This window comes from Aquimarina macrocephali (genome assembly GCF_051627225.1).
Lineage (GTDB): Bacteria > Bacteroidota > Bacteroidia > Flavobacteriales > Flavobacteriaceae > Aquimarina > Aquimarina macrocephali.
In genome coordinates this window covers 5306214-5363884 of sequence record NZ_CP151795.1, presented here as the reverse complement: position 1 = coordinate 5363884, position 57671 = coordinate 5306214, and the positions used below count along the sequence as shown (strand labels likewise).

At 32.0% G+C, this 57671-nt stretch carries 62 protein-coding genes (2 of these 62 cut by a window edge); 13 read left to right on the top strand and 49 right to left on the bottom strand.

The genetic code is table 11. From position 1 onward, the window contains the following. The 27 genes from AAFU52_RS23845 to AAFU52_RS23715 all read right to left on the bottom strand — a co-directional run. On the bottom strand, positions 1-394 hold the 5' portion of the coding sequence (locus AAFU52_RS23845; protein WP_438423897.1) for an alpha/beta hydrolase family protein. The gene continues 644 nt to the left of window position 1, outside the view; only the first 394 of its 1038 coding nucleotides appear in the window; the start codon lies at positions 392-394; the stop codon falls past the left edge of the window. Positions 395-516: 122 nt separating this feature from the next. Then, positions 517-1014 (bottom strand): DinB family protein, encoded by a 498-nt coding sequence (locus AAFU52_RS23840; protein ID WP_438423895.1) that lies wholly within the window; start codon positions 1012-1014, stop codon positions 517-519. 186 nt (positions 1015-1200) lie between these two features. Further along, on the bottom strand, positions 1201-1845 hold the full coding sequence (locus AAFU52_RS23835; protein WP_438423893.1) for a hypothetical protein: 645 nt from the start codon (positions 1843-1845) through the stop codon (positions 1201-1203). A gap of 156 nt (positions 1846-2001) precedes the next feature. Next, positions 2002-2673 carry a DUF6796 family protein gene (locus tag AAFU52_RS23830; protein ID WP_438423892.1) on the bottom strand — a complete coding sequence of 224 codons (672 nt, stop codon included), beginning with the start codon at positions 2671-2673 and terminating at the stop codon, positions 2002-2004. A 118-nt stretch (positions 2674-2791) separates the two neighbouring features. Next, entirely contained in the window at positions 2792-3157 is a 366-nt protein-coding gene (locus AAFU52_RS23825; protein ID WP_438423890.1) for a glyoxalase, read from the bottom strand. Positions 3158-3420: 263 nt separating this feature from the next. After that, entirely contained in the window at positions 3421-3822 is a 402-nt protein-coding gene (locus AAFU52_RS23820) for an ankyrin repeat domain-containing protein (RefSeq protein ID WP_024772647.1), read from the bottom strand. Positions 3823-4033: 211 nt separating this feature from the next. Further along, positions 4034-4534, bottom strand: coding sequence for a hypothetical protein (locus tag AAFU52_RS23815; protein ID WP_438423888.1), 501 nt, complete (start codon positions 4532-4534; stop codon positions 4034-4036). Between the two features lie 194 nt (positions 4535-4728). Then, positions 4729-5136: a hypothetical protein gene (locus AAFU52_RS23810; protein ID WP_438423886.1), complete on the bottom strand. Its 408-nt coding sequence runs from the start codon at positions 5134-5136 to the stop codon at positions 4729-4731. 79 nt (positions 5137-5215) lie between these two features. Further along, complete coding sequence (locus tag AAFU52_RS23805) at positions 5216-5671, bottom strand: hypothetical protein (RefSeq protein WP_024772825.1); 456 nt, start codon at positions 5669-5671, stop codon at positions 5216-5218. A 45-nt stretch (positions 5672-5716) separates the two neighbouring features. Then, positions 5717-6334, bottom strand: a complete 618-nt coding sequence (locus AAFU52_RS23800) for a hypothetical protein (RefSeq protein WP_438423883.1) — start codon at positions 6332-6334, stop codon at positions 5717-5719. 154 nt (positions 6335-6488) lie between these two features. Continuing rightward, positions 6489-6866 (bottom strand): DUF4844 domain-containing protein, encoded by a 378-nt coding sequence (locus tag AAFU52_RS23795; protein ID WP_438423880.1) that lies wholly within the window; start codon positions 6864-6866, stop codon positions 6489-6491. A 119-nt stretch (positions 6867-6985) separates the two neighbouring features. Then, positions 6986-7615 carry a transglycosylase domain-containing protein gene (locus AAFU52_RS23790; RefSeq protein ID WP_438423878.1) on the bottom strand — a complete coding sequence of 210 codons (630 nt, stop codon included), beginning with the start codon at positions 7613-7615 and terminating at the stop codon, positions 6986-6988. A gap of 212 nt (positions 7616-7827) precedes the next feature. Continuing rightward, positions 7828-8424 carry a hypothetical protein gene (locus AAFU52_RS23785; RefSeq protein WP_438423876.1) on the bottom strand — a complete coding sequence of 199 codons (597 nt, stop codon included), beginning with the start codon at positions 8422-8424 and terminating at the stop codon, positions 7828-7830. 159 nt (positions 8425-8583) lie between these two features. After that, a complete protein-coding gene (locus AAFU52_RS23780; protein ID WP_438423875.1) occupies positions 8584-9099 on the bottom strand; it encodes a hypothetical protein in 516 nt (171 codons plus the stop codon). A gap of 214 nt (positions 9100-9313) precedes the next feature. Continuing rightward, complete coding sequence (locus AAFU52_RS23775; protein ID WP_024773107.1) at positions 9314-9862, bottom strand: hypothetical protein; 549 nt, start codon at positions 9860-9862, stop codon at positions 9314-9316. A 143-nt stretch (positions 9863-10005) separates the two neighbouring features. Next, complete coding sequence (locus tag AAFU52_RS23770; protein WP_438423873.1) at positions 10006-10584, bottom strand: hypothetical protein; 579 nt, start codon at positions 10582-10584, stop codon at positions 10006-10008. A 146-nt stretch (positions 10585-10730) separates the two neighbouring features. Then, entirely contained in the window at positions 10731-11789 is a 1059-nt protein-coding gene (locus tag AAFU52_RS23765; RefSeq protein ID WP_438423871.1) for a bifunctional transcriptional activator/DNA repair enzyme AdaA, read from the bottom strand. A gap of 1 nt (position 11790) precedes the next feature. Continuing rightward, positions 11791-12546 (bottom strand): isocitrate lyase/PEP mutase family protein, encoded by a 756-nt coding sequence (locus AAFU52_RS23760; RefSeq protein ID WP_438423868.1) that lies wholly within the window; start codon positions 12544-12546, stop codon positions 11791-11793. Positions 12547-12802: 256 nt separating this feature from the next. Next, positions 12803-13642 (bottom strand): hypothetical protein, encoded by an 840-nt coding sequence (locus AAFU52_RS23755; protein ID WP_024771918.1) that lies wholly within the window; start codon positions 13640-13642, stop codon positions 12803-12805. A gap of 308 nt (positions 13643-13950) precedes the next feature. Continuing rightward, the gene (locus AAFU52_RS23750; RefSeq protein ID WP_438423865.1) at positions 13951-14718 is read right to left on the bottom strand and encodes a YwqG family protein; all 768 of its coding nucleotides are present in this window, start codon (positions 14716-14718) and stop codon (positions 13951-13953) included. A 157-nt stretch (positions 14719-14875) separates the two neighbouring features. After that, positions 14876-15487: a GrpB family protein gene (locus AAFU52_RS23745; RefSeq protein WP_438423864.1), complete on the bottom strand. Its 612-nt coding sequence runs from the start codon at positions 15485-15487 to the stop codon at positions 14876-14878. A 228-nt stretch (positions 15488-15715) separates the two neighbouring features. After that, a complete protein-coding gene (locus tag AAFU52_RS23740; protein ID WP_438423863.1) occupies positions 15716-16270 on the bottom strand; it encodes a hypothetical protein in 555 nt (184 codons plus the stop codon). 145 nt (positions 16271-16415) lie between these two features. After that, complete coding sequence (locus AAFU52_RS23735; RefSeq protein WP_438423861.1) at positions 16416-16784, bottom strand: hypothetical protein; 369 nt, start codon at positions 16782-16784, stop codon at positions 16416-16418. 536 nt (positions 16785-17320) lie between these two features. Continuing rightward, positions 17321-17974, bottom strand: a complete 654-nt coding sequence (locus AAFU52_RS23730) for a hypothetical protein (protein ID WP_438423860.1) — start codon at positions 17972-17974, stop codon at positions 17321-17323. A gap of 185 nt (positions 17975-18159) precedes the next feature. Continuing rightward, positions 18160-18489, bottom strand: a complete 330-nt coding sequence (locus tag AAFU52_RS23725) for a hypothetical protein (RefSeq protein ID WP_438423858.1) — start codon at positions 18487-18489, stop codon at positions 18160-18162. After that, complete coding sequence (locus tag AAFU52_RS23720) at positions 18490-18921, bottom strand: T6SS immunity protein Tdi1 domain-containing protein (RefSeq protein ID WP_438423855.1); 432 nt, start codon at positions 18919-18921, stop codon at positions 18490-18492. Positions 18922-18984: 63 nt separating this feature from the next. Beyond that, the gene (locus tag AAFU52_RS23715; RefSeq protein ID WP_438423854.1) at positions 18985-20058 is read right to left on the bottom strand and encodes a tyrosine-type recombinase/integrase; all 1074 of its coding nucleotides are present in this window, start codon (positions 20056-20058) and stop codon (positions 18985-18987) included. A gap of 139 nt (positions 20059-20197) precedes the next feature. On the opposite strand from AAFU52_RS23715, the gene AAFU52_RS23710 reads away from it, so the two are divergent. Next, positions 20198-20557 (top strand): hypothetical protein, encoded by a 360-nt coding sequence (locus AAFU52_RS23710; protein WP_024769613.1) that lies wholly within the window; start codon positions 20198-20200, stop codon positions 20555-20557. A gap of 98 nt (positions 20558-20655) precedes the next feature. On the opposite strand, the gene AAFU52_RS23705 is transcribed toward AAFU52_RS23710, so the two are convergent. The 5 genes from AAFU52_RS23705 to AAFU52_RS23685 form a co-directional block, all read right to left on the bottom strand. After that, positions 20656-20838: a hypothetical protein gene (locus AAFU52_RS23705; RefSeq protein ID WP_159025768.1), complete on the bottom strand. Its 183-nt coding sequence runs from the start codon at positions 20836-20838 to the stop codon at positions 20656-20658. A gap of 187 nt (positions 20839-21025) precedes the next feature. Next, complete coding sequence (locus AAFU52_RS23700; protein ID WP_024769612.1) at positions 21026-21214, bottom strand: hypothetical protein; 189 nt, start codon at positions 21212-21214, stop codon at positions 21026-21028. A 132-nt stretch (positions 21215-21346) separates the two neighbouring features. After that, entirely contained in the window at positions 21347-21532 is a 186-nt protein-coding gene (locus tag AAFU52_RS23695) for a hypothetical protein (RefSeq protein ID WP_024769611.1), read from the bottom strand. Positions 21533-21715: 183 nt separating this feature from the next. Then, complete coding sequence (locus tag AAFU52_RS23690; RefSeq protein WP_159025767.1) at positions 21716-21892, bottom strand: hypothetical protein; 177 nt, start codon at positions 21890-21892, stop codon at positions 21716-21718. Positions 21893-22191: 299 nt separating this feature from the next. Further along, on the bottom strand, positions 22192-22377 hold the full coding sequence (locus AAFU52_RS23685) for a hypothetical protein (RefSeq protein WP_024769610.1): 186 nt from the start codon (positions 22375-22377) through the stop codon (positions 22192-22194). 441 nt (positions 22378-22818) lie between these two features. On the opposite strand from AAFU52_RS23685, the gene AAFU52_RS23680 reads away from it, so the two are divergent. Beyond that, positions 22819-25428, top strand: coding sequence for an endonuclease (locus tag AAFU52_RS23680; RefSeq protein ID WP_438423852.1), 2610 nt, complete (start codon positions 22819-22821; stop codon positions 25426-25428). Positions 25429-25464: 36 nt separating this feature from the next. On the opposite strand, the gene AAFU52_RS23675 is transcribed toward AAFU52_RS23680, so the two are convergent. The 6 genes from AAFU52_RS23675 to recG all read right to left on the bottom strand — a co-directional run bounded on the left by AAFU52_RS23675 (position 25465) and on the right by recG (position 31070). Further along, a complete protein-coding gene (locus tag AAFU52_RS23675) occupies positions 25465-26019 on the bottom strand; it encodes an alpha/beta hydrolase (protein ID WP_438423850.1) in 555 nt (184 codons plus the stop codon). 11 nt (positions 26020-26030) lie between these two features. After that, entirely contained in the window at positions 26031-26810 is a 780-nt protein-coding gene (locus AAFU52_RS23670; protein WP_024769607.1) for a glycerophosphodiester phosphodiesterase family protein, read from the bottom strand. 126 nt (positions 26811-26936) lie between these two features. Next, positions 26937-27596, bottom strand: coding sequence for a LysE family translocator (locus AAFU52_RS23665; protein WP_035091108.1), 660 nt, complete (start codon positions 27594-27596; stop codon positions 26937-26939). A gap of 33 nt (positions 27597-27629) precedes the next feature. Then, positions 27630-28160 carry a GNAT family N-acetyltransferase gene (locus tag AAFU52_RS23660; RefSeq protein ID WP_024769605.1) on the bottom strand — a complete coding sequence of 177 codons (531 nt, stop codon included), beginning with the start codon at positions 28158-28160 and terminating at the stop codon, positions 27630-27632. Between the two features lie 146 nt (positions 28161-28306). Beyond that, positions 28307-28834, bottom strand: coding sequence for a hypothetical protein (locus tag AAFU52_RS23655; RefSeq protein WP_438423844.1), 528 nt, complete (start codon positions 28832-28834; stop codon positions 28307-28309). A 130-nt stretch (positions 28835-28964) separates the two neighbouring features. Then, entirely contained in the window at positions 28965-31070 is a 2106-nt protein-coding gene (gene recG / locus AAFU52_RS23650) for an ATP-dependent DNA helicase RecG (RefSeq protein WP_438423842.1), read from the bottom strand. 102 nt (positions 31071-31172) lie between these two features. Here recG and AAFU52_RS23645 point away from each other — a divergent pair, with 102 nt between their 5' ends. The 3 genes from AAFU52_RS23645 to AAFU52_RS23635 are packed head-to-tail and all read left to right on the top strand — an operon-like array spanning position 31173 to position 35120. Next, positions 31173-33293 carry a M1 family metallopeptidase gene (locus AAFU52_RS23645; RefSeq protein ID WP_024769602.1) on the top strand — a complete coding sequence of 707 codons (2121 nt, stop codon included), beginning with the start codon at positions 31173-31175 and terminating at the stop codon, positions 33291-33293. A gap of 8 nt (positions 33294-33301) precedes the next feature. After that, positions 33302-34195 carry a patatin-like phospholipase family protein gene (locus AAFU52_RS23640; protein WP_024769601.1) on the top strand — a complete coding sequence of 298 codons (894 nt, stop codon included), beginning with the start codon at positions 33302-33304 and terminating at the stop codon, positions 34193-34195. 1 nt (position 34196) lies between these two features. After that, positions 34197-35120: a patatin-like phospholipase family protein gene (locus AAFU52_RS23635; RefSeq protein WP_024769600.1), complete on the top strand. Its 924-nt coding sequence runs from the start codon at positions 34197-34199 to the stop codon at positions 35118-35120. A gap of 35 nt (positions 35121-35155) precedes the next feature. Here the strand turns inward: AAFU52_RS23635 and AAFU52_RS23630 are convergent, their stop codons facing one another. Then, positions 35156-35674, bottom strand: a complete 519-nt coding sequence (locus AAFU52_RS23630) for a hypothetical protein (RefSeq protein ID WP_024769599.1) — start codon at positions 35672-35674, stop codon at positions 35156-35158. Between the two features lie 377 nt (positions 35675-36051). Between AAFU52_RS23630 and AAFU52_RS23625 the strand changes: the two genes are divergently transcribed. After that, positions 36052-37209, top strand: a complete 1158-nt coding sequence (locus AAFU52_RS23625; RefSeq protein WP_438423839.1) for a hypothetical protein — start codon at positions 36052-36054, stop codon at positions 37207-37209. 20 nt (positions 37210-37229) lie between these two features. After that, entirely contained in the window at positions 37230-38321 is a 1092-nt protein-coding gene (locus tag AAFU52_RS23620; protein ID WP_024769597.1) for a trypsin-like peptidase domain-containing protein, read from the top strand. Positions 38322-38364: 43 nt separating this feature from the next. On the opposite strand, the gene AAFU52_RS23615 is transcribed toward AAFU52_RS23620, so the two are convergent. The 5 genes from AAFU52_RS23615 to AAFU52_RS23595 form a co-directional block, all read right to left on the bottom strand. Beyond that, positions 38365-39927 carry an FMN-binding glutamate synthase family protein gene (locus tag AAFU52_RS23615; protein WP_438423837.1) on the bottom strand — a complete coding sequence of 521 codons (1563 nt, stop codon included), beginning with the start codon at positions 39925-39927 and terminating at the stop codon, positions 38365-38367. A 10-nt stretch (positions 39928-39937) separates the two neighbouring features. Beyond that, entirely contained in the window at positions 39938-41191 is a 1254-nt protein-coding gene (locus AAFU52_RS23610; RefSeq protein ID WP_438426656.1) for an amidohydrolase, read from the bottom strand. A 152-nt stretch (positions 41192-41343) separates the two neighbouring features. Next, a complete protein-coding gene (locus tag AAFU52_RS23605) occupies positions 41344-41883 on the bottom strand; it encodes a DsrE family protein (protein ID WP_438423835.1) in 540 nt (179 codons plus the stop codon). A gap of 137 nt (positions 41884-42020) precedes the next feature. Continuing rightward, on the bottom strand, positions 42021-44396 hold the full coding sequence (locus tag AAFU52_RS23600) for a PKD domain-containing protein (RefSeq protein ID WP_438423833.1): 2376 nt from the start codon (positions 44394-44396) through the stop codon (positions 42021-42023). A 271-nt stretch (positions 44397-44667) separates the two neighbouring features. Beyond that, positions 44668-44955 (bottom strand): hypothetical protein, encoded by a 288-nt coding sequence (locus AAFU52_RS23595; protein ID WP_051473707.1) that lies wholly within the window; start codon positions 44953-44955, stop codon positions 44668-44670. Positions 44956-45383: 428 nt separating this feature from the next. Here AAFU52_RS23595 and AAFU52_RS23590 point away from each other — a divergent pair, with 428 nt between their 5' ends. Together AAFU52_RS23590 and AAFU52_RS23585 are read left to right on the top strand one after the other, a co-directional pair. After that, on the top strand, positions 45384-47714 hold the full coding sequence (locus AAFU52_RS23590; RefSeq protein WP_024769591.1) for an ATP-dependent helicase: 2331 nt from the start codon (positions 45384-45386) through the stop codon (positions 47712-47714). Between the two features lie 74 nt (positions 47715-47788). Continuing rightward, positions 47789-48409, top strand: coding sequence for an L-threonylcarbamoyladenylate synthase (locus AAFU52_RS23585; RefSeq protein WP_438423831.1), 621 nt, complete (start codon positions 47789-47791; stop codon positions 48407-48409). Positions 48410-48437: 28 nt separating this feature from the next. Here the strand turns inward: AAFU52_RS23585 and AAFU52_RS23580 are convergent, their stop codons facing one another. After that, the gene (locus AAFU52_RS23580; RefSeq protein ID WP_438423830.1) at positions 48438-49160 is read right to left on the bottom strand and encodes a phytanoyl-CoA dioxygenase family protein; all 723 of its coding nucleotides are present in this window, start codon (positions 49158-49160) and stop codon (positions 48438-48440) included. Between the two features lie 84 nt (positions 49161-49244). Between AAFU52_RS23580 and AAFU52_RS23575 the strand changes: the two genes are divergently transcribed. The 3 genes from AAFU52_RS23575 (at position 49245) to AAFU52_RS23565 (ending at position 53505) form a co-directional block, all read left to right on the top strand. After that, positions 49245-50108, top strand: coding sequence for an AraC family transcriptional regulator (locus AAFU52_RS23575; RefSeq protein ID WP_024769589.1), 864 nt, complete (start codon positions 49245-49247; stop codon positions 50106-50108). Positions 50109-50251: 143 nt separating this feature from the next. Further along, positions 50252-52354 (top strand): LodA/GoxA family CTQ-dependent oxidase, encoded by a 2103-nt coding sequence (locus tag AAFU52_RS23570; RefSeq protein ID WP_438423827.1) that lies wholly within the window; start codon positions 50252-50254, stop codon positions 52352-52354. Next, positions 52354-53505, top strand: coding sequence for an NAD(P)/FAD-dependent oxidoreductase (locus tag AAFU52_RS23565; protein ID WP_438423825.1), 1152 nt, complete (start codon positions 52354-52356; stop codon positions 53503-53505). Before AAFU52_RS23570 ends, AAFU52_RS23565 begins: the two co-directional genes overlap by 1 nt. 81 nt (positions 53506-53586) lie before the next feature. On the opposite strand, the gene AAFU52_RS23560 is transcribed toward AAFU52_RS23565, so the two are convergent. The 3 genes from AAFU52_RS23560 to AAFU52_RS23550 form a co-directional block, all read right to left on the bottom strand. Continuing rightward, positions 53587-54447 carry an OmpA/MotB family protein gene (locus tag AAFU52_RS23560; RefSeq protein ID WP_438423823.1) on the bottom strand — a complete coding sequence of 287 codons (861 nt, stop codon included), beginning with the start codon at positions 54445-54447 and terminating at the stop codon, positions 53587-53589. A 98-nt stretch (positions 54448-54545) separates the two neighbouring features. Next, positions 54546-55538, bottom strand: coding sequence for a glycosyltransferase family 2 protein (locus AAFU52_RS23555; protein WP_438423820.1), 993 nt, complete (start codon positions 55536-55538; stop codon positions 54546-54548). Positions 55539-55686: 148 nt separating this feature from the next. After that, complete coding sequence (locus AAFU52_RS23550; RefSeq protein ID WP_438423818.1) at positions 55687-56130, bottom strand: type I restriction enzyme HsdR N-terminal domain-containing protein; 444 nt, start codon at positions 56128-56130, stop codon at positions 55687-55689. Positions 56131-56156: 26 nt separating this feature from the next. On the opposite strand from AAFU52_RS23550, the gene holA reads away from it, so the two are divergent. Continuing rightward, positions 56157-57161: a DNA polymerase III subunit delta gene (gene holA / locus AAFU52_RS23545; protein WP_024769583.1), complete on the top strand. Its 1005-nt coding sequence runs from the start codon at positions 56157-56159 to the stop codon at positions 57159-57161. A gap of 1 nt (position 57162) precedes the next feature. Here holA and AAFU52_RS23540 read toward each other — a convergent pair whose 3' ends face one another. Then, on the bottom strand, positions 57163-57671 hold the 3' portion of the coding sequence (locus AAFU52_RS23540; RefSeq protein ID WP_438423816.1) for an SDR family oxidoreductase. It continues 220 nt past the right edge of the window; only the last 509 of its 729 coding nucleotides appear in the window; the start codon falls outside the window, past its right edge; the stop codon is at positions 57163-57165.

Here is a 57671-nt window from a genome sequence, read left to right as displayed (position 1 = left end):
ATTCCCTCGGTATTTTATTAAAAGTGGAATTTCCATAGTGATCTAATGAAACAACAACATACCCTTCTTTTACCATTTTTTCAATAAACCAAGTCAATGAAAACCTATTGCCTCCTGTTCCGTGCGAGATTAATATTAGCGGGAATTTTTCATCCGGAATAGTTGCATTCGGAATAGTTTCGATGGTCTTGAAAAGTTCCTTTTGGTTTTCTTTCGACTCTTTTTTTGTCAAATTGTCTAGAGTAGGGTACCATATTTCAGTAAGTAATGGTCGATCTCTTGATTCATCTACAAACGTTACTGATTTTTGACCTATTCTAAACGTTTTTTCTTTTTGTTGGGTACAAGAAAGAAATAGGGTGATTGCTGTTAAAATTATTAACGTGTTTTTCATTTATTAGTTTGTCAGTTAAAATTTATAGACAAACGAAAAAAAAAAATGTTACAGTGTTTCTTTAAATTACTACCGATGGTTTATATATGAATGGTAGGACAAACAATTACTTATAGCTATTATTAGTATTTGTTATTTTCTTTCAAATATTTAATGATTATTCCAAGTTGCCCTAAATGGTAAATATCGTGATGTAGCATTCCGTTAATTACAAAACTATATTTATAATTACCTTTAAAATCTGTATCATAATATTCTTCATTCAGAAATTCATCATCTTTTGATTTTAATAAGTTAATTAATTCGGTCAGAGTTTTATCATATTCCGATTTGATATATTGCCAACCTATTAATTTCAGTTTGTCATTAGTCAACCAGTTTTCCTCGCAATCATCTGTTTTACTTCCTTTACCTGTCTGGATTTTTAAAATTGTCTCTTTTCTCCACAATGTCAAATGGGAAATTATTTCAGCGATACTGTGTAAGTTTTCAATTGGTCTAAAGAAAACTACATTTTCGTTTACCTGACTCAATTTGCTAGTAAAAGTACTACCTATCCATAATTTTCCATTTTGGACTTCTACTAATTGTTGAATAATATTTTCGATAAGATATTTCATTAAAATAAATGCTAACGTTAAATATATGTATTGTAGCAGGGCAAAACGTTACCTTGTTATCGACAAATCTGCACTGATTTTATAATTTCCCCCCTACATAAAACCCTTATGTCATAGCAAATATACAAGAACCATTAGGTTATCACGTAACTGTTATGATTATGTACTTGGTGTTGTAGCATATTTTTATTTCTGTTGGTTAAACAATCCTTTCTTGTTCAAACTATCAATAATCCCTTCGCAAATGGTATTGAGTTTCGCAATCGCCAGATTGTTATTTGATTCATAATTATGGTTTTCATTGCCTTTTTCTGTTTCTAAATTGTATTTATCAAATTTCTTTTTAAATTCAGTCGAGTTTTGATAAAACCAAAAATATCTTTGAGGTGAATGACTTCGAGTAGAAACGTAAGAATATTCTTTATCTTTCGTAATATTGTCTGGTCTTACGGTATAAATTTCGACTTCTTCTTTTTTTATTTTATCACCGTTATCTTTATAAAAACCAATTGGATTTGAACCGACTAATTTTATTGAGTTAAAAGCCCCGCAATTATCAAATTTCTTAATCCATGTTTCATCATTGTTTTTCCAAAACGCATACATAGTGAAGTAATATCCTTTTGTTTTGCAAGAAGTTGTATCTCCCTTTTTATAAATTAAAAAATGATAACCATAAGTTATATGCTTGACAATAAAGAAGTCCGAAACACTTTCCTTTTTCATTTCAGCTTTAAATTCCGAAATTAATGATTCCGTTGGGTCGTCTTTTTCTTGCCCGAAAGTTAAATTGAAAATTATAAGTAGAATAATTGATACTGATTTTTGCATTTAGTTCAAATGATTTATAGCGTATTCGTGTATGGTTAGTTACGTTGGCTAGGAACTAAGTTAGCAAAAGAAAAACGAACCAGAGGAAAATCCATAGGGTTTACAGAATACATACAGAAAGAACAATTAAATATATATGTTGTTGTATGCAGTGCTTCATTCACTATTTGATTCACTTCGTTTGATATTCCACAAAGCAATCGTAGATGCGATAAAAAAGATGATTAAAATTAGATTTAAATACCCTCCACATACTATAATCCAAGTACTACCCGACAAATTTTCACAAATAAAGCCTTGAATCAAAAAAGGTATAAGTGGAAAAAAAAGAATAATCCATCTCGGATATAAAGTTTTTCTTTTCCAAACTTGAACGATAAATAAAATTGATAAAAGTCCAAAAATTGGATAAACAAATAACCTCAAAACATTATTAGTTTCTACAGCAAGTGAGACAGCCTCATTCATCTCAAGATTATTTTGAGTAGCCAATTTTGCTGATGTTGCAATAGAAACATACACACCATGGATAACTCCATAAGCTATTACGATAGCACTAAAGCAAAATAATAAAGTATTCCTTAAAACAGGTTTACTTGGTTTGAACGCATGATATACTTGAATCACTCCAAGCATATAAAACCAAGCAGCTAACAGAGCAGTAACGCCACTTGTCATAATCCTAAAGTTAGATGCATTCCCCATATTCTCTCTTAAATTGGTATTACTTGGATCATAGTAAAAAAGCATATCTCCGGCAAATAGAGTTAGTCCACCAATTATTCCGAATATTCCAAAAACTCTAATCCAAAACTGATTAATTTTCATTGATTGCTGTTATTTTGTATGCCGTTTTTTATTTGTAATAATAATACTAATTACTTTCATGATTCGTGTCAAAATTCTCTTTACTGTCTAGGTAAGTAGTTTTTCAATCTTATTATTATTAGGAATTAAATTCACCGAAATGCCATAATATTCCACAAGGGTCGTGAAGGAAAAACTCGTTTCCCCATTCTTTATATACAATTTCAGATAATCGTACATTCTTATACTTTTTAGTCAATTTTAAACTTTGTATAGTTTTTAAAGTATTTTCCAAATTATCTACTTCGAAGAAAACCATTGAGTTATCAACCCAATCTTTTACAAAAGCGTCTTGTAGATAAAATCCGAATTTTCCAATATAGAAATAAGACATTTTTTTAGAGGTAATTATTTCCTCAAATCCCAAATCAATATAAAAATTTCGAGAAATAGTATAGTTTTTAGAACCAATAAAAGGCCTAATGGATTTTCCTTCTATTTTCATTTTGAGCATTTTACTAAATTACATACAACGGTTTTATATGTGATTTCGTTGTGTGTTTCAGCAACTAATTTAGCAAATACAAACCGAATAGAAAATCCGTAAGGATTTTCGGTTTAACCACAAGTCAAATCTTTTGTGTTTTGTTTTAATTTTTCTCTTTTAATAAATACCAAATCAAAAGATTTGGCGACTTTGCAAATAGACAATGACCTTTTGATTAAACACTAATCGCCCTATTTGCTATATATGGTGTTACAGGTTTTTTATAAATATGAATTTAGTTTTTCGAGTATTTTCGTAGCTCCATAGTTTTTAGCCGTTTGGATTCCTGTTTTTGGATTCGCACCAGCCTCCAAAAGAGCGTTTATAATATCCAAATTTTCTTCTCCTTCTTTTCTTCCCGTGTTAATATTCGCTTGGACAGCTATATCAACAGCATGGTCTAAAGGAAAACCTTCTCCATCAGTTCCAATAAACTCAACATCTGCACCTTCATCAAGTAATAATTTTAGACAATCTAGATTTTCGTTTTCAATTGCAGAATGAAGTGGTGTCCAAAATTCACCTTTTTGGTTAAGTTCAATTTTATTTTTTAACAGTAACTTTAGCTTATCTAAATTTCCTTCAAAAGCTGCTTTACAAATTTTTTCAAAGTCATTTTTCATGATGAGAATTACCTATAACGGCTTCGGCTATGGTTAGTACGGGAGTTAAAAGTAGTGAACTTTCGATTAAGCACTTAACCAAAACTTTTTATTTTGTTTTTTCTTTTTCTGTTCTAAAGCCAAATCAAAAGATTTGGCGGACTTTATAAATACATTAAAATTTGGATTAAAAACCAAAACCCGTATTACTTATAGCCATTGTTGTACATAGTTATTTTTTTTTCAAATAGTTTAAACCCCAACTTCTACTCACACTATCAATTTCTCTTTCGTTAAGATTTATTTCGTTTCTAAATTCAGAGTCAAAGTAGAATAATTTTCCGCTTCTCATTGAAACAGAATCACCAATTATTTCACTAATAATATTAAACTGCGCTATTTTTCCATCAGAATTTAGTTTTCTATAAGCATCGAATTCGTGCTCTAAAATCATTTTTTTTGATTCAGACGGCGTCACATTTTTCCAGACGTGAAGTATTTCATTTTGTTTTGGTTTTTCTCTCCAAGATTCCCATCTATAGCCATTATCCGAACTCATTGATTCGTCTATTATTGGGATATTCAATGATTTTCTTAATTCATTGGCATTTATTCCAAAATCCAAATTTTCAATGGCCTTTTGAGTACTGAAATAATCATAAACCCAATAAATTCCATAAATCAAAACTATTATTAAGAACAAATTCTTTTTTATCAGATTTAGTATTTTCATAATTATGTACAACGTTAAATATATGTGTCGTAGCAAGGTAAAATATTACCATGCTTTTCGGTTTTTCTGCGCAGTGGTTGCTAACTTTTACCTTCTGCAAGCATTGAGCCTTACCAAAAATACAACAACCATTTGATTCATCACTTAGTTGCTATGATCACATACTTGGTGTTGTACAACGTTTTTTTATTCCGTTACCATCCTCTTTTTACCTTCCTACATTTATCACAGTAAACTATAGCAACACTTTTTGGATAACGAAATCGTTCTAAATTTCTTGGGGCATTGAAATTCGCCATAGGGAAAAGATTCTTTTCTTTTTGGTAAAATTCTTCTGGTAGGATTTCACCATCAACTATTGAGACATCATCATTTTTTAATTCATAGTTATGAACTGGACAATGATTAAATATGTTATAAACATTTTCAAATTCAATTTGGTCAATTTGAAATTCATTCGAAAATTTTTTGAGCAATTCTTCTTGCCAAAAAAACAATCTGCCCCTCAATGGAAATGCCTCATAAAGAGTCAGAACAAAATGATTATATTTTTCATCCCCAATAAATTTCTTAAATCCATTTCTAATTTGTTCCGTAGTCAATTTATTCTATTTTGATGTTGTACAACGGTTAATGTAAAATGCGTTTTAATGCATTTTTACATATTGTTGTAGTGTCGTTTTAGTATTTTAAGTTATCAAGCTCATCTTTAAAAAAAGTTTCAAATTCCCCTTTAATAGTTACTCTGTTTTGCTTGATTAAATCACAAATTAAGTCTTTAATTGTTAATACTCTAGTATCTATTTTTGGTTTTTCGTTTAAATGAAACAAAGAATACAAACTCAATTTCTTACTCTCACTAACTGGCTGAGGAAGCTGGTTTTTTATTGCTTTATAAATTTTAAGTCTGTCTGTTTGGTTAAATTTTTTGTCCAAAAATGACTCATTAGATAATTCGTTTTCGAATAGATTTTGCATTTTCAGTGAATTTAAGATTCTTGATTTGAAAAATACGAATGCAATATCATTACGTAAAATTACATTATTATGAATAAGCTCTAACTTTTTGTTATCTAAAGGAAAACTAAAACTGTGTTTTTTTTCTAGTTCTTCAGTGTTTTCTGGATAAGTCCTCATCTATTATAATCTTCTTAGCATCTTATTTTAAATGTTGTAGTGCGTTTACTTTTTCATTCTAGTTTTCAATCTATCCCAAAAGGTTTGTTTTTTATTTGAGTCTTCTTTCGTCAAGTCAAAAGTTATTGAACTTACGTGTCCGTCATCATAATATTCAACATTATCAGCATCTTCCGCTGCAATATTTAAGAAGGCTTGAGTCAGATTTTCAGATTGTTGGCGTAATCCTTTCCAAACAGGAGAATCAAACACTTTATCTTTTGCCTTTGAGTATTCAAAGTCAAAATCTTTTATAAGAGTCATAATTGATTGCATCGGCGAAATTCCCATAGTTTTCAAATTAGATATAAGTTCATCAAAATTTGTTTCTAGTTGAGATTTTTTGAGTTCTAAAACTAATTCGTTTTTTAAGTATTCTTTTGCTATTTTCTCTGCTTTATTTCTTGCAATTTCACCACCAATAAACCTTTCACCATATTCATTTGAACTGTCAATTTGAATATCATTATTCAGGTTGTCATAAACGCACCACCACCAATAATCTTCGTCCATCCACTCAGCTCGCAACATTAATCCAGACCATTTTGCTTTGCAGTCATCTTTTAAATCTCCTTCCCAGATTATTTGTTGATTATATTTTCTATTTTTTATCACTTCATTCATTTTCACAATGCACTACAACGGTTTTGTATATGGAAAGTTGCGGTTTTGTGTGCGAGGATTTTCCGAAGGAAAATCAGACGTAACAAAACAAGCAACGACCTTTATTTAAGCCAAACACCAGCAATTTTTTATATACGGTGTTGGCAACAGTTTTTTAATTCTTTTTATTCACAGTATTTGGGTCAAATCCATAATAAAAGTTATTCAACTGTCCATTCGAACTTTCAAGTCCGACAATGTCCATTATTTCCTGAAAATAAAGTAAAATCCTTTCTTTATCTTCAGAATCGTAACCTAATTCTATTTCTGGAAATTTTATAAGTCCGATTCTAATCGCTTCTTGGTATTTTTTGTCAGTCGGATTTTTAGATTCCGCAATTTGCTTAAAATCAGTTGCGACTTCGTTGATTTTTTCAGTCAATATTGGTCTCAATTTTTCATCCGATATATTTGGTGAATGATTTTCCGCATAGAATTTTTTCTTTGCAATAAATTCCGCAAACTTTTCATTCGCATTTTCAGGTGTTTTCATTTCGGTTGCATTTTGTCCGCAAGCAGATAAAGTTAAAAACAGAACTAATATTTTGATGTATTTCGTCATTTCTCAAATTGTTGCCAACGTTTCATGTATGAATCGTTGTGGCGCAGCCACTATGATTTATACATCTTGTTAGCCATAGTTTTTTTATTCATTAAACTTTCCGCTTTTCGATTCACAAGTTCTGGTCTCCTCAGTGGATTATATAAAGATGGATTTTTTGATATAATTACTAAAGTAGCCAATTCTTTGTCATTCAATTTAAATAATTCTTTACCGAAATAGAAAATAGAAGCTGATTTAATTCCATTTTGTAAATTAAGAAAATCCATTTCGTTCATAATCCAATTCAGATTCTCTTTTTTTGTAGTTTTCTTTTCAGTCTTTAGAGCAAGTGAATGAGCTGTAAAGAACATGTTTTTATAGTACTTTTTATTATTCATATGTAAATAGAATCTCGAAGTCCAAAGGTTGATTGAGGATTTGTTAGTTCCAGACATCAGAGATCTAAATTCTTGCTTAACTATTGCATTTTCAAGGGATCCGTCAAATTCCATATTGTAAAGTTCGTAAAACTTTTCAGGCAATTTTTCAGCTCGCTTTATGTCTTCTGTAAATTCTGAAAGTTCAGATTCTGTCAGATGAAATTTCCAAGAATTGATAATAAAAAAATACAAAGCTATGCTTGCAATCAGCCCTAAGAGGAATAATATTTTAGAAAGTTTTAGAATTCTTTTCTTCATTTCGATTATTATGGCTAACGGTTTGTGTATGAAACGTAGCGTGTAAAAGGACACTAACTTTTCGGATAAACACAGAGCCGAATTTTTATATTTTGTTTTAATTTTTCATTTTAAAGCCAAATTAAAAATTTGGCGGTCTCCGAAAATAAACACAGACTTTTGGATTCAGAGCTTATTAGCTATGTTTTATACACCGTGTTATGCACTGCCATTTATCCACTTATTATTTTCACAATTCCTTTATTCCGTTCCGAAATCAGATGCGAATTTTCCTCGTTCACAAAGAAGTTCGAATTTGTCCAATTATTAAAATCCTTATTTAAGTCCGCTAAATAATACTGACCTGAAATTTCAAAATCTATCATTGCTAATTGAAATTTGTAAATATTATTTAAATCGGTGATTGTTCTATTAAAAAAGTCAGTCAGTTCGGGTGGACATTTAGGGCTTTCATTCCACGTTTTGTATTCCTCCCCAAATAGTTGTTCGATTGTTTCTGTGTAAAAGCATATATCAAACCAATTAAATCCAGTTTCAATAGGTTCGTTTTCGTGAATATTAAATGTCTTAAACGGAATAGATATATTCTCTAAATTTAAAATCCATTCGTGTTCAAAAGTTTCAATTTCGATATTCGTTAACTCAAAATTTCTATCAAATGGTCCATCTACATTTTCAAGAGATTTAATATATTCTGTGTATTTTTTTATTGGCTCCATATTCGAGCTTGGACAAACTTGAATAGTCAATTCATGAAATCCGCCTACACGTAATTCTTTATTTAAATATATATCTTTTATTTCAGTCACGATGTTTTTCTTGGTTGTGCATAACGTATTGGTGTATGATCTCGTTGCGATGTTTAAGCACTAAATTTAGCAAATAAAACACAGATAGAAAGTCCGCTAGGACTTTCGCAAGTAGACACTAACTAGCAATGAATTATACACGGTGTTGGCAACTGGCTTTTATTTTATTCGTTTTCTTAAATCAATTATTTCCTTCTCCAAATTAGATTTAGCTCTAATTTTCCATTCAACTCTTTGCTTTGCAAATTTAGCTTTTGATCCTGTTTCATTCGGTGCTAATGGTTCAGGTGGTATTGTTGCCGAAATGTTATTTTCAGGATTTTTTAAACTACGTGTTAGTCCGCAAGTATTTATTTTAATCAAATTTTCAGAGTTTAGATTTCCGTAAATCAGCCATTTCCCTTTTTCGTCAATTATTGGTCCGCAATACTTGTCATAAATTCCGCTATATGTTTTTCCGATTTCATCTCCGTTGAATGACTCAATAACCTTTATCTCAAAAGAATTATTTTCAGAGTCAATTTTTATGATTTCTCCAATAAAAATACATTCTGAGTTTTCAAATTCATGGTCTTGAATTGCCTTTAGACTTTTAGGAATTGCACAGTTGCAGGCGATTGCTTTGGTCGAAACCAAAGTTAAAATCAGAATTAGATTGTTTAATATGTATTTCATTTCTCAGCTTGTTGCCAACGGCTCAGTGTATGGAACGTAGCGAGTAAAAAGATACTACATTTTGGATTTATCACAGAGCCAATTTTTTATATTTTGTTTTAATTTTTAAGTTTTAAAGCCAAATTAAAAACTTGGCGATCTTTGCAAATAAAGACAAACCTTTCGGTTTAGTACTTATTAGCTATGTTTTATACACCGTGTTGCCAGTAGTTTTTCATTCCTTTTTGTTCAGTTTAATAGGGTTTGGGTTTTCAGGTAATCCGATTAACTTATCATCATAAAAATACATTTCTTGGATTTCCCCATTCCACCATTTCAACACAATACTATCTCCTCTTTTTTCATTCATTCCCATTTCAATTACTGTCAGAGAATCCACTGGGTTTGGGTTCAATTCATAAATTCCGTAAGTATTCGGGTTTTCGGAAATTCTTAATTGAATATTTCTCTCCTCAATTTTAAAATCATATATAGTTTGCGAGTAAGGATTATTCTCCAAGTATGAATTCCAGAAAAATGAGAATATCCAATAACAAACTATTGTATTGAGGAAAAATAAAATCGAAAGTCTTTTTCTTATAAAGAAAGTAATAATTCCAATCAGAATGTTTACTCCGAATATTTCAAGTCTGTGAGATTCAACTCCAACAGACATAAATGGGTAAGGTTTAATATTACTAATCCAATATTTCATAAGTAAAATATCGATTAGCAAAATCAGAATTCCAATTCCAATTAATAATCTTGTTTCTGATTTCGTCATTCTCTAATTGCTGGCAACGTTTATGTATAAGAATAGTTGCGGGTTTGTATGCGAGGATTTTCCGAAGGAAAATCAGATGTTACAAACACGCAACGACCTTGGATTTAGCACCAAACCGCAATTATTTTTATACGGTGTTAGCATTAGTTTTTTTTATTCAGCCATAATTGATTAAAAAATTTCAATTTGTCCGGTTCTAATATATTTATTGTTTCTTCTAATGTTTTAATTGCTTTTTGTGCGTGCTCTTCCAAAATAAAATCTTTTTGGGAAATAGGTTTGGTCATATCGATATCGGCTACATCTTTTTCCTTAATCTTATAATGTGTTAAGTCATTTCTCAAATTAATTAACCACTTTAAATTTTGAAACTCTTGTTTGTCTGTTTTTAATTCAGGTTTATTATTCAGTTTTGGAATTAAAGTGAATTTTGAAATCAGATTTAGTTTTTCTAAATGGTTTTGAAAAAAACTTCGAGATGAATTCGTGATTCCATATTCATTAATATATGACTCCAAAGTCATTGTACAGAATACAATAGTAATAATCGCTTCATTATGTACTGAATTTGCATATTTAATCAATTGACTATGGTTAATAGGTTGTTTTTTTAATTCATCATTTCTATTCTTAGCGAGCAGTTCAACATTTTCATAAGAGTTCTTTGCAATCTCATAATAGCGGATAGTATTAGAGAATTTTATTTTTTGCAAATCACTCATAATGTCATTTTGGTTTAATTAATGCTAACGGTTGGTATAAGAATAGTAGCGGACTAAAACGCACTAATTTTCAGTTAAACATAGACCTTTTTTATATTTACTTACTTTGGATTTAGCACCAAAACCGCTATTATTTTTATACATTGTTATGTGCAGGCGTTATTCCGTTCGTGTTCAATTAGCCATTTCTTTCGTTCAATTCCTCCGCCATAACCAGTCATTTTTCCGTCCTTTCCTATTACTCGATGACAAGGTACAATAATTGAAATTCTATTAAAGCCATTTGCTGAAGCAACTGCTCTAATTGCTTTTGGATTATTGATTTTTTCTGCTTGACTTTGATAGGTTGTGGTTTTGCCATAATCAATCTTTTGCAAGCATTTCCAAACTTCATTTTGAAAATCAGTTCCAGGTGTTTCAAGTTTTACGTCAAAAACCTTTCTTTTACCGTCGAAATATTCTTTAATCTCTTTTTTGGCTTGTTTGATATGTTGATTTTCTCCAATAATTATATTTGCATCTAATAATCTTTGTAAATCTTTAAATTCGGTTTCGAGCATTCGTCTATCAACAAACTCCAATAGACAAATTCCCTTGTCTGTTGCACAAATGAACATCGGACCTAAAGGTGTAGTAAGTCTGTTTATCAGAATAATATTTTTGTCTCTACTTTGAGTTGGTGATTTTCCTACCAGTTTTTTAAAAGTATAACCAAAACCGCTTAATGATTCGTAGCCTGTGTCAAAAGCTGTATTTGTTGCATTTTTTCCTTTCTTTAATTCTAAAAAAGCATTATTTATACGATACATTCTTTGATATGCTTGAAAAGTCATACCATAATTTTTTTTAAACCATCTGCGAACGATTTCTGGACTAATTTCCATTTGTCGCAACTGATAATCTGTTATTTTTTCTTTGGGATTTTCTTTGACGAATTTAATTGCTTTCTCAACTTGTTCAGGTGCTTGATTAGCATTTTCTGTTGGTTTACATATTTTGCAAGGTCTGTAACCATTGTCTAAAGCCTCTTTGAATGTGGTATAAAATTCTACATTTTCTAATTTAGGTTTTCTTGCTCTACAAGTTGCAATGCAAAAAACCGAAGTAGTCTTAACTCCAACAAAGAAAATACCAACAAAGCTCTGTTTTCTATCTAACAGAGCTTTGTAAAATGTTTCTATTTTTTTGTTTTCGGTAATTAGCATCTTAAAATATTGAATTAAACGACCGTTGTTTTATCACATTTTGAGTGGTTTTCTCAAATTGGTTATACATCTTTTCGAATATAAAGTTACCCATACTTATCCGTTTAACACCTAAATCTTTTAACGTCCCAAAATCGGGTAGATTGGGCATACACATAACGTTTATTGGTAAAGCAGTATGATTTACAATTTTTTGAATGTCAGATTTGTTTTCTATACAAGGCACAAAAATTCCGTTTGCACCAGCTTTTTCGTAAAGTTCTATCCGTTTTTTTGTCTCTTCTATTCTGTTTTCTTGAAGAAGGATGAAAGTATCGGTTCGCACATTTAGAAAAATATTAGTATTCTTATTTTCCAAAAGTTCCTTGATTTTTGAAAGTGTTTTTGCAAAACTATCAGCATTTAGTAGTTCCCGTTTATCATTAACAATACTATCTTCGATATTTATACCAACAACACCTAATTTCGCTAATCTTTTAATATTATTGGCAATCTCATTTGGTTCACGGCTATATCCCGATTCCAAATCGACCGATAAAGGTAATTTTGAGTTTAATGCAATTCGCTTAACGAAATATTCTAATTCGGAAAACTCCATTTCTTCGCCATCATTATATCCCAAAATTGAAGCGATTGCGGAACTCGATGTTCCTATTGCTTGAAAATTTAGTTTCTCGGCAGTTTTCGCACTTGGTACGTCCCAGACATTTCCGATTAATAAGGGTTTTTCCTGATTGTGTAAGTCTTTAAATTCCATCTGTTTTAATTTTGATGCAAAGTAACGATGATGAAATTTAGTCAGCAACCGAAAATTGGACGAGTATTTTTTTCTGCTTGCACATAACGTTATAAGTATGTATCGTAGCAGAGCAAAATGTTACCTTGCTATCGACTTATTTGCGCTGATTTTATAACTTTTTCTCAATAAAATCTTTGCGCCACCGCAAATATACAAGAACCTTTGGGTTATCACTTAACTGCTGTGACATCATACTTGATGTTGTGTAGTGTTTTCATTTTGTCCAGTTTTCTAATGTTTTAGTTTTTTGATCATAAAATAACTCAATTCTATATTGATCTTTATAGGGTTTTCCATTCCACTTTACAATATCAAATTGTAATTCAGTTAATTTTTTTCTGATTAGACGAGTACATTTTCTGTGACTAAAGGAATACCAAAAGTTTTGCCATTTTGTGTCCAGATACGGAACAAATTTTACTTTGTCTACAATTCCATTCTTTCCAATAGTGACGTAATATTCGTCATCACATTCACAGTCCGAAAGTACAGTCCAATCCAGTTTGTTTATAGATTCGAATATTTTTTTAGTTACAATGTCTTTTTTTAATCTTGAAATTCCGTTTTCTAAATCAACATAATTTTGAATTAGCTCCCAATTTATCAATTTACCTTTTTTAAAAGTGAGTTTTTCTTCTTTTCTGTACGTTCTGCTAAAAATTCCATCCCATTTAAGCATTTCGTCTTTTGGAATTGTCAAATAAGAGGAAAACCAATTAGCAAATACTTTTCCGTCTTTGTATTTTTTTGGAAAGGTTTTTTTCATTATTTCTTGCGCATTGTCCACATTCTTAATATCAATAAGAAATAATTTATCATCATTTAACTCCCAAACCCCTCTGTATCTTCTCCATAAGTTTAGTGAAACTCCAATTTCGTTATTTATGGTTGATATATTATCAATAAATTGTTTTTGAACTGATTTTTTTAGTTCATTAATGGGTAAATGATAGATGTAAATCGTGTCTTTTCCAATTAGTAGTAGGTCAGGCAATTGTGGACTTGCAGCGAAAATAAGATTTGAAAAAAGTAATAGAGTAAAGAATGATTTCATTTGTTTGGTTTTAGTTCTCCGAAATATAAATCCGTTCTCTTGAAAAGAAAACCAATAATGAGTGAACTATACTTTTTGGTGAGTTAAACCTATTTTCCAATGCTACACAACGGTTTGTGTATGGAACGTAGCGTGTAAAAAGACGCTAACTTTTCGGATTAAACACGAGCCGAATTTTTATATTTTGTTTTAACTTTTCTCTTTTAAAGCCAAATTAAAAATTTGGCATACTATATAAATAAGCACAAATCTTTCAAATTAACACTTATTAGCTATGTTTTATACACCCTGTTGTGTACAGTAATTTTTCAACAGCAATCCCAATAAAAATAAGCTTTAGAAAAATCTTCTTTAATTAGATTCTCTTTATTTATAAAAATGTGTCCAAGTCCGCTATCTCCAAACATTATGTGGTCATCAACATCAATTTGTAAAACTTGAATATCATTTCTTTGTTCTGCATTATAATCTCTTGGGTCTGATTGAGTAAATTCGGCATACCCACCAATTTTATGCCCCATAGAGTCAAAGTATTCTCCGAATTGTTTTTCTTGTTCTTCATTCAAGTTTTCTGTGAAATCCCAATAATCGGTTTCATCAAAGAGATAGTCAAACTGAGAGTCCTCAGAACCTCCTTTATCAATTCCTTTTTCAAAAAAAAGTTGATGAAGTTTATATATTGGCATTTCTTCGTAATCGTTAATTGACAGAAATGAAAAGTCAGCTAATGTTTGTTTACTTAATTCTTCTTTTGAGTGATAAATAATTTTTGAATCTTCATCATACCAATCCGTTGATGAAAGGAAGAGTTGTAGAATTCCATTCTCAGGAAAATGTTCAAGTTTAGGGATTTGTTCAAAATTTAGTTGAGCAATCATTATCATTGGCTTTCCGCTTTTATCTTTCGGATATTCTTTCTCTTTTGGAAAAAAAGGAAACCCTAAAAATTTACTGTCAGTTAATTCTAAATTATCTTCAAGAAGTTTTTCTTTTCTAGGTTTCGCCTTTATTCGAACAAATTCTCGTTCGTATTTTTTTAAATCTGATTCAAATTTCTTTAAAAAGTCTGGAATCATTAATGTTTGTTTTTATTGTACACAACGTTTAATATATGTGTCGTAGCAGGGCAAAATGTTACCTTGCTTTTCGGTTTTTCTGCGCATTGGTTGCTAACTTTTACTTTTTGCAAGCATTGCGCCTTACCAAAAATACAATAACCATTCGATTGATCACTTAACTGCTATGATCACATATATCGTGTTGTGTGCTGGCTTTTCCGCTAATTATGTCCAACGTTTCGTTTACAAAATCTGTTTTCCCAAGTACATATGAGCCTCTGTCGTTTTTGAATTTAGATGCTAATTCGAGTTTTAAATCTTCGTATTCTTTTGCTCTTTTGTCATTTGCATTTAAATAGTCCCGAAAATCAATTTGTTTCCACATCACATTATCTTTTGGGCACATATGAATATGAAAAATTTGTTCTTTTGTTCCGTCAACATTGTATCCTTTTCCGAATGTTGAATATTCCGCTATATTTTCTCTTGCAGGAACTTTAAAGTGTGCATAGCCTAATTCCGTGAACTGTTCGATTAGTTTTTCGTCGAACAATAAATTTGCTGGAATTTCAATCATTAAATCAATGTAAGGTTTAGATTTTATTGAGGTAATTGATGAGCTACCAAAATGTTCCGTTCGCAATATTTTATCTTTTCCGACTTTATCCAAAATCCGCTGTTTTTCGTTTTCGTAAATGTTTTTCCATTCAGGATTATGGTCAACCAATTCAATCGGGAAAAGTGTATTCCAATCTTCTTTGGTTAAATCATTTAAAGTCTTTTTCATTATATCTCGATTTTTTCAGCTTGCGCACAACGGCTCCGTATATGAAAAGTAGCACTGAAAATAAGCTGTTACTTTTCGGATGAAACACAAGCCGAATTTTTAAATTTTACTATTTATCTTTTTTATTGGAAATCATCAAATTTAAAAATTTGGCGACTATCCAAAAATGCCCAAGCCTTAGTGTTAGCAACAACTTGCGCTATTTTTTATATACATTGTTAGCAATAGTTATTCTGCGTAATCTAATCCTCTGGTTGATTTATAATAAAACTCATTTTCGGTTTTATATTTATCAAATTCAGATTGGCTCACTAAAAACTTAAACTTCCCTTTTGAATAGAGTTTGCCTTTGTAATCAATTGATTTAATCAGCAATTTAATCCCTTCTTTCACAATCGATTTATTTGGCAAAGTTTGATATTCATAACGTAGTAAGCTATCATCATCATTTATAATCAGTTCGCCAGTACTACCATTAATTATATCATATTTACCTTTTTCTTTCTTTAAGAACAAGATAAGATTTTGTCCAGTTTTGTATTTAATTTGGCGCGTATCGCACATCCATTCTTCCCATTTACTTACGCTAATTATTGTTTTATCACTTCCTTTAATAAATTCCGATACTGTAAAATCGTATTTTTCGTCGTAGATATTTTCAATTTCCCCTTCAACAATTAAGTCCGCTTTTGACGTAACTATTGAGTAAGGTAAAATTATCTTATCAACTTCATTTTTATTTGAAATCGTAGTGAATAATATTAATGTGATGAGTATTTTCATAATTATTGCTAACGTGTTTGTATATGGTTTGTTGCGTGTTTTAAGCACCTAATTTAGTAAATACAAACCGAATAGAAAATCCGCGAGGATTTTCGTAAGTAGGCTAGAGCTAGCAATAAATTATATACGGTGTTACCCAACGTTTTTATTCTTTTTCTAATTCAACAATCAAATTACTAATTAAATGTCCTTGATTTAATTCCATTTCCTTTGTTTTATATCCAACTTTTCGGATCTTAATTTTCACTGGATTATCAGGACAAATTCCATAACTGTTAGAATTCATAAAAAAAATGCCTGTCGAATCAGTTGCAAAAAGACAATTCGTCTTAACATTTTGAGCAGTTGCTCTTACTATTTCAGTACATTTTATATTTGTAAATTCAAGGAATACTTTTTCAATTGGTTCTTTTGAGTTTGAATCAATAACTTTTCCGTCAATTGTCACCCAACAATCACAAGAAGTTAGCACGAAAGAAATCAAAAGTCCAATAATTATTTTTTTATATTTCATTCGGTCAATATATTTCAGTCATTGCGATTGTCATCATTATTACGATATACAAAAAAGGAATTGCACTTAAAAAAATCCAAACGAGATTATTTTTCAATTCAGTTTTGTGTTTTGAAATCAAAAGTATTGTGTTAATCAACGACCATAAAATTCCACCAGAGAAAACAAACAAGGAAATTAAACTACCATATTGGTAAATCCAAGTTCCTCTGTAAGGTTGAACCAAATATTTTAAAAGCATTGCACTTAAACAAATTCCGATAATCAGAATTCCGCTTTTTTTAGTCCAATTTATATTTTTAAGCAACATATTCAATGGTTTGGTCAAATGTTGGGTAACGTTAAATATATGGCAAGTGGGGCAGAAAATAAACGATTACTTTCGGTTTAGCCACAAGCCAAATCTTTTGTATTTTGTTTTAATTTTTCTCTTTTAATACCAAATCAAAAGATTTGGCGACTTTGCAAATAGACAATAACCTTTCGATTAAACACTAATAGCCCAATTTGCTATATATAGTGTTAGCAGCTTTGCTTTATTCACGTTTGATTCCATCTTCATTTTCAAGAAGATTTAGTAGTTCAATAATCATTGAATAAATTTTATCTAATCTTATTGAGCCAGATAATCCTTCTTTTTCTCCAGTCAATTCTTCATGTGTCGAATTAAACCGAAACTCATTATTCATTAGTTTAATTTCAATACATAGCGTACTAATTGAGGAAATAATCTTATCGTCGATGTTGAGAGAGTGGCTTGAAAGAATTTCATCAAGTGAATCCTTTAGGAACTTTAATTTATCAAGTTCAGACTTTATAAAATCATGTCTTTTCTCACCAGAGTATTTGGCAATAGTTTCTAATATTTTGACTTTTAATTGTTCAGGAGCAACAGGTTTGAAAATATTTGGGTTTAGTAAAGCAACAAAATCAAACAAATCATTATACTTTTTATTTTTAACAAGAAAAGTAGTAGAATCTTTATTTACTTTAAATTCTTGTGGCATAGAATTTAAAAAATAGCATAACTCAGATATTATAAAAGTGATTTTTGTCCGAAAATGATTTATATTTTTTCTTTTTAATAGTCTAATTGTATATTTTGGGATGAGCCAAATGGACACTAATATTCCTAATATAAAATAAACGCTCCCAGCCAAAATATTAATCCAAAAAGAATTCCAATCCATATTTTATTAAATTTTATCTATTGTAGTAATATTTGGTTTTTTACGCATTGCTGCTAACGTGTTTGTGTATGGTTAGTTGCTCTGCGACTAAAGATAGCAAAAGGGGACGAATCTGAGGGAAATTCGGAGAATTTTCCGATAAGCCAGACAGGAACTCTGGCAATTAACTATACACGGTGTTGTGCCTAGTTTTTTATTCTTTGGTCTTTGTATTTAACAACCCATTCTTTTGCTTCTTCTAATGTTTTTGGATAGCTGACATAATTATTTGATTCTAATTTATAATATTCCGATTTCCCTTCTTGATAAACGTGTTGGAAAGGGAAACCTTCTGAAATCATAAACTTTACAAGTTCCCATTTTTTCTTATCAGTCTTTTTGGGTGGTCGAAAACTATGATTAATAAAAATCATTTGATTTGAACACAAAGGACATTTTCCAAGATGTAGATTAGTTAAATCTAATCCCAAATTTTCTACTCTATAACATTCTAAACAAACAGCTTTGTGTCCCATTTATTCTTTAATATTCAGTTTTATTTTTTGTCCGTCTTTCAAATCCTTTATCTGAAATCCTAAATCTCCGCTAAAAGCAATTAATTCCGCAAAACTAATTTTTCCAAGATTTGATTTTTCATATTCTCCGCCAATAACAGCCGACATTTTCAGACAATATTTTTCGTTTTCTTTTAATTCTCCAAGTTCCGATTTTGCAATATTCACAAGGTTTGTCATTTCCCAATCTTCTATAAATTCAGGGTCAGATGAGATTTTATTCAATTCTGATTCTGATTCCGCAATTTTTCCGCAACTAATTTCTTCAGGACAAATTCTCCAATATTCGTTTTTGTCCGTTTTGAAAATCACGTTCCCAAATTCATTCGTGCGAATGATTTCGGTTGCGTTAAATCCTTTCCAATTCCAAGCTTTATTTATTTCCGCAATCATTTTCTCAAATTAGGCACAACAATGATATATGTGCACTGGTACACATATATCCATTATATTTTTTCACAAATCTAGGGGATTTCTGATTAACTTAAAATTATGTACAGCAACTTGGGTATATATTTCTGTTGTTTTTGTACTACTATGTCCTAAAAGAGTTTGTATATATCTAATATCTGTTCCATTTTCTAAAAGATGAGTAGCAAAAGAATGCCTTAACATATGTGGAGTTACCTTTCTTATAATTTTAGCTTTCTCACTTGCATTTCTAATAATTTTAGTAACACTTTCTGTCGAATATTTTTTTCCTAACATTCCTTCAAACAGATATTTCTTAGGTTTCCATTGCTTATAATAGATTCTTAAATCTTTTAATACTGTTTCAGATAGTAATGAATATCGATCTTTATTATTCTTAGCATTTCTAATATAGACCAACATTCGTTTACTATCGATATCTGTTAGTTGCAAATTTAATAGCTCACTTCTACGTAATCCTGCAGAATATAATAGCCCTACAATGCAACGATGCTTCATATTGTTTGTGCAAATCATCATTGACTGAATTTCTTCTTTCGATATGACTTGGGGAAGTTTATGTTCTTTTCTAGGTCTTTCTATACTATAAAAACGATTAGGCATCTCCATCACTGCCTCATAATAAAATTTAATACTATTGATGGTTTGATTGATATAACTATTGGATTTATTTTGTTGGATAAGTAATTGCAGATATGTTCTTATTTCCTGTTCAGACAACTCTATAATAGGGCAATTTGGGTATTGATTGATAAATTTTTCAAATTGAGAAATATAGGTTTTACAAGTATTTATGGCATACCTTTTAAGCTCTAATTTGGTAAGATATGCTTCAGGAACATACCTGTATGATTTAGTTTTGGTTCTATTACGATACCAGTTGATATCCACAGGCTCATTATCTCGTATTGGTTTTTCTTTGAAAAAAGAATTACCATTTACCCAGGCCACTCCTCTGAATTTCTCAAAAACCTGATTTAGGTTTTTTGCAGTGTTTATAATATATACCATAGCAAATTCCTTGCTCCACCTTGGGTTAGGGAGTTCTTTGATCAATGCCTGTATAACCTTATCAGGGTAGAATTGAATCCCAATCATTTTTTGATTATTAATCAACAAATGTTTTAGAGTAATATGTTTAGAAATCGATTGCACAGTTTAAAGATGAGAAGGTTGAATTAAATAAAAAAATATAAATGTATATTTATACGTTTATTAAACGTTTAATACTACACTTATGGGTAAAGTATGCTTTCATTGCGATAAGGATTTAGAAGGGAGAACAGATAAAAAGTTCTGCACATCTTATTGTAAATCATCATACCATTATCAGAAGAATAAAGAAAATGAAGATAGCCTATTTCAGAAAATAGACCGGCAATTGAAAACCAATCGAAAAATCTTAAAAGAATTCAATAAAGCAGGATTAGCAACAGTAAGAAAAGAAAAGCTTTTGGATAAAGGTTTTGATCCTAACTATTTTACTCATTATTGGAAGAACAAGGAAAACAAAGTGTATCTTTTTTGTTATGAATATGGATTTATGAACCTTAAAGAGAAATATGTTTTAATCAATTGGCAAAAATATATGGGTTGATATACAAATTCTTAAAATAATAACTACCCTTGAGATCATAAGGATAAAAAAAAGGATGGCTTTTTGAGCACATCCTTTAATTCAAACTTAAAGTGTTGTTAGTATAAAATACATTGTCCCCATGTGTTGCATCTACCCGGTTCACAAAAACTTCCTCCAGCATAATTAATTCGACATTTGTTACGTCCACAACACGATATACTTGCCATAGCTCCTTTAATATTTCGTTGTTGTTGTTTAGAGAGTTTTTGAACTCCGGTTAATTCCAAAATGTTTTTCATTGCGTGAAAGTTTTAAAAGTTAATAATCTTAGATTTCTCTTGTTAAAAATATTAGATCATGCAGTAAAATACAACTCCATATTCTTGAGATTTATAAATTTCAACTTATAAAAAACTGTTTTTAAAAGAATAATATAGGGGAGGTTCACTATTATCCTTTAGTGATGGTACACAATATTGTTTTTAGTTATGCCCAAACGCAGTTCCCATTGGATTGACAATATCCATAATCACAAAATTCACCTCCATTAGGAAGACGGAAACAACATCTTTTTGGTCCTCCACAATATACTCTGCGACCCCAGGAACCTTTGATATCTTGTTGCTCTTGTTTAGATAGTTTTTGTACTCCAGTTAAATTTAAGATATTCTTCATCGTGTAAAATATTTAAAAAAGTTAATAATTCAATTTTGATTACAATGATAATACTGTACCAGAACAAACTGGTAATTATCAAAAAAAATGACAAACCCTAAAGTTTGTCTTTTTATATGGTTTCGAATTTTCTTAGAAAAAGATACAACGCCCCCAACGGTCACAACGACCAGGCTCACAAAAACTTTGATTTCCAAAGCTAATAAGGCATCCTCTTCCACTTGGACAGCAAGTTGCACGCCCCCAAGCTCCTTTAATATTTTGTTGTTGTTGTTTGGATAGTTTTTGAACTCCGGTTAATTCCAAAATGTTTTTCATTGTGTGAAAGTTTTAAAAGTTAATAATTCAGATTTTCCCATTAAAAATAGTAGAACATGTAGTAAAATACAACACGATATTCTTGAGATTTATAAATTTCAACTTATAAATAAGGCTATTCTTAAAAGAATAATATACAGGTTCACTATTATCTTTTAATACTTTCACACAGTACTGTTTTAGTTATGCCCACATACAACTTCCGTTAGATCTGCAATATCCATAATCACAAAAACTAGTTCCAGGAACACGACACTTTCTTGGCCCGCAACAGGTGGCACGTCCCCATGTTCCTTTAATTTGTTGTTGCTGTTCTTTACTTAATTTCTGAACTCCGGTTAATTCTAAAATACTTTTCATTGTATATATATTTAAGTTAGTATTTAAATATACCTTAAAATCGTGTGAGTCAGTTTTTTAAAACGTTAAATAACATTATTTTCATAAAAAGTGTAGTACTAAAAAAGGATAAACCAATAAGACTTATCCTTTTTTAATTATATTATTTTGTGAGACTATGCCCACATACAACTTCAGGTTGGCAATATCCATAATCGCAAAATTTTGATACAGTATTACATTGTAATATTGTATCAGAATTGGTAATTATCAAAAAAGACAAACCAGAAGGTTTGCCTTTTATATGATTTTGAATTTTCTTAGAAAAAGATACAACGTCCCCAACGGTCACAGCGACCAGGCTCACAAAAACTTTGATTTCCAAAGCTAATAAGGCATCCTCTTCCACTTGGGCAGCAAGTCGCACGTCCCCATGCTCCTTTAATATTCTGTTGTTGGTCTTTACTTAATTTCTGAACTCCTGTTACATCTAAGATTTTTTTCATCGTGTATTGTATTTAAGTTATGGTTTAAATTTAATTTAAAATATTGTAAATCAATTACATGAAAACCGCTAAAAAAGTAAGGTATTGATCTTATTTAAGGCATGTAGTCATCTCATCAGAGAATAAACTTTGACAGTAAAAAATCTTAAGATTGTTTGTTATTAGTAGTAATACACGCGAAAATCATGCTTACAATTTTGTTTCTTTTGAAGAAATTAGCCATAGACTATACTCTAATTTTTTGTAAGAAATAACTTATTAACAATCGTTAGGAATGTTAATTGGTTGAATTGTAGTTGTTTGAATACTGTTTATTGTGTAAATAGTGGATTATCAACATACTAGGTAACTATTTCATAACGTTCTACTATAGTGAGTTTAACAAAATAATTTTAGATTCGAAACCACATAATTATGCATAATAAACTAACTTATAACATAATGAAAAAGATAATACTCTTACTTCTGTTTATACCTCTTATGGGATATAGCCAGATACCATCATACTACAATGATGTAAACCTAACCTTATCAGGAACTGCATTAAAAAATGAATTAGGTGATAAGGTGACAAATACGCATACCACATTTCTTACTTATACACCTGGGGTGTGGGATGCATTAAAGCAGACTGATTTAGAACCTTCTGATCCTTCAAAGGTTGTTTTGATATATGGATATAGTGATACTGACGGAAATTCTGGTACAGACAGAACTAGAGGAGTAAACAATAATGGGGGAGGGTCTACCGACTGGAACAGGGAACATGTGTATCCAAAATCATTGGGGAATCCCAATCTGGGAACACAAGGACCAGGAGCAGATGCACACCACTTAAGACCCGCAGACGTACAGCGCAATTCATCAAGAGGAAATAGAAAATTTGCTGATGGATCGGGTAATTCTGGATCTACTTCTCAAGGACATTGGTATCCTGGTGATGAATGGAAAGGAGATGTAGCAAGAATGATGATGTATATGTATATACGTTATAATAATCGTTGTTTGCCCAAAAATGTAGGAATAGGAACAGCATCCACTGGTGATAGCAATATGCTGCAATTATTTTTAGAATGGAATGCAGAGGACCCTGTTTCACCATTAGAATTACAACGCAACCCAATTCTTGAAAATATACAGGGTAATAGAAACCCATTTATAGATAATCCGGCATTTGCAACGCAGATTTGGGGAGGACCCCAAGCCGAAGACAGATTTGGGAATACAGGAGGGAATGATACTCAAGCACCAAGTATTCCTGCTAATCTGGGAGCAACAAATACAACTCAAACATCTACTGTATTATCATGGAACGCTTCTACAGATAATGTTGGGGTAACGGGATATGATGTATTTAGAAATGGATCATTTTTAAGTTCTGTAACGACTACTAACTATACTGTTTTAGGATTAACAGCCAATACTACTTATTCATTTTCTGTAAAAGCAAAAGATGCAGCTGGTAATGTATCTGCAGCAAGTACCGTGATTAATGTTACTACACAAAATACCTCTCCAGGCGGTAATGCTACGGCATTGTTTTTTTCTGAATATATAGAAGGATCTTCGAATAATAAAGCTTTAGAAATAGCAAACTATACAGGAGCATCAATTAATCTTTCTGGATATACAATCAAAAGGCAAACTAATGGTTCTGGATCCTGGTCCGGAGGATTAAATCTTTCTGGTGTAGTGGCAAATAATGAGGTTTATGTAACAGCTAATAATTCTGCTTCGAATGCTATTAAAAATGAAGCAGATCTGGTTTCGGGAGCTTCAGAAATGACGTTTAATGGTAATGACCCTGTAGGATTATTTAAAGATGGGATTTTAATAGATATTATAGGAACTTTTAATGGAGGATCCTCTAACTTTGCTAAGGATGCTACACTAAGAAGAAAAGCAGATGTGTCATCACCATCTGCAACATATAAAACATCTGAATGGGAGTCATATCCTCAAAACACCTTTGATGGCCTGGGAAAGCATACATACAATGGAGGTGGTAATACAGGCTCAGATACTGAAATTCCTACAACTCCTACCAATGTAACTGCTTCTAATATCACAGAAAATAGTGCACAACTTTCCTGGACAGCTTCTACAGATAATATTGGTGTTACAGGGTATACGATTTATCAGAATGGAGCAGTACTAACAACTACTACCGGAATCTCGTATAATGTATCTGGCTTGACAGCAGGGACGAATTATACATTTAAGATATCAGCATTTGATGCTGCCGGGAATATTTCTGTATCAAGTAATTCTGTTGCAGTAACGACTCAGGATACAGTGATTTCTTACTGTGTGTCAAAAGGGAATACTGTAAAATATGAATATATTGATTATGTGGGAATAGGAGGGATCTCTAATGCTACATTGGCTAATGGTGGTTATGGAGACTTTACCTCTCAGATAGCAAATATTGGTTATGGAGACTTTACCTCTCAGATAGCAAATATTGGCTATGGAGCTAATACTATTGTATTAAGTGTTGGGTTCGCAAGCGCATCTTATACAGAACATTGGGGCGTGTGGATTGATTTTAATAAAAATGGAACTTTTGAAGGATCTGAAAAAGTAGTTAGTGGATCTACATCAGATACTGGCAACCTATCATATAATTTTGATGTACCATCAACAGCAACATCAGGAAATACCAGAATGCGGGTTGCTATGAAGTGGAACGGAGTGCCAACATCTTGCGAGACTTTTGGATATGGAGAAGTAGAAGATTATACTGTAAATATAGGATCAACAACGGGAGCAAAAGGAGCATCATCAATAAAAATTGATGGGAAATTAGAACAGGAGGATAAAGTGTTTTTGGCTAAAGTTTACCCAAATCCAGCTACAACTTATGTTCAAATTCGTTTGAAAGATCATCGTGATAGTAATTTTACATTGACCAATATGCAGGGTAGTATAGTAAAGTCTGGAGTAGTAACCGATAACAAAATTTCTTTAGAAGGAATAACATCAGGAATTTATTTTATAACAATATCTGATGGAAATCGAAGTATTTCAGAAAAAATAATGATTAAATAATTTTTTTGCAAGTGTAATTACTGAAGCCTTACAATGTTATGTTGTAGGGCTTTTTTTATTTTTTAATGATATACTATTTATAATTCTATTGCTTAATTGCACAGCAAATTCTGGTTCGATATATAGTTGATGCTTTTTCCCTTTTTCTATAATGAAATTGATATTCATCATATTATACCATTGACTTTTTGGAGAATACATATCATTCTCTCCAAAATAGAGTTCTATTTTCGTTTTAGGTTTATTGATCTCATATCGTAACCTTGTTGATGAAACGGCGTATAATGATAGTATATCCGGATTTTTTATAGCAGATTTCCAACCAATAACCCCACCAATACTAAAAGCAAGTATATGTATTTTTCCTTTCTCAAGCTTAAGTAAGTTTTGTATAGCACGATCAATTCCTTCATTTGTGAATTGTTTATGAAGGTTTTCTTCTGTGTATATTGATATGTCTATCTCTCCCAAGTCACAACAGTCATAATATTTTAATTCGAAATAACCCTTAAGTTCTTTGGTATAATAATCAATCCAACCCGATTTTTTTCGTCCCCATAGATCAGATAAAATTATTAGTCTTGGTTTCATGAGATCTTTATTTACTGTATTTGATTCATAAGTTTTTTAGGAAAACCTGTAAATATACCATGTACTCCAAGCTCTTTCATCTCATTTAATTCTGTTTCATCATCTACAGTTTTCACAATTTCTCCTTCATACATCCAGGCCCAAAGTGTTTTGTTTCGTTTTTTTACATGCTTAACTACTCTTTTTGTTAAAACATTCACTTTACCAGCTTTTTTTGGAAGCATTAATATATCTGATGTTATAGGAAAGAGTTTATCTAAATAAAGAAAACTACTGTAGATCATTTTTTTGGCCTCTTTGGTTGGAACACCATATCTCCATTTTGGTCGTTTCTTTTTGAAAGAGGAAATTACCTCGTCATAGCGGCTAACTATAATCACCTGATTGGCCATAGTATATTTTTTGATTAATGTGATCAGTCGGGTAACGGCCAAAAGATTATTTGTATGAAGATCTAATAATAATTTAGCTTTTGGGAATTTTTGAAATACCTCTTCTACCGTTGGAATTTGTATTGGGTTTTCACGGTATATAAATTTATTTTCAACATTGAAATTATATCCTGCATTTAATTGTTGGATTTCTGTTAAGGTAAGTTGGTGAATTTTATTATTTACTCCAGTGATTCGTTTTGTTTGATAATCATGAAATAGAACTAATTTTTCATCTTTAGTAATCTGAATATCCATTTCAATCCACCAATCAGGATTTATAGATTGACAGTGGTGTATTCCTTCAATTGTATTTTCAGGATTTTCGCCTCTTCCACAACCGTAACATACTATTTCCATATCTAATACTAATTATTTTGCACTATACTATCAAAAGGACTTTGTTTTTAAGATGTAGTTACAAAAAAGCAAATCATAAAATGAATTATATATTTTTGACTATTCATACCATAATAAAAATACCAACTATTTTGTATTAGAATGCTCTATAGGTTGATTAATGGTTAGTGTTATTAGACCAAGAGCTATGTAAATAGAACCTGTAATATTTTTTTGTCTTTTGAGGTACTTTTTAGAACTGGTAAACCATTTTGATATTTTCACAGAAAGCAAAACATATAATGTATCACTTAATATTGCAAAAACAGTAAATAAAATACCAAGAAATAATATTTGACTGGCATTACCTCCTTTGTCGATATTTATAAATTGTGGTAAAAAAGAAAAGAAAAATATCGCCGTCTTAGGGTTAAAAGTGTTCACCAAAATACCTTCATAAAAAATTTTATCTAACCGTTTATTTTTATTTGTAATTACAGGCTGTTTATTAGGTATTTTTTCTAGTAGTTTTTTAACACCCAGATAAATAAGATAGATAGCTCCCAGGTACTTTACAATCGAAAATGCTGTAGAAGATGTTAATAGTATAGAAGAAATACCTATTGCAGCGGCAGCAACATGAACCATGCTTCCAATACCTATTCCTAAAACAGAAACAATCCCAGCTTTATATCCTTGTTCAACACTTTTGGCCATAATATAGAGAACAGATGGGCCGGGTATAAGAATTAATATAGAGGCAGCTGCCAAAAAAAATATAATATTATCCAAATCAGGGAGTACCATAGTTATAAAGTTTATTGTATCTAATATGGTTTATTATTTTTGAAATACTAATCTAAAGCCAAAAACAGGAAGTTCTCCTTGCATAAAATCCAAATCATCGGATCTTCTAAATCCCATATTTTCATACATTTTCCATGCTATTTGCATAGCTTGTGTAGAGTGAATTATCATTTGACTTTGTTTTTCATCTTTTGCAATCTGTATACAAGCGTTTGTTAAGCGCTTACCTAAACCTTTACCTCTTGTAGCTGGATCGACTGCCAGTAACCTAAATCCTGAAGCATGCTTTTCTGCTGTAGCAGTGCCACCAGAGCCATAATATTTCATATCACCAAAATAAACAACACCACCACCTATTTTTCCATTTGATGAAATGGCAACCAATAATTTGGTTTTAGGATTTTCTGTTAAACTACCGATATTAGCCAACATTTTATAATAATTAGGTTGTTCTTGTTTAGAAGGGAATCCTTCTAGTTGTGAATATACATTAACCATTAATTCTCCAATTTTTGCAAACTCACCTGGAGCAGCTTCCTTTATGATATATTCTTGATGACTCATAATTAATGTAAAAAATTTATGTAAGAGTACTAAAATAACTTTGACAAATCTCAAAGCTTCTAAAAACCTGAAAACTTGTTATTACAAAAGATAAAAATATGATTATGTGAATAAAAAATTCTTCTAATTCTCTTCTTAACCAAAATTTAACTCTTCGGTTTTCCAGTAAATACATTAACTTTTGAATCTATTGGATTACCTGTTGTTCTCCTAAATGATACTATTTGCCCTGTATGGTAGAGTGCATCAGATATTGGGCCATTGATCATATGCCAAAACGGGAATTCTCCTTTATATCCTTCACTTTGTATAATGATCATATAGTCATCCATATCATCTTTTGTTTTTTCTGCATATAGTTCACTTCCTTTCTTTAGGTTCTGTAATGTCTTTTTTCTTAAGATATCAAAATTCATTGTAGATAGATCGTCTGGAGTGAGTCTGATACTGGGTAAATTTTGTGCAGTATTAGTAATCATGATTGAAAGCCAATATATATGTTCTATCGTTTTATATGTATCAAACCCTTCGGCAGATGGCTTGTACTTTAGATCGGTATCAGTAAGACTTTCTGTAGCCCAATAATAACGATATCCAAGACCATCAATAAGTCTAGAAATTATGTTGCTTGAGGAGTAATTTTTTGGGTATTCTGGTATCTGTTGATATGGCATTTTTATAAAAATCTTTATTTGTTTTTTAAACCACTTTGTTAAGTAATTTTTCAAAGATATTGTAATACAGTAGACGTTTTAGATTATAAATTAGCTAAATATGATAGTATTGTATTCATTTTACTACACATTAAGAAATGTAATTCCATATATTCTTATGCTTAGCGAGTAGCTGATAGGTGTATAGTAATACTTTATTTTTCTCTAAAGATAGTGAAGGGTCTTCATTCAGGATTTTCATTGCATAATGCCTTGCTGTTTTTAAAATATCATTATCTCTTACAATATCTGCTATTTTAAGATTAAGCACACCACTTTGCTGGGTGCCCATAATATCTCCGGGACCTCTTAATTTTAAGTCTACCTCGGCAATATCAAAACCATCGTTGGTGCGTACCATAGTTTCTAATCGGGTCTTACTATCTGCAGATAACTTAAAGCTAGTCATAAGAATGCAAAAACTTTGTTCTGCACCACGACCAACACGCCCTCGTAACTGGTGTAATTGAGATAATCCAAAACGTTCTGCGCTCTCTATAATCATTACACTGGCATTTGGTACATTAACCCCAACTTCAATTACAGTGGTAGCTACCATAATTTGGGTTTCACCCTTTACAAAGCGTTCCATCTCATAATCCTTATCTGCGGGTTTCATTTTACCATGAACAATAGAAATTTGATACTCAGGAGCGGGGAAGGAGCGAGCAATACTTTCATATCCGTCCATAAGATCTTTATAATCCATCGCTTCTGATTCCTGTATCAATGGATAAACAATATAAATTTGCCTTCCTTTTTGTATTTCTTCAGATATAAACTTAAATACTTTTAACCGATTACTATCGTATCGATGTACCGTTTTAATAGGTTTACGGCCAGGTGGGAGTTCGTCAATTACCGAAATATCCAGATCACCATATAAACTCATTGCTAATGTTCTGGGTATTGGGGTTGCTGTCATCACCAAAATATGTGGTGGATAGGTGTTTTTATGCCATAGTTTGGCTCGTTGTGCTACTCCAAATCGATGTTGCTCATCAATAATAGCTAATCCTAGATTTTTAAACTGTACTTTGTCTTCTAATACAGCATGGGTACCAATTAGGATGTGTAATGATCCATCTTCTAGTTCCTGATGGATTTCTCGTCGTTCTTTGGTTTTAGAACTACCCATTAATAATTTTACATTAACATCCAGCTCTTTGGTAAGTGCAGTAATCCCTTGGTAATGCTGATTTGCAAGAATTGCGGTTGGTGCCATTAAACAGGCTTGAAACCCATTATCGATAGCTAATAACATCGTCATTAATCCCACAATGGTTTTACCCGATCCTACATCTCCTTGCAAAAGACGGTTCATTTGAGCACTACTCCCAATATCATTTCGAATTTCTTTGATCACCCGTTTTTGTGCATTGGTAAGATCAAAAGGAAGGTGATCCTTGTAGAAATTGTTAAAATGTTCTCCAACTTCGGTAAAAGGAAACCCTTTTATCTTTTGTTTTCGAATTAATTTTTTAGTGATTAGCTGTAGTTGAATATAAAATAACTCTTCAAATTTTAGTCGATACTGTGCTTTGGATAATAGTTCCTGACTTTTAGGAAAATGAATATTAAAAACAGCTTCACTTTTTGATATAAGTTTAAGCTCTTCAAGAATTTCCTGAGACAATGTATCATAGAAACGTATTTTAGTCTCTACAAACAATTGTTGCATCATTTTACTCATTACCCGGTTAGTGATACCCTTATTAGAGAGTTTTTCGGTAGAAGGGTATATGGGTTGCATTACCGTTCTTAGGTTTTGTTGATGCTCTGTCAATAACTCCATATCGGGATGTGGCATACTAAAACCATTATAGTATTTGGTTTTTCCAAAAATGACATATGGAGTATTGATTTTTAAATTTTCGCGAATCCATTTATGTCCTCTAAACCAAACCAACTCTATAGAAGAACCCGTATCATCTACAAATTTAGCAACTAATCGCTTTCCTCTTTTTTGCTCTACAGTTTTAATATTAACAATCTTGCCTATAATTTGTACCTCTGCCGAATTACGCTGTAATTGGCTGATTTTATAGTATTGTGTTTTATCAAGATATCGATTCGGAAAAAGATTAACCAAATCCTGGTAGGTATGAATCCCTAGTTCTGATCGAAGTAATGTAGCACGAGACGGGCCAACACCTTTCAAATAATCAATGGGAGTTTGTAAAATATTAGGATTCATCGTAGCGAATATACTATATTATAGAAATATTGTCAATCAAAAATTTGTAACATAAACAGAGTAATTTCGTTATTTTGGCAGAACATTTGATTTATGTGTAGTATGAAATTTATTTTAAGCTTTTTAATACTTGTTTTTTCTTCTATTGGCAATGCTCAGGAAATAGCTTCTGTGGAGTCCCTTAATTCTAAAAAGGAACAAGCTAATGTTGATTTTCTAAAAGGTAAAGTCAATGTGACTGTAGACTCCAAATCAAGAGAAGTAAAAGGAAAGGTAGCATATACTTTTAAAATAATAAAACCCGTTCGAGCTATTACGGTAGATGCCCAACATATGATAATCAGCAACGTATCTCTAGATGATAAAGATGTAGATTTTAAATATGATGATAAAAAGGTCGTTATTAATTCTAACTTTAAAAATGCAAGCGAGCATCGAATAGTGATTCATTATGAAGCTAAACCTAAAAAAGCACTTTATTTTGTTAAAGATTATGAAGGGAATGATCAGGTTTGGACTCAAGGGCAAGGAAAATACACCTCTAACTGGCTTCCCAGTTTTGATGATATGAATGAGAAAACCGAATTTGATCTCACTATCAATTTCCAAAAAGGTTACGAAGTTATTGCTAATGGAAAACTTACTAAAACAGAATCGGTAAATGATTCTATCCAAAGTTGGCAGTATGATATGCAACGTGCAATGAGTAGCTATTTGGTTGCTTTTGCCATTGGAAAATATGATAAAGTAGTAGAAACTTCGGCAAATGGTACTCCTTTAGAAATGTATTACTATCCCAAGGACAAAAATAAATTCGAAGCTACTTATAAACACAGTAAAAGGATTTTTGAATTTTTAGAAAAAGAGATTGGGTTTTCTTTTCCTTGGCAAAACTATAAGCAGATTCCTGTTAAAGATTTTTTATATGCAGGTATGGAAAATACAGGGACAACCATTTTTTCTGATGCCTTTATGGTTGATGAAACAGCATTTATTGATCAAAACTATATTAATGTCAATGCCCATGAATTGGCACATCAATGGTTTGGAGATTTAGTAACCGAGACTGAAGGAACACATCATTGGCTCCAAGAAGGATTTGCAACGTATTATGCATTGTTAGCAGAAAAAGAAATTTTTGGCGATGATTATTTTCAATACAAATTGTATGAAAGCGCAGAACAGCTTACCGAGCTATCCAAAACAAAGAATGCAACATCATTATTGGATCCAAAAGCAAGCTCTCTAACATTTTATCAGAGAGGAGCCTGGGCTATTCATGCATTAAGAAAATTGATTGGAGATACTAGTTTTAAAATTACAATTTATAATTACCTCGAAAAACATAAGTTTCAAAATGTGACAACTAATGATTTTTTTGCGATAGCAGAAGAGGTAAGTGGTACAGATCTGAAAGCATTTAGACAATTATGGCTAGAGAATATAAAATTTCCTTCGCAAGAAGCATTAGACATACTTGCAAAATCAGATTTCATTAAAAGCTATCTAGGCTTAGCGCAAGAGCGCACTCAACCTATGGCAGGAAAATGGGGTACTTTGGCTAAGGCATTAGGCTTTCCTACAAATGATTACATTGGGCAGGAAGCGGTCTATCAATTAGAAGGAAAAAACTCCCCAGAGGTTATAGCCTTGTATGATAAAGCTTTTGAGACGAATAACATTTTTGTACGCCAGGCTATTGCCAATACATTAAATACAGTACCTAAGGATTTACAAGAACAATATGAATCTTTACTAAAAGACGCATCATACGCTACCATAGAACCAGCACTTTATCATTTGTGGACTAGTTTCCCAGAAAAAAGAAAAGAGTACTTAGATCTTACCAGAGAAATAGTAGGGTTTAATACCAAAAACATTAGAATGTTATGGCTAGTTCTAGCATTAAACACAAAGGATTATCATACTAGCGAACATCAAAAATTTTATCTGGAACTATCGGGGTATACATCATCAAAATTTGGTTTTAGTACTCGAGAGAATGCGTTTACTTATCTAGAAAGCTTACAAGCTTTTTCTGATCAATCCTTAATAGATCTTGTTGATGGAGCAACGCATCATAATTGGCGTTTTAGGAACTCTTGCAGAAAAATTCTTGATAAAATACTCAAGGACGAAAAATATAAAAAGAAATACGTAGTTTTATTGAATAGTTTACCGAAGAATCAACATGATTTTTTGGAAAAAAAATTAACCCCATAACATAGAACATGCGTGCATTAGTAATTTCTGGTGGTGGAAGTAAAGGAGCTTTTGCAGGTGGTGTTGCACAGTACTTAATTCAGGATTTGGGTAGAAAATATGACCTGTTTATAGGTACTTCTACCGGAAGTCTTTTGGTATCACATCTGGCATTATCCAAAATCGAAGAGATAAAAGCTTTTTATACCTCGGTAAATCAATCTTCAATATTTAAAAGTTGTCCATTTACTATTAAAAAGAAAAGAGGATATACAAGTATCAATATCAATCATTTTAATGTATTGTATAATTTGATTAAAGGGAAAAAATCATTTGGAGATAGTAAAAACCTTAGAAACCTGATAGAGAGTGCTATTTCTGAATCATATTTTGAAGAACTGAAATCTGGAGAAAAAGATATAATCATTACGGTAACCAATCTTTCTACTAATGAAGTAGAATATAAATCAATAAAAGAATGTACATATCAGGATTTTTTAGATTGGATATGGATATCTTGCAATTACCCACCTTTTATGAGTTTGGTTAGAAAAAACCATTGTGATTATGTTGATGGTGGTTTGGGGTCAATGGTTCCTATTGAAGAAGCGATAAAACGCGGAGCAACAGAGCTCGATGTTATTGTGTTGGAAACAGAAATTAATTATTTAAATAGAATGCCTACCAAAAACCCTTTTACTTTAATAACAAGTATGGTCGATTTTATGATGGATAGGATCGAACATCAGAATATTCGAATAGGTAAGTTTAAAGCAATAGAACATGATGTAGCAATGGATTTATATTATACTCCTACCGTACTGACTACGAACTCATTAATTTTTGATAAGGAAAAAATGACACAATGGTGGGCAAAAGGTTATAAATTTGCAAAGAAAAAGAACATTTCGAACCCATTATAATATGCGAGCACTAGTAATTTCAGGAGGAGGAAGTAAAGGAGCTTATGCCGGTGGTGTAGCGCAATACTTAATTCAAGAAGAAGGTAAGAAATATGACCTGTTTCTCGGGACTTCTACCGGAAGTCTTTTAATTTCACAATTGGCATTAGGTAATATCGAGAAAATGTATGATATCTATACTAATGTTAATCAACATACAATCTTTAATGTAAATCCTTTTGTAGTTAGAAAAAAAGGAAATAGAGAGTTTGTATCAATTAATTTTTTTTCATCTCTATGGCAATTTATTAAAAGAAAGCGAACATTCGGAGAAAGTAAAAACTTACGGCGAGCAATCCGCAGAAACTTTTCTGAAGAAGAATTTAATCAGGCACGTACAAAAGTTGATGATGTTGTAGTTACCGTTTCTAATCTCACTAAAAATAGTACAGAATATAAATCTATTAATGATTTTTCTTACGAAGATTTCTGTGATTGGATTTGGATATCCTGTAACTATGTTCCTTTTATGAGTTTGGTAACAAAAGATGGTTGTGAATATGCAGATGGAGGTTTTGGATGTATGGTACCTATTCGAGAAGCAATACGAAGAGGAGCCACAGAGGTTGATGCCATTATTTTGGAGTCAGAAAATATGGAACATAATAAAGTGCTGGGTAGAAACCCGTTTTCACTTATGGTAAACCTATTTAGCTATATGTTAGACCAGGTAGAAGGGCATGATACCGTATTAGGTAAACTAGCAGCAATTAATAAAGAAGTTCCTTTAAATCTATATTATACACCATCAAAACTTACAGAGAATTCATTGATTTTTAATAAAAAATTAATGAGTAGTTGGTGGAGACAAGGTTATGAATACGCAGCTCAAAAAGCCAAAACTGCAGAAGAAAATAAACTTAAGAATATAGATCTTGCAGGATAATTCTTTTGGGGTAGATTCTCGAATAAAATGAATCTCTAAAATAGATCAGTAATTTCTTCTTTGATAATTGCAATTGCAGTATCGCTGGGAGCACCTTTTTCTATAAGTTCTGTAAGAATTACTTCTCTCATTTTATTGGCCGAATCTACATCTTCTTTTAATGCAGTTTTTCGAATTAAAGCAATAGTTGCATTTTTGGAAGCTTTAACTGTATTCCAACATTCATCAGAAACATAAATCTGTTGAGTAAGATTATGTTCAAATTCTTGATCAATCGTATGAATCAATAAAGATTCATAGTCTTTTTTATCTTCTGAAATAGGAGCAATTCTTGTTAATAGATTACCGGGAGATATTCTTTCTAAAAATAAAACTATACGTTCATATGCCTGAAGTCTAAGAGGTAAAGATTGTTTTTGATTCTCTCTATGTAAAAGAAATCTACGACGTTTTTCTTCATTGCGAGTATGAAGACTGAAAAAATAGAATGAAATAACCCCTACAATCACTGCGGGAATTATATTAAAAAGAAGATCAACTATTTTGGATTCCATATGTTGTTACTTAAATACAAGTGTAGGTTACTATCTCTAGACAAATAAATCAAACTTTTTTGATTTATCTATCTAGATTTACAATAAATTTCTTTTTTCCATAAAAATTTTACTTTACAGACTAAAACAAATAAATAGAAAGAGAATTTTTTTCACTGAAAATAGGGATATGTATGCTACAGATATATTCTATGTTTGTTCCGAGAGATAGAGTACAACAAATTTTAATACATCAATGTTTTTATAGAAACATAATGCTTTTACGACTCTTTTGTTAGGTTTGTTTTTTTGTTTACATTTAAATTTTAGAAAATAGAGATTTGTTGTACTCTTTCTAATGGGAAAATAACATAAACATTAATTATTAATCTGTTCTTATGAAGGAAACTTTAAGTTTTGATGAGACCCTTATGTCATCTTTAAATACTAAGATTACCGTTTCAAAATGGGATGAAACCAAGGAAGCATATGATCAAAAACAATATAAAGATGTTATTTTAAATTTGTTTGATTATTTGGATCTTGATATTAGAAAAAAATATGGCAATACAGATGAAACCTATTTTAAGATACCTCATGGCTCTATAATTGTAGAAATTAATATTACAGATACAGATTTTAATGTTAAAGCCCCTTTTCTAAAGGTAGGAGAGAATCAAAAAATACCACTATATAGAAAAATTGCTGAGGTCAATTTTTCACCTCTTAATTTGTCACAAATAAAGTTAGACGATGGTCAGCTTAATTTTTTGTATAGCACCCCACTACATCTTTGTGAGCCTTTAAAAATATATTATGTTTTAAAAGAGATATGCCATAATGCAGATAACTTTGATGATGAGTTTATTAGTTTGTTTGGTGTAGAACAATTACACGACCCACATATAGAGAATTATAGTCAGGAGATTTTGGATACGATTTGGGAAAAATTCAATTCTTATTTAAAAGAAGCAGATCAATATATAGAACACTTTGACCAAACAAGAGTAGGGTACTTTAATTGGGATATTATTAATATTACATTAAAGCGTATAGATTATCTCATGGCTCCTCATGGTAAGCTGAGAACGGATATTGAAAATCAAGTAAATGATTTGTATTCACAGGGTGATATGCAAGATCGAATTCAAAGAGGGAAAAGATTTTTGGATACGTTGAAAAATAAAAGTAAGGAAGAACTTTTGGCAGATTTCTATATCTCAGAATCATTTGTGCCAACTAAGATGCGAAGTGAATTAGAACATATAAAACAAAGCTGGGAGCGGCCTTATGAAAATGCAAAAAAAGAAATTCAAAACAAACAATATACAGCAGCAACATTAACACTGCTTGTTGCTTTTTATGATTTCTACTACTATAATAACATTCCCGAAGATATAAATTTAAAAATGGTGAACTCACTTAAAAATGCAGCAGGTAAGGAGTGGGAGGCATCTGCATTATCACTGTTTAATGGGATGGAAAGTATCTTAAATAATAAAGCAGTACAAACTTCGACTCCTAAAAAAGGATTCTTTTCTAAGTTATTTGGTTAGATTATAAATGAAAAAAAATTATGAGCAATTTAGATTCTTTAAAAGAAGCAACATTTAAAATACTTACCTCAAGAGGAACGGGGAGTGGTTTTTATATAAAAAGTAAAGATATTATTCTTACTAATCATCATGTTATTAGTGGTTGCAAAGAAGTCGCTGTCGAAGATGATCATAATAACAGAATGCTGGCAAAAGTTATTATGACAAATCCAGATATCGATATTGCAATACTTAAAGTAGAAGAAGAGTTGAATATTGATCATGGTTTTTCTGTAGATAACTCTTTAGAATTAACAAGGCAAGAAAAAGTATTTGCTCTTGGATATCCATTCGGAATGCCGTTTACCATAACCGAAGGTATCGTTTCAAATCCAGAGCAGCACATGAATGGGAAATATTTTGTGCAAACAGATGCTGCAATAAACCCAGGAAATAGTGGAGGACCATTAGTGACACAGGATGGAAGATTAGCAGGCATAAATTCTTCAAAATTCAATAATGCAGATAATATGGGATTTGCAATTCCTGTTTCTGAAATTGAGCAAGCTATCGAAAGTATTGAAAGTAATCCCGAACATAAGTTTTCTCTACAGTGCTCATCTTGTTCAGGACTCACGTATGTCGCACAAGATTACTGTAATAATTGTGGAGCAACATTATCCAAAGATGTATTTGATGAATTAGAACTCAATGAATTTTCAAATTTTATTGAAGATTCTTTGAAACAATTGGATATTAATCCTGTTTTAACAAGAACAGGCCAGGAGTTTTGGGAATTTCATCAAGGGAGTTCTCAAATTAGGATTTTTGTAATGAATAGAGAGTATCTCTATTTAACATCTCCTTTAAATAATTTACCTAAGCAAAATCTCGAAAAGTTATATGAATATTTGATTTCAAGTGATCAAGGACAATTTTCATTAGGGGTATATAAGAATACTATTTTTATATCTTACAGAATTAGTATCACAGATATATTTCAGGATGAGGCTACAAAAAATGATATCAAACTAAAAATAAAGGAACTAGCTTTAAAAGCAGATGACCTTGATGATTTCTTTGTTGAGGAATATGGCTGTACTATGAGTACATATTCCAAAAAAGTAAGTTGATCTGATATTTTTTGGTTTGGATTAACTTAGATATAAAAGAATTTTATTTTTGGTTAGAACCACCGAGATATGTGCATTCTTTTAAATCTTGAGTACAAGTATATTCAACAGCAGTCTTACTATATTTAAAAGACTCTCTTAATGTCTTGGTTAGTTCTCCGTCATCCACATTAAGATCTATATCCTGCATTGTAAACTGACAAGGGTGCTCATATCCTGCAGCGTGAGTGATTTCTGTAAACTCTTTTCTAAACGTTTTAAAATACTGTGCCAAACGATCTGATTTTAATGGAATGTTAATTCCTTTCTGTAACCACTTACTTTGGGTTGCGACTCCGCTAGGGCATCGATTAGTATGACAAATTTGTGCCTGGATACAACCAATACTCATCATGGCTTCACGGGCAACATTTATGCAATCTACACCCATGGCAAATGCCATCGCAGCTTTTGCAGGAAAACCTAGTTTTCCACTACCTATAAAAACTACCCGATCTGTAAGGTTATGTTTCTGAAAAATCTTATAAATAGCTGCAAATCCATATATCCATGGAAGTGATACATGATCTGCAAAACTTGGTGGAGCAGCCCCGGTACCACCTTCACCACCATCTATGGTAATGAAATCTGGGCCTCTATTGGTTTTTACCATCAGTTCTGCCAGAAGTTCCCATTGCTCTGTTTTACCAATTGCAGCTTTGATCCCTACAGGAAGTCCTGTCTCTTTGGCGATATCCTCAATAAATTGTAGCAGTTCTGGGACATCAGAAAAAGCTTTATGTGCAGAAGGAGATAATACATCCTTACCAACTTCTACACCTCTTATTTTTGCAATTTCGGAAGTGATCTTGGCACCAGGCAATACACCTCCTTTTCCAGGCTTTGCTCCTTGTGATAATTTGATCTCAATAGCTCTGATAAAAGGATTCCTGGTTATAAGGTCTTTCATTTTTTTCATCGAAAAACTACCGTTCTCATCGCGTACTCCAAAATACCCTGTTCCAAAATGAAAAATGACATCACCTCCATTACTATGATAAGGAGAAAGCCCTCCTTCTCCAGTGTTATGATAGGCATTTCCTTTTTGAACGCCTATATTTAGAGACTCTATAGCACGTGCAGAAAGAGATCCAAAACTCATTGCAGAAACATTAATAACAGATCCAGGTCGATAAGGTTTTTCTCGTTGGTTGTATACCCCCATAACCTTTGCGCAAGGAAGAAAAGATTTATCTTCTCTATTAGGATGATCCTTATCCATCTTATAAGGGATCATACAGTTTTTTACAAAAATATGCTGGTGCAAATAAATATCCCTATCTGTACCAAAACCTTCATAATTATTTTCATTTTTGGAAGAAGCATAAACCCAACCTCTCTCAATTCTATTAAATGGAAGTTCCTCTCGATTATTAGCTACAAAATACTGTCTTATCTCTGGACCAATACTTTCTAATAAATACCTAAGATGACCTATAATAGGGAAATTATGACTTACCGTATGTCTCTTATTAAAATATATATCACGAGTTGCAACTAATACTAGAGCAAAAATGATCCATATCCACCAGGATATCGAACCTAAAAAATTAAGTACACTTTCCATTTTATTTTATCTATTGTGCATTAAGATAATCAATAGTTAATTGTGACATTACCTTAACTCCTAATACTAATCCGCTTTCATCTATGAAGAAATCGGGTGTATGATGAGAAGCTGCTTGATTGTTTCCAGGCGTTTTTCCTCCTAAAAAGAAATAAAACCCAGGGACTACTTCTTGAAAATATGAAAAATCTTCTCCTCCTGTGGTTGCCTTTGATAGAATAACATTTTCTTTACCGGCAATGCCTTCAATTGTGGGCAACATCTTTTTTACAAGATCAGGATCATTATAAGTTATAGAAGTATTATTTTGAAATCTAATAATAGCTTCACCGCCATATGCTTTAGCAATAGCAGGTACCATTTCATTCATACGACGAATGATAAGAGCTCTCATTTTTGGATCCAAAGTTCGCACTGTACCGATCATTTCGGCACTTTCTGGAATGATATTAAACCGTACACCACTTGTAATTTTGCCTACTGTGATTACTGCAGCCTCATTTACGAGAGGAGATTCTCTACTTATAATAGTTTGTAAACCGTCAATAATCTTAGCCGAAATAAGGATAGGATCTACTCCTGTCCATGGAGCCGAACCATGTGTTTGTTTTCCTTTAACAGTAATAACAAATCGTTCTACTGCTGCCATTGTTCCTCCTGGCTTGTAACGAATTTTCCCAACTTCGGTTCCCGAATTAATGTGCAGGCCAAAGATTGCATCTACATCAGGATTTTTTAAAACCCCTTCTTTGATCATCAATTTAGCGCCACCTTCTTCTCCCGGTGGAGGTCCTTCTTCTGCAGGTTGAAATATAAATTTAACCGTACCATTTATTTTATCTTTATGTTTTGAAAGGATCTCTGCTACTCCCATTAATATAGAGATATGGGTATCATGACCACAAGCATGACTAACACCAACTTCGGTGCCTAGAAATGTAGTTTTTACAACAGATTTAAAAGGTATGTCTACTCGTTCGGTTACCGGCAATGCGTCAATATCTGCTCTAAGTGCTACAGTTTTACCTTCTTTTTTCCCCTTAAGAAGGGCTACTACACCTGTTTTAGCAACATTCTCGGTAACTTCTAAACCAAGGTCTTTGAGGTGTTTTGCAATTTTCTTAGCAGTCTCAAATTCTTGATTGGAAAGCTCAGGGTTTTGATGGAAATCTCGCCTCCATTCAATTACTTTGGATTCTATTTTTTCTGCAGAAGTATTAATGTCGGGGTCAATTTGTTGTGCCTGTATTGAACAAAAGACCATTAAGAAAATAAATAGAAAAGATGATGGTTGTGTTTTCATGCGCTTGTTTTAATGTTTAAAGAGGACAGACCAAAGATAATCTAAGATGATCAAAATAATCATGTTGTGATATGCACAATGAGAGAATTATAATCATATTAGTTTCATTAAGTTTAAAAATTAATAAGTCTATAGTTTTCGTTTTGTAATTGTACCAATGCGGTCATTGCAGATAATGCAATCTGTATCTCGGGAAGTGTATCTTCTTTAGAAATATCTCGATGTGCGGCGGTCTGCCCACACAAAATAAAATGCACACCTTTTTTTGCTAAAGCCGAAAGAAGTGGAGCATTAGGGTTGTCAATATTGTATTTGGCTTTGTAATTTGCATTGTTTAGAATATCATTTGCTGCCGAACCATGAATGACTAATGCTACTTTTAACTTTTCTACTGGTATACCAGCATCAGCATGCATATTAAGATATCTAGCAGCAGTATTAAAAAGAGGATTTACTTTTGAACTATCTTTAAACGTTCTTCCTACATCAAATACAGCTTTTAAATCATGCTGTGTTTTAGTCTTAAAATCTGGGTCACTAACTGTATAGGTTTTACCATATTCAGTTATTATTTTACCTTCTTTAGATTTTTGTTGAGAAAAAATAAAAAAAGGAAGTAAAATAAAAATATAGAATGCTATTCTGTTTTTCAAGCTGTAATTTTTGGCTTCTAAAGATATTCAAAAATCTATTAATTGAAAGTTAAAATGTTATTTTGATTTTTATCTACAAAAAAAAGCATACCTCCTAAACTAAAGAAGATATGCTTTTGATATTTTTATTTACTAGCTTATTGTCTTACAAACTTGCCAAGAGGTTTGTTATTGATTAAGATGATATATAACCCATGTGAAAGTTCTGATATATCCATCTCAGGGGTTGGTGTAGCATCAATTAATACTTGCCCCTGTATGTTAACAATTCTTACAGAATAATCATTTATAGTTATACCATCTATATGTAATATTTCATCGTCATTAACCGGGTTAGGGTAGTAGGTAAACGTTTTGTTCTCTTGACCCAAATTAAGTAATGATTGATCAACCTCGAATGTTTTAGAAATTATACTACAACCCGCTTCATTAAATACCTTTATACTATATTCTCCTACTTCTGTAGGTAAATGTTCTGCCTGGATAGCATCATCAATAGATTCGTTTTTATAATACCATTGATAAGAAGAAAATTGAGACGGCACAAATAGCATATGATTTTGGTTTACAGCTATTTCTGGTACTTCTGGGTTCTCTGATACAATTGCTTTTACGGCTGTTCTTGTTGTTGTTGTGCAATTACCAATAGTTCCCTCTACATAATAGGTTTGAGTAGCATCGAGCGCTGGGGTTTCATACGATAATCCAGATGCAATACTCGTGCCTCCGGTTGAGGTAGTATACCATTTGTATTCGCTATTTCCTGATACGGTTATAGTTACAGATTCTCCTGCACAAACATTTTGGTTTGTAACAACAGGGAGATTAGGAAGGTTTATAGATACAAAATCTGATTTTTCTTTAGTATTATTCCCAGAATCATTGGTTGTTGTTAGTGATATGGTATAAGCTCCACTAGTTGCATACGTATGTGTTGGATTTTGTTCTGTAGAAGTTTGACCGTCTCCAAAATTCCATAAATAAGAACTTATTCTATTGGTAGAAGTACTTTGAAACTCTACTACCGAACAGTTTGTAGTTGCTTTAAAATCTGATAATGGAGGTTGTTTATCATCTCCTGGTGTATAATTACCTGATATAGAATAATTACCTAAAGATGAGTAATCAGAATATCCATTGGTTAATGTTCCTTCACCTACACCATCAACCTCAATATAATAAATTCCTTCTGTAAGGTTTTGATTGATCGATGCGGTAAGTCCGTTTGGATCAGAAAGTACTACTTCTTGGCCAAGCTCATTTAGAATTCTTATCTGGATGTTTAGATTAGGGTAATCGGGATCAGGATTAAAAGATAGAGATACATTTCCGGTTTCTACGGCAAAAGAGAAAACATCTTTATCATCTCGGGTACTTATTAATCCAAAGTTTTGATCGGCACTTACCACTCCAGAAGGAGCTACTTTAATTGCAGTAGCCTCATTAATTGCATTGCCATGGTCATCATTTTGAAAACCAACACCATTTCTATTACCAGAAATAATTGCAATATCATCTTGTGTATTTGTTGCATCAGGATATTCTCCACTACTCCAATGTCCTAATGTTTTATTGGCACTCCATCCCATAATTGGACTCCATTCCCCGTGTCCTGAGTAGTATGTCGTACCTGGTTTTCCATCATGTGATAGTCCCAAAGTGTGACCAACTTCATGAGACCCTGTTTCACCAGCAGATCTGGTTCCTAAATTATATACCCAGCAAGGATTATTGCTATTCGACGAAAACGAATTTAAATAAGCAACCCCTCCAGAATCTGGGGCAGCATCTTTTGTTGTCGTAAAAATGCACATCATTCTACGATTTTTAGGAGCTGCATCAAAAAGATCTCTTCGGGTAGTAACGTTTAGATTAAATGGGCGAAAATCTTCGGCCATGATTTTCCATACTTTGATTATTTTTTCGTCAGAGAAATTAGGAGACTGCGCATTAATTGTAGCTCCACCAAGCCAACTCGTATTAGAAACCGATTCTCCATCAAAATCAAGATAAATAATACCCGGTGCTCCCGGAAGACTTTCTAATTGCGGTGCTGCTTTTGAAAATATAGTTCCGGCATCTTCATCTTTTGTATTTGCTTTTTCAAAATCTACACAAAGAATTGTATTAATATCTGTTTCTTTTACAAATACCTGACCATTGGATTCAGAATATAAAGTATATGCTTTTTTTATATCATGAAGTATGATATTTCCTTTTAAAGAGTTATTTGTCTTGACAAAAGAGAATGAAGATAATTGGTGATCATTAACAGTTCCTATTAAGGTAAGGTCTTGATCAGTTTGATTTTGTACATTAAGCGTAAAAGAAAAGGCCTGGTTATTAGCAATTTTGATTGCTAAAGGCTTACTTTTTTTGGGGCTAATCAGATCATTTATAAAATTTTGTTGATTATCTGATATCAGATATGATTTATCAGATTGACCGTAAGTATTATATCCTCCTATTATCATAATAATAAGAAGAAAATACTGTACTGATTTTCTTTTCATGTTGAGTTTGATTATTAAGTAATTATTTCGACTGCAATTTTTACTACAACTAAATATTCTTAGTTTTAGTATAAAAAATCTAATATAGATTAAAATATTAATATCGTAGACTATATAGTGCCCCCTTCTATTTAGGAAAAACAAAAACAGTATATACATATTTCTATATTCAAAATACGTATATACCATTTTCGGAATCTAAATTTAGAACACTAAAAAATTAACTATATGTCTAGATTTAGAAATAGTAGCGTCTATACATAATACATAATTATGAAATGCTTATGATTCTTTCTAGCGGAATGATTGTAGATTGTTTTAAAATAACCTCTTTATCGGTTATTCCCCATATGGTAGTTTCCACTCTTTTCAAACCTTTATCGTCTACAAAAACGATTCTTACTTTATGATGTTCTAGATTTCCTAAAGAGAGTGCTCTTTGTAATTCTAAAAATCGATCAATTTGATCTTTTCTTTTGTTTAAAACATCTTCTTTAGGGAACTTTAAAAATTTAATCTGCTCTTTTTGTACCATTTGTACATTCATGTTTGGGGCCATAAGTGCTGAGTTTGGTTGAATTTTTATTTTAATAAAAACTAGTGTTTACTTTTCGTTTCTGCTAAATATAGCACATTTTATCCTAAAAAAATGCATTTAATCTATGTTTTTTATTAAAAAGATATCAACTTGTAAGAATTCATGTTGTTGATAACCCTTGTTTAAAAAGCATTAATTTTATTTAGAGTTTACTAGTAACGGATAATACATATAACATTATATATCGCTGCTAGCCATACGACATCTAGTAAATTTTATTTATTATTTACCGATTGATTGTTAGTGATTTATAGGGTAATTGATCAATGTTAAAAAAATATTGGTGTTTGCTAAAAGTTATTGACTATGATTTGTTTACAAAAAACATAAAGTACGTTTTCATAACCGTAGTTCTTTCCTTAAATTTCGACCTTAAATATAATGTTACTTTGGAAGAATATTTAGCAGAACTAAATGATGCACAACGAGCGCCTGTACTTCAAATAGATGGGCCCATGATTGTTATTGCGGGTGCTGGCTCGGGTAAAACAAGAGTACTTACGTATCGTATTGCTTATTTGATGCATAAGGGTGTAGATTCATTTAATATACTATCCTTAACATTTACCAATAAAGCGGCCCGTGAAATGAAAAAGCGGATCACAAGTATAGTTGGCTCGAGTGAGGCTAAAAACCTTTGGATGGGTACATTTCACTCAATATTTGCCAAAATATTGAGGTTTGAAGCTGATAAATTAGGCTACCCGTCTAATTTTACAATTTATGATACTCAGGATTCCCAACGATTAATAGCTTCTATAATCAAAGAGATGGGACTCGATAAGGATATCTATAAATACAAACAGGTGTATTCTCGCATTTCCTCTTATAAAAACAGTTTGATCACCGTAAAAGCATATTTTCAGAATGCAGAACTGGTAGAAGCAGATGCTATGGCAAAGCGCCCTAGAATGGGGGAGATTTATCAACACTATGTTGATCGTTGTTTTAAGGCCGGTGCGATGGATTTTGATGACCTTTTATTAAAAACTAATGAGTTACTAAACCGTTTTCCTGAAGTACTTGCTAAATATCAAAACCGATTTAGATACATCTTGGTAGATGAGTATCAGGATACCAATCATTCACAATATCTTATTGTAAGAGCATTATCTGATAAGTTTCAAAATATCTGTGTGGTGGGAGATGATGCACAGAGTATTTATGCTTTCCGGGGAGCGAATATTAATAATATTCTTAATTTTCAAAAAGATTATGATAATGTGCAGCAATACCGATTAGAGCAAAATTATAGATCTACCAAAAATATTGTAGAAGCGGCAAACTCTATCATAGAAAAAAATAAAACCAAACTTGATAAAGTAGTTTGGACTGCAAATGATGATGGACCTAAGATAATTGTAAACCGATTATTAACCGATGGTGATGAAGGTCGATATGTTGCGAGTTCTATTTTTGAAAACCAGATGCAGCATCAACTAGGTAATGGAAATTTTGCAGTGTTGTATAGAACTAATGCACAATCCAGGGCTATTGAAGATGCATTACGCAAACGAGACATAAAATATAGAATTTATGGAGGACTTTCCTTTTACCAAAGAAAGGAAATTAAAGATGTACTGGCGTATTTACGATTAGTGATTAATCCTAAAGATGAAGAGGCTTTAAAACGAGTAATAAATTACCCGGCCAGGGGAATTGGAGCAACAACTGTTGATAAACTGATAGTCGCAGCAAATCACTATGATCGTTCTATTTTTGAAGTAATCGAAAATCTGGATCGTATTAATTTAAAGATTAATAGTGGTACTAAAACTCGATTAGAAAACTTTATAACCATGATCAAAAGTTTTCAAATTACTAATGAGACTTCTGATGCATTCGTGTTAACCGAAATAGTTGCTAAAAAAACAGGATTATTACAAGAACTTAAAAAAGACGGTACTCCAGAAGGTATTGCCAGAATCGAAAATATCGAGGAACTACTTAATGGTATACGTGATTTTGTAGAAGGGCAGAAAGAAGTAGCAGATGTAAGAGGATCATTAGCAGAATTCCTGGAAGATGTTGCTTTGGCTACAGATTTGGATATGGATACAGGAGATGATGATAGAGTAGCGTTGATGACTATTCATTTGGCTAAAGGATTAGAATTTCCATATGTATATATAGTAGGAATGGAAGAAGATCTTTTTCCATCAGGAATGAGTATGAATACCCGAAGTGAACTCGAGGAAGAACGACGTCTGTTTTATGTGGCATTGACACGTGCAGAAAAACAAGCGTACCTTACATATACACAATCCCGATACCGATGGGGTAAACTGGTAGACGCCGAACCTAGTCGATTTATTGAAGAAATAGATGAGCAATTTTTAGAATATATAACACCAATAGAAAGTTATCGGTACAAACCATTAATTGATTCTGATATTTTTGGAGAAGTTGATAAAAGTAAGTTACGGCTTAAAAAACCAGTTTCTGGAGCACCGCCATTAGCACATAAACCTACCGAAGAACAACTACGTAGACTAAGAAAACTTAGGCCTACATCTAATGATACGGCTGATGCATCATCTAATACGAATCTCTTTGATGAAGATCTTATACCAGGAACAATAGTTGAACATATGCGATTTGGTAGAGGAAAAATCATTAAAATTGATGGAGTCGGACAAGATAGAAAAGCCGAAATTCATTTTGAAAAAGGAGGAATAAAGAAGTTATTACTTCGCTTTGCAAAATTGAAGGTTTTATAATATAGCTAATCGCTTAGGTTAAGGATTAGCTTTTTATACTGTATTTTACATTATCTTTATTTACAATCATTTATATGGCAGAGTTCATAAAATTATACAATGAAAACCCAAACCCACGTGAAATACAGCGAGTAGTTAATTGTTTACGTAACGGAGGATTGGTTATTTATCCTACAGATACAGTATATGGATTGGGGTGTGATATTACAAATAACAGAGCCCTGGAACGGATTGCACAGATCAAAGGTGTAAAACTGGCAAAAGCTAACTTTTCATTTATCTGTAAAGACTTAAGTAATCTTTCTGATTATGTAAAACAAATTGATAATGCAACATTTAAATTATTAAAAAGAACACTTCCGGGACCATACACCTTTATTCTTCCGGGAAGTAATAATTTACCTACCGTTTTTAAAAAAAGGAAAACTGTAGGTATTCGTGTTCCTGATAATAATATTTGTACAGCTATCGTAGAAGAATTGGGTAATCCTATTGTATCTACTTCTATCTATGATGAAGATGAAGTCATAGAGTATACCACGGATCCAGAATTGATATTAGAAAAATGGGATAACCTGGTGGATATGGTGATCGATGGTGGGTATGGTGATAATATGCCATCTACTGTAATTGACCTAACCAGTGGCGAACCAATATTACTTAGAGAAGGAAAAGGAAGTATAGATATTATCTAGATTATAGATATAAACAATAAGAGCTTTTTTATGATCGTTGCTTTCTTACACCAGTATGATCTATTCCTTGGTTTCTTTCTAATTTAATCATCTCTTTGGGCCTAAAGTTAAATATTAAAGCTCTTCGTTGACTATTTGTGGTGTTTCCTCTGCTATAGTGTAATGTAAAACCATCATGAAAAGTACATCCGCCAATAGGTAATGGAACAGGCATTGCATTAGTAGTGTCAGCATCACAGTATAAGGCTCCTTCATTTGGTAAATTGGTATGCTCTAATATTTGTTGATCTTTTACTGGTAGAAACCACATACAACCATTGTTTTCGTATACATTATCCAAAGCTATCCAACAACTTACAGCTCTTTTATCTGGTAAATTTATCCAATAAGCAGCATCTTGATGCCATGGAGTAGGAGTATTGGTATAAGGTGCTTTATTAATAAGCATATCAAAATCTAATTCCATATCATCTCCCAATAATTTTTTTGCACAATCTAATGCTTTTTTATAGGCAATATGATTTAATATTTTTGGTTCTACTAAACTTGGCCTCATGACCTGAGTGATCCGCTCAATTGTTTTATCAGTATTTTGCAAGCCTGCCAAATCACTTCTTAAATGAGCTGTTCTTTTCTTATCGTTCAACAAACTAGTATAGATAACAAGTAAACTTTCGACTTCTGTGCTATCAAAAAGCTGATCTATTTTGGTATACCCATTAGTTAAAAACTCATTTTTTATAATGTCCATTTTGTAGTGCTGATTTTGTTCAAAGATGAATAAAACATTTTAGTAAATCTTCTAAATTTGTACTACCTTACTTTTTTGTACAAAATGAATATAAATTTAGAAGAACGCATAGTACATTTTTTACCAGATTATGGTATTGATAGTTGTTTGCAGTTTGGTCATTACAAATATTCTAAAGCACAACCTCAATTACCAATACATGAACATTGTAATGCAATAGAAATATGTTTTTGTATCAAGGGGGAGCAACATTATATAATTGGGGAAGAATTATTTCAATTGCATGGCAATGACATTCTTATTATTCCTCCAAACAAAGAGCATAGTACTGGCGAATATCCCGAAGATAAAGGAGAATTATTCTGGTTGCAAATTAATTGTTCTGATAACCAACGTAGATTATGTAATTTACCCGGGGATCATTCAAAGTATCTTCTTCGAGAGTTAAAAAAGACTTCAGAACGAACTTTTAAGGGAGCATTTCAAGTCAAATTTGTACTTGAAAAACTTTTAAATGAGCTGAAAACAAGTAGTACTGTTTTATCAGAAATTACCATAAATCAACTTATTGTTCAGACCATATTAGAAGTGTTGAATCTTTCAAAGAGAAAGCAGGATAGTCCTCCATTAAAAAGATTAAATGATATCGATACTTATATTTTAAACAATTTACACCGCATAATTTATGTTGATGAACTCGCAGGTGTTTCTAATGTTTCTGTTGGGTATTTTAAATTTTGGTTTAAAAACACCATGGGTATCCCTCCTAAAGAATACATAAACAGGTTAAAAATTGAGCAGTCAAAAATTGATTTATTGAAGAGTCACAGTATAACTACTGTAGCTTTTAATTTAGGATTTAGTTCGTCCCAATATTTCTCTACAACTTTTAAAAAGTTTACGGGGTATACCCCAAAAACCTATATTTCTTTAAAAAGTAATAATTGATAGCTTTCTGGTTTAAGTAGCACTTCTTTATATTACTAATTTTTATAGTGATTTGGACTTGTTTTTGTTGTAAAACCACGTATAAATACGTGTATAATGCCGTAGTATTTTTATTAACTTTAAGAAAACTTAAAACCAACAAAATGAGTACCAGGAAACTACCTAAATTCAGAATTTATCCTTCTATAGGCATTGCACGATTAGGAAATGGCCCCGCTACAAAGGATCAGGTTATTTTTAGTCCAGAGATCCCCTGGGCTAATCTATTTGATACAGATCAACATTATCTTACCGAAGAAGGAGCTTTAAAAAAGCAAGCTCAGCGATTTTATATTTATGAATGTGATGACAATGGTGTACCTGTTAAGCAAATAGATGCTAATGATTATGATATCGAATGGGCGGTAGAAGTAGCAAATAAGAAACCGTTTTGGTATGATTTTAATAATAGTCTGGATCTCTCTGTGTTATCTGAAAATCAAAATTTATCTCCAAATTTTGCCAAAAATAAATTGGCACCAGGGATTGGAGCAAAACGAAGAAATCCTAATGTACTAAACCAATCCATGAGAGTAGAAGGAGGATATGATTATCGTAAAGAACTGGTTAATCACCCGGGAAAGGTAAAAGTAGATGCTACCGATCAACGTGAGATAATTCGTGGGAAATTTCCTTCGGATAATGGAGGCGTTAGTAAATTAGCGGCTAGTATGAATACTTCTTCTAAATCTGTTGATCTTGGTACTATCGAGTATGATGAAGGAACATTAATTTTTTATGGAGCAGATGGTATTTCGGCATCTCTTAACCCCTCAGATCTTAATAATGATTTTGCAGATAACTCTAATTGGTATGATGATATTTGTGATGGAAGAGTTACGGCATCTATCGTTTCTAAAAAAAGCGGAGATACGTATCATTTGGATGATGCATTATCTTCTGCCTGGATAGCCACTGCACCGCCAGATTATGCACCGCAGATCCAACCAATATCTACAATGTTTGATTTAATAGCAGGAGCAGCTAATGAGAGCTATGCTCCCGAGTTAAGTTTGGTATTTCCAATATTTTATCGCCTGTATAGGATGCAATGGGTTAATCTGGGAGATTTCCTTTCTCCATCATTTAAAGAAACGATCGATAAACTTGTGGCGGATGGGAAATTTAAATATATCTATAAAAAAGAACCAAAAGGAGAAGCAGATGCTGTGAGAAAACAAATATTTGATCTTTTTAGAGATCCTTCATACCATTATAATAACGAACCTATAATACCAAGTAAAGATAAAACTGATGTTGTTAATCGTGGTAGCGGGACCGATGAACTAAAACTTCCTTACTATCCTGGAGATGCTATTGATTATCCAGGAAGCCCAGCCCAGTGGTTTGCTATTCCGCCAATGTTATATGAACAATTGGAGAATTGGAAGGATGGGAAGTTCGAAACACCACCTGATTTTGATTTTCAGACTATAGATGAAATGGGGACATTTTATCAAAATCAATTTTTAGAATCTTTTAAAGATGAATCTAAAAAACCATTGCTAATGACCAGAGCTGTACTAGAAACGTTATATGGTGGTGGTTTTCATCCAGGAGTAGAATTGACTTGGCCTATGAGGCATAATCTTATTTATGCCGAGAATAGTATGATATATAAATGGATAACCGAAGGTGCTTTTAAGTATGGGTTTTATGGATTAAGAGAAGTTCGCCTTAATGCTGCCACAAGCAAAGAGCAAAACGATATATTTTATAATGATTTTGGATTCCAGATGAATTCTGAAGATATTCGTGAATCTATGAATCCCAAAAATGAGAAAAATTGGTTGTGGAAACTTACACCCGGCGATCTTACTAAATGGATGGGGATTCCCTGGCAGTCAGATGCAGGAAGTTGCCAGGTAGTTTTTGTAGAGAAACAATATCCTATTCCATCCTGGTGGGCAGCTAATTTACCTGTACATGTGTTTCCTCAGGAAAGCTACCAAAAGCTTCTTGATCCCAATATTTTGGAAGATACTAAACGTAATATTTATGCAAACCGCTTAGCTTGGCTGCATACTGCAGATACAGGATTTATTGGGTATCATGCAGAAGGTGGGTATCTTAACGGACTTATTAATATGGTATACCAATGGGATAAAATAGGAATAGTCACTGGTAGAAAGTTAGATGTCGATATAGAAGGATTGCCTAAAACGGTATATGTTTCTTATAGTGGAAAAGAAGCTGATAAAAAATAATGAATACAGATGTTATTATTGTAGGAAAAGGTATTGCAGGATTAGTGTTGTCACTTCTTTTGAAGAGAAAAGGAATACAACATCTGGTTTTGGATCGTAAAAGCAAGAAGAAACACTTTGCCTTGGCAGAGACATTACCTCCTTCTTCAATGCCTTTGTTACAATCTCTTGGTCTCATAAAGATATTTGAAAAAAACGCGATCAGGAAAACATATGGTTACCATTCAATGTGGGGAAATACAAGAATATTGAATAATAATTTTTTCTCTCAATTGTCGTATAAAAATGGATTAAAAATTGATAAACAAGCTATAGTAGAGGATCTCGAACAGCTGTGTAATGAGAATGTGATAAGCTATGATAAAATGTTGAATATGATAATTTCTAAAGAAGAAGTTATTGTAGAAGTAGAAAGTAATAATCAAAAAGAAATTATTACGGCAAAGATGATTATTGATGCAACAGGAAGGAATCGTGCTATTCTTAAGAAATTAAACATCCCTATTCGATTATATGATAACCTAATATCTTTTAGTTGTCACTTGCCAAGAATAGAACATCCAAAATTAACATACGATGTATTTGTAGAATCTTTTGAAGATGGGTGGGGTATTGTTTCTGGTTTAGACGAAAAAACTAATGTCTTATCGATTTTTACAAATAGAGAAAATCTTGTTCAGTTAAAATTAAGAGATTATTCGGATTGGCAATCGGTTTTGTCTAAAACTACTTTGTTAAAAGATTTTCTGGTAGAACAATCTGAAGTGAAAATTATAGGATCGGATGCAAATTCTTCTATAGCCAATTATTTATCGGGAGAAAATTGGCTGGCGGTTGGTGATGCAGCTTTATCTTTTGACCCTCTTTCTTCTCATGGTATTGCTAATGCGATATATACAGTAAGAGAAGCTTCAGATGCTATCGAATCCTATATATTAACAGGTGATAGAAAAGGGTTTGTGATGTATTCCAAAACATTGTTTTCTATTTTTGATAGTTATTATATGGTAAAAAATGAATTATACAGATCAGAATCCAGGTGGATGGAATCTTCTTTTTGGAAGAAATTCTTCCAACCAGGAGAGGAGCAAGACAAAGAAAAAACTCATAATTTTCCCAGGCAGAGTGGCACTGGTATCATTTTGGATTAATGAAAAAGCATAATGCTTAAATACAAAAAGGGAGATCAAAATGATCTCCCTTTTTATATGGATATAAAAAATATTCTTTTATTATTTTTTTGTAGCTTTTTTCATACCATCTTCAATCATATTATAAAACTGATCAAGTTTTGGTAATACAACAATTCTTGTACGTCTGTTTTTTGCTTTGTTTGCTGCAGAATTATTATCAGTTACTGGTATGTAATGACTTCTTCCGGCAGCAGTCATACGTTTTGGATCTACTTTAAAGTCGTTTTGTAATACTCTTACTACAGAAGTAGCACGTTTTACACTTAAATCCCAGTTATCCAAAAGCACTTTGTTTTTGATAGGCACATTATCAGTATGTCCTTCTACTAAGAATTCGATATCTGGTTTATCATTAACAACTTTTGCTACTTTACCTAATACTTCACGAGCTCTTGCAGAAACATTATAGCTACCACTCTTGAAAAGTAACTTGTCTGAAATAGAAACATAAACAACTCCTTTTTCTACATTAATCTCTATATCTTCATCAGCAAGATTTCCTAAGGCTCCCTTAAGACTGGTTACAAGTGCCAAGGTTACAGAATCCTTTTTGGTAAGAGCATCCTGCATTGTTCTTATTTGTAAATCTTTTTCTTTAATACTTTCTAAAGATTTTTCTAGATTCTCTGCTTCCTTAGTAGAAAGAGTGGCTAAATTACCTACATTGTTTAATAGAGCAGAATTTTGATTTTTAAGATTAGATACCTGATCTTGAAGAACTTTAAGTTGCGAAGATGAACTCGCTTTTTCTTCAAGGCAGCTATTTAATTTAACTGTAGCTGTATTTAATAGATCTTCAGTTTCTTTGTTTTTGGCTTCTAATTCTGAAAACTTCTTCTGCGAAACACAGGAAGATAGTAGAATTGCTAGAGAGGCCCCAATAATCATTGCTTTTTTCATTAGAAAATTTGTTTTTAGTCTTGTTCTGGTTATATAACTCAAAATTATTAAAAATGTGACGTAATGCTAGGTCATTAACAATAATTTATTATATCTCCTTATAATTGATCAAAATGTTTACGGTTCAAAATAAAATACTGCCATACAACGGAAAAAAGAGAATAATATTTCCCCGTTTTTGAAAGTTTTTTACGTTTTTTATTAAAAGTGTTAAAATTAGCATAGAAACTAATATGTGCCTTGAAAATAGCGAAAAAATGAGAGAATTTACCTTGTGTAATAAATCTGATCGCAGCAAGCCCGTCTAGAATCATTCTTATAAAAATCAAAAACCAGACTTTACTTCCCGGTACATTTTTGATCAGAAGATATAAGCTGTTTCTAAAATTTAAAAATGTTTTCCTGGGATTCATTGAATCCAAAGTTGCTCCTCCTAAATGATAAACCGTTGAGGAACCTTCATACATTATTATATGACCAATACTGTGGATACGCCAGCAAAGATCAATCTCCTCCTGGTGAGCAAAAAAATCTTCATCCAGTTTCCCAACTTCTTCAAATACCTGTTTTCTTATAAATAAGCATGCCCCACTAGCCCAAAATATAGTAGTAGCATCATCATATTGCCCATTATCTTCTTCGAGAGAGTCAAATATTCTTCCTCGACAATATGCGTATCCTAGTTTATCGATGTAACCCCCGGCAGCTCCAGCATATTCAAAATGAGTTTTCTTTTTGTAATCAAGGATTTTGGGTTGTATAGCAGCAACTCCTGTATGGGTTTGAAATGTTTTAAGAATAGGAACCAACCAATCTTTAGTAACTTCAACATCACTGTTTAGAAGGCAAAAAATATCGGCATCAATTTTTGACAATGCATCATTGTACCCTTTGGCATAACCACCATTGACTTTGTTTTGAATAATTCTAACTTCGGGAAAAGTAGTTGTTACAAAAGCAACAGAATCGTCTGTAGAAGCATTATCAGCAAGATAAACAATAGCTTCCTTAGAATTTTTGATCACCGAAGGTAAAAATTGCTCTAATAATGATCTTCCATTCCAATTTAATATGACGACTGCGATATTCACATCTGCAAAGTAAAAGGAATAATTGAGATAAATTCAAATAAAAAAGAATAAAGTAACGCTATTGAATTGATATCATATTTGGTTTTGAATCTGAAATATTAAAACTTTGAGTAAAAAACCGTATTATCATAAACCAGGAAGGGAATAGCTATTTGTAATCTGGTATATCTTTTAAAAATGTATATTGCTTATCGGTATAGTTCATTTGACAATAATAATGATCAAGACCATTAGTGATCATTAAGTATTCTGAATCTAAAGCAAGATTGTATCTCGCAATCTGGTCAAATACTTCCTGTGTTATTTTTACACGAGCAGATTTACATTCTATAATAAGAAAAATACTACCGTCTGGATTAAATATAATAATGTCATAACGTTTGTTAAGTCCATTGAGTTGTATTAGTTTTTCTACATTAATTAAGCTTTCTGGATATTTCTTTTCTTCAATCAAATAATGAATGGTATGTTGTCGTACCCATTCTTCTGGAGTAAGGATGATGAATTTTTTACGAATTCTGTCAAAAATAGAAACTTTATTTTCGCTATTTTTGAACCTGAACCGATACTCTGGAAAGTTAAGCTTTTGCATAACACAAATTTGATGATTTTTTCTGAATGGATGAAGTAAAACAAATCGTAAGTGATATAAAAAAAGGAAATATTAAACCTGTCTATTTTCTTATGGGGGAAGAACCATATTATATAGATAAGATTTCTCAATTTATTGATAAGAATGTACTGGCAGAAGAAGAAAAAGGATTTAATCAAATGGTCTTGTATGGTCGTGATGTAAGTATAGAAGATATTGTGGCTAACGCAAAACGTTTTCCGATGATGGCAGAGAGACAGGTCGTTATTGTTAAAGAAGCCCAAGAATTATCCAGAACGATTGAAAAACTAGCAGATTATGTAGAAAACCCGCAACCTTCTACTGTTTTGGTGATGTGTTATAAATATAAAAAGATAGATAAGAGAAAAAAGCTTTATAAAATAGTTGCGAAGAATGGAGTCATTTTTGAAAGTAAAAAACTGTATGAAAACCAGGTTGCCGATTGGATAAGAAGAGTTCTTGGAGGAGCTAAATATACTATTGAACCCAAAGCGTCTCAAATGCTGGTAGAGTTTTTAGGTACAGATCTTAGTAAGATAAATAATGAGTTAGAAAAGTTAAAGCTAATTATTTCTTCAGGAACTCAGATTACTGCTGATCAAATTGAAGAGAATATTGGGATTAGCAAGGAGTTTAATAATTTTGAACTTCGCAAGGCCATCGGAACCAGAAATGAAGTTAAAGCACATCTTATCATTAATTATTTTGCACAAAACCCCAAAGACAACCCGTTGGTGGTTACCATTTCTTTACTCTATAGCTTTTTTTCTCAGGTATTACAATATCATGGCTTGAGCGATAAATCACAACGCAACGTTGCCAGTGCATTAAAAATCAATCCATATTTTGTAAAAGATTACTCAGAAGCAGCTCATAATTATCCTATGAAAAAAGTAAGCGGAATTATTGCTTACCTAAGAGATGCCGATGTAAAAAGTAAAGGAGTAGGGGCAACAAATCTTCCGCAAGGCGATATTCTTAAAGAGCTTCTGGTAAAAATAATGAGATAATTTATACCTTGGGATTTGTAGCAAAAACTGTGGCCTCGGTAATAAATCCTCGATCGTCCATTTCTAAAAGACTACTAATAGTATGGGCAATTTCTTCTCCTCTAAGTTTGGTTTGCTGTTCTGCTTCGGTGTATTGTTTTGTTTTAGAATTATTATCTATTCTGTTGTCAGAAAAACTGGTCATTACTTCACTTGGATTCACTTGCATAACTCTAATGTTATGAGGGCGTAACTCGTTTCTCCAACTTTCTGTCATACCTCGCAACGCGAATTTGGTAGCGACATATGGCGAAGCTGTTGGTGAGCCTTTTAATGAAGATGTAGATCCAATATTGATAATATTTCCGTATTCTTGAGCAACAAAATGCTTTGCCGACTCTTTAGCACATAGTGTAGCACCAAGGATATTGGTTTTAAATTGGTCCATAAATTTATCGGCTTCGATATCAATAAGTTTTGAAATATATCCATAACCAGCATTATTGATCAATACATTAAGTCCATTCATTT

Coding starts and splice junctions, on each gene's coding strand:
- AAFU52_RS23700 (WP_024769612.1), bottom strand. CDS start 21,214: ATGAAGAATATCTTAAATTTAACTGGAGTACAAAAACTATCTAAACAA.
- AAFU52_RS23565 (WP_438423825.1), top strand. CDS start 52,354: ATGAATACAGATGTTATTATTGTAGGAAAAGGTATTGCAGGATTAGTG.
- AAFU52_RS23620 (WP_024769597.1), top strand. CDS start 37,230: ATGAGCAATTTAGATTCTTTAAAAGAAGCAACATTTAAAATACTTACC.
- AAFU52_RS23585 (WP_438423831.1), top strand. CDS start 47,789: ATGGCAGAGTTCATAAAATTATACAATGAAAACCCAAACCCACGTGAA.
- AAFU52_RS23685 (WP_024769610.1), bottom strand. CDS start 22,377: ATGAAAAAAATCTTAGATGTAACAGGAGTTCAGAAATTAAGTAAAGAC.
- AAFU52_RS23740 (WP_438423863.1), bottom strand. CDS start 16,270: ATGAAAATACTCATCACATTAATATTATTCACTACGATTTCAAATAAA.
- AAFU52_RS23775 (WP_024773107.1), bottom strand. CDS start 9,862: ATGACGAAATCAGAAACAAGATTATTAATTGGAATTGGAATTCTGATT.
- AAFU52_RS23820 (WP_024772647.1), bottom strand. CDS start 3,822: ATGAAAAATGACTTTGAAAAAATTTGTAAAGCAGCTTTTGAAGGAAAT.
- AAFU52_RS23670 (WP_024769607.1), bottom strand. CDS start 26,810: ATGGAAATAGTATGTTACGGTTGTGGAAGAGGCGAAAATCCTGAAAAT.
- recG (WP_438423842.1), bottom strand. CDS start 31,070: ATGAATCCTAATATTTTACAAACTCCCATTGATTATTTGAAAGGTGTT.
- AAFU52_RS23725 (WP_438423858.1), bottom strand. CDS start 18,489: ATGGGACACAAAGCTGTTTGTTTAGAATGTTATAGAGTAGAAAATTTG.
- AAFU52_RS23840 (WP_438423895.1), bottom strand. CDS start 1,014: ATGAAATATCTTATCGAAAATATTATTCAACAATTAGTAGAAGTCCAA.
- AAFU52_RS23825 (WP_438423890.1), bottom strand. CDS start 3,157: ATGAAAATAGAAGGAAAATCCATTAGGCCTTTTATTGGTTCTAAAAAC.
- AAFU52_RS23690 (WP_159025767.1), bottom strand. CDS start 21,892: ATGAAAAGTATTTTAGAATTAACCGGAGTTCAGAAATTAAGTAAAGAA.
- AAFU52_RS23695 (WP_024769611.1), bottom strand. CDS start 21,532: ATGAAAAACATTTTGGAATTAACCGGAGTTCAAAAACTATCCAAACAA.
- AAFU52_RS23745 (WP_438423864.1), bottom strand. CDS start 15,487: ATGAAAAAGACTTTAAATGATTTAACCAAAGAAGATTGGAATACACTT.
- AAFU52_RS23680 (WP_438423852.1), top strand. CDS start 22,819: ATGAAAAAGATAATACTCTTACTTCTGTTTATACCTCTTATGGGATAT.
- AAFU52_RS23575 (WP_024769589.1), top strand. CDS start 49,245: ATGAATATAAATTTAGAAGAACGCATAGTACATTTTTTACCAGATTAT.
- AAFU52_RS23665 (WP_035091108.1), bottom strand. CDS start 27,596: ATGGTACTCCCTGATTTGGATAATATTATATTTTTTTTGGCAGCTGCC.
- AAFU52_RS23770 (WP_438423873.1), bottom strand. CDS start 10,584: ATGAGTGATTTGCAAAAAATAAAATTCTCTAATACTATCCGCTATTAT.
- AAFU52_RS23800 (WP_438423883.1), bottom strand. CDS start 6,334: ATGAATGAAGTGATAAAAAATAGAAAATATAATCAACAAATAATCTGG.
- AAFU52_RS23560 (WP_438423823.1), bottom strand. CDS start 54,447: ATGAAAAAAGCAATGATTATTGGGGCCTCTCTAGCAATTCTACTATCT.
- AAFU52_RS23705 (WP_159025768.1), bottom strand. CDS start 20,838: ATGAAAAACATTTTGGAATTAACCGGAGTTCAAAAACTCTCTAAACAA.
- AAFU52_RS23580 (WP_438423830.1), bottom strand. CDS start 49,160: ATGGACATTATAAAAAATGAGTTTTTAACTAATGGGTATACCAAAATA.
- AAFU52_RS23835 (WP_438423893.1), bottom strand. CDS start 1,845: ATGCAAAAATCAGTATCAATTATTCTACTTATAATTTTCAATTTAACT.
- AAFU52_RS23615 (WP_438423837.1), bottom strand. CDS start 39,927: ATGGAAAGTGTACTTAATTTTTTAGGTTCGATATCCTGGTGGATATGG.
- AAFU52_RS23550 (WP_438423818.1), bottom strand. CDS start 56,130: ATGCAAAAGCTTAACTTTCCAGAGTATCGGTTCAGGTTCAAAAATAGC.
- AAFU52_RS23645 (WP_024769602.1), top strand. CDS start 31,173: ATGAAATTTATTTTAAGCTTTTTAATACTTGTTTTTTCTTCTATTGGC.
- AAFU52_RS23735 (WP_438423861.1), bottom strand. CDS start 16,784: ATGAAATATAAAAAAATAATTATTGGACTTTTGATTTCTTTCGTGCTA.
- AAFU52_RS23570 (WP_438423827.1), top strand. CDS start 50,252: ATGAGTACCAGGAAACTACCTAAATTCAGAATTTATCCTTCTATAGGC.
- AAFU52_RS23795 (WP_438423880.1), bottom strand. CDS start 6,866: ATGAAAACACCTGAAAATGCGAATGAAAAGTTTGCGGAATTTATTGCA.
- AAFU52_RS23610 (WP_438426656.1), bottom strand. CDS start 41,191: ATGGTCTTTTGTTCAATACAGGCACAACAAATTGACCCCGACATTAAT.
- AAFU52_RS23830 (WP_438423892.1), bottom strand. CDS start 2,673: ATGAAAATTAATCAGTTTTGGATTAGAGTTTTTGGAATATTCGGAATA.
- AAFU52_RS23760 (WP_438423868.1), bottom strand. CDS start 12,546: ATGGAATTTAAAGACTTACACAATCAGGAAAAACCCTTATTAATCGGA.
- AAFU52_RS23640 (WP_024769601.1), top strand. CDS start 33,302: ATGCGTGCATTAGTAATTTCTGGTGGTGGAAGTAAAGGAGCTTTTGCA.
- AAFU52_RS23730 (WP_438423860.1), bottom strand. CDS start 17,974: ATGGATTGGAATTCTTTTTGGATTAATATTTTGGCTGGGAGCGTTTAT.
- AAFU52_RS23630 (WP_024769599.1), bottom strand. CDS start 35,674: ATGGAATCCAAAATAGTTGATCTTCTTTTTAATATAATTCCCGCAGTG.
- AAFU52_RS23660 (WP_024769605.1), bottom strand. CDS start 28,160: ATGAGTCATCAAGAATATATCATAAAGGAAGCTGCTCCAGGTGAGTTT.
- AAFU52_RS23805 (WP_024772825.1), bottom strand. CDS start 5,671: ATGAGGACTTATCCAGAAAACACTGAAGAACTAGAAAAAAAACACAGT.
- AAFU52_RS23720 (WP_438423855.1), bottom strand. CDS start 18,921: ATGATTGCGGAAATAAATAAAGCTTGGAATTGGAAAGGATTTAACGCA.
- AAFU52_RS23595 (WP_051473707.1), bottom strand. CDS start 44,955: ATGGCCCCAAACATGAATGTACAAATGGTACAAAAAGAGCAGATTAAA.
- AAFU52_RS23815 (WP_438423888.1), bottom strand. CDS start 4,534: ATGAAAATACTAAATCTGATAAAAAAGAATTTGTTCTTAATAATAGTT.
- AAFU52_RS23625 (WP_438423839.1), top strand. CDS start 36,052: ATGAAGGAAACTTTAAGTTTTGATGAGACCCTTATGTCATCTTTAAAT.
- holA (WP_024769583.1), top strand. CDS start 56,157: ATGGATGAAGTAAAACAAATCGTAAGTGATATAAAAAAAGGAAATATT.
- AAFU52_RS23675 (WP_438423850.1), bottom strand. CDS start 26,019: ATGAAACCAAGACTAATAATTTTATCTGATCTATGGGGACGAAAAAAA.
- AAFU52_RS23710 (WP_024769613.1), top strand. CDS start 20,198: ATGGGTAAAGTATGCTTTCATTGCGATAAGGATTTAGAAGGGAGAACA.
- AAFU52_RS23750 (WP_438423865.1), bottom strand. CDS start 14,718: ATGATTCCAGACTTTTTAAAGAAATTTGAATCAGATTTAAAAAAATAC.
- AAFU52_RS23780 (WP_438423875.1), bottom strand. CDS start 9,099: ATGAAATACATATTAAACAATCTAATTCTGATTTTAACTTTGGTTTCG.
- AAFU52_RS23790 (WP_438423878.1), bottom strand. CDS start 7,615: ATGAAGAAAAGAATTCTAAAACTTTCTAAAATATTATTCCTCTTAGGG.
- AAFU52_RS23755 (WP_024771918.1), bottom strand. CDS start 13,642: ATGAAATCATTCTTTACTCTATTACTTTTTTCAAATCTTATTTTCGCT.
- AAFU52_RS23765 (WP_438423871.1), bottom strand. CDS start 11,789: ATGCTAATTACCGAAAACAAAAAAATAGAAACATTTTACAAAGCTCTG.
- AAFU52_RS23600 (WP_438423833.1), bottom strand. CDS start 44,396: ATGAAAAGAAAATCAGTACAGTATTTTCTTCTTATTATTATGATAATA.
- AAFU52_RS23635 (WP_024769600.1), top strand. CDS start 34,197: ATGCGAGCACTAGTAATTTCAGGAGGAGGAAGTAAAGGAGCTTATGCC.
- AAFU52_RS23715 (WP_438423854.1), bottom strand. CDS start 20,058: ATGATTGGGATTCAATTCTACCCTGATAAGGTTATACAGGCATTGATC.
- AAFU52_RS23655 (WP_438423844.1), bottom strand. CDS start 28,834: ATGCCATATCAACAGATACCAGAATACCCAAAAAATTACTCCTCAAGC.